General features: G+C 61.7%; 44 protein-coding genes, 1 tRNA gene and 3 pseudogenes. 25 read left to right on the forward strand and 23 right to left on the reverse strand.

All coding sequences use genetic code 11. The features are described from left to right. The 3 genes and pseudogenes from BN1120_RS21795 to rsxA form a co-directional block, all read right to left on the reverse strand. Nucleotides 1-229, reverse strand: a pseudogene (locus BN1120_RS21795) (electron transport complex subunit RsxC); the annotation flags it as partial. A 14-nt stretch (nt 230-243) separates the two neighbouring features. Beyond that, entirely contained in the window at nt 244-810 is a 567-nt protein-coding gene (rsxB, locus tag BN1120_RS16995; protein ID WP_042017194.1) for an electron transport complex subunit RsxB, read from the reverse strand. A 4-nt stretch (nt 811-814) separates the two neighbouring features. Then, nucleotides 815-1396, reverse strand: coding sequence for an electron transport complex subunit RsxA (gene rsxA / locus BN1120_RS17000; RefSeq protein ID WP_039038677.1), 582 nt, complete (start codon nt 1394-1396; stop codon nt 815-817). A gap of 111 nt (nt 1397-1507) precedes the next feature. Between rsxA and BN1120_RS17005 the strand changes: the two genes are divergently transcribed. Then, the gene (locus BN1120_RS17005) at nt 1508-2404 is read left to right on the forward strand and encodes a DMT family transporter (RefSeq protein ID WP_042017198.1); all 897 of its coding nucleotides are present in this window, start codon (nt 1508-1510) and stop codon (nt 2402-2404) included. A 61-nt stretch (nt 2405-2465) separates the two neighbouring features. Further along, nucleotides 2466-2663, forward strand: coding sequence for a hypothetical protein (locus BN1120_RS17010; protein ID WP_039038678.1), 198 nt, complete (start codon nt 2466-2468; stop codon nt 2661-2663). A 72-nt stretch (nt 2664-2735) separates the two neighbouring features. Here BN1120_RS17010 and BN1120_RS21800 read toward each other — a convergent pair whose 3' ends face one another. The 3 genes and pseudogenes from BN1120_RS21800 to BN1120_RS17020 form a co-directional block, all read right to left on the reverse strand. Further along, entirely contained in the window at nt 2736-3269 is a 534-nt protein-coding gene (locus BN1120_RS21800; protein ID WP_257978395.1) for a methyl-accepting chemotaxis protein, read from the reverse strand. Between the two features lie 6 nt (nt 3270-3275). Next, nucleotides 3276-4034: pseudogene (locus tag BN1120_RS21805) on the reverse strand (PAS domain-containing protein); the annotation flags it as partial. A 467-nt stretch (nt 4035-4501) separates the two neighbouring features. Beyond that, entirely contained in the window at nt 4502-4927 is a 426-nt protein-coding gene (locus BN1120_RS17020) for a DUF4124 domain-containing protein (protein WP_042017203.1), read from the reverse strand. Nucleotides 4928-5197: 270 nt separating this feature from the next. Here BN1120_RS17020 and fabV point away from each other — a divergent pair, with 270 nt between their 5' ends. Together fabV and BN1120_RS17030 are read left to right on the forward strand one after the other, a co-directional pair. Next, complete coding sequence (fabV, locus tag BN1120_RS17025) at nt 5198-6391, forward strand: enoyl-ACP reductase FabV (RefSeq protein WP_010674026.1); 1194 nt, start codon at nt 5198-5200, stop codon at nt 6389-6391. Nucleotides 6392-6553: 162 nt separating this feature from the next. Continuing rightward, complete coding sequence (locus BN1120_RS17030; protein ID WP_010674027.1) at nt 6554-8029, forward strand: YfcC family protein; 1476 nt, start codon at nt 6554-6556, stop codon at nt 8027-8029. Nucleotides 8030-8094: 65 nt separating this feature from the next. On the opposite strand, the gene BN1120_RS17035 is transcribed toward BN1120_RS17030, so the two are convergent. After that, nucleotides 8095-9309: a pyridoxal phosphate-dependent aminotransferase gene (locus tag BN1120_RS17035; protein ID WP_042017205.1), complete on the reverse strand. Its 1215-nt coding sequence runs from the start codon at nt 9307-9309 to the stop codon at nt 8095-8097. A gap of 356 nt (nt 9310-9665) precedes the next feature. Here BN1120_RS17035 and BN1120_RS17040 point away from each other — a divergent pair, with 356 nt between their 5' ends. Beyond that, complete coding sequence (locus BN1120_RS17040) at nt 9666-9875, forward strand: DUF1653 domain-containing protein (RefSeq protein WP_010674028.1); 210 nt, start codon at nt 9666-9668, stop codon at nt 9873-9875. 59 nt (nt 9876-9934) lie between these two features. Here BN1120_RS17040 and BN1120_RS17045 read toward each other — a convergent pair whose 3' ends face one another. From BN1120_RS17045 to BN1120_RS17065, 5 genes are all read right to left on the reverse strand, one after another. Continuing rightward, nucleotides 9935-10192, reverse strand: coding sequence for a GrxA family glutaredoxin (locus BN1120_RS17045; protein ID WP_010674029.1), 258 nt, complete (start codon nt 10190-10192; stop codon nt 9935-9937). A 213-nt stretch (nt 10193-10405) separates the two neighbouring features. After that, nucleotides 10406-11839, reverse strand: coding sequence for a D-alanyl-D-alanine carboxypeptidase/D-alanyl-D-alanine endopeptidase (gene dacB / locus BN1120_RS17050; RefSeq protein WP_042017206.1), 1434 nt, complete (start codon nt 11837-11839; stop codon nt 10406-10408). 87 nt (nt 11840-11926) lie between these two features. Next, on the reverse strand, nt 11927-13687 hold the full coding sequence (locus BN1120_RS17055) for a DEAD/DEAH box helicase (protein WP_042017207.1): 1761 nt from the start codon (nt 13685-13687) through the stop codon (nt 11927-11929). 121 nt (nt 13688-13808) lie between these two features. Next, nucleotides 13809-14846: an HlyD family secretion protein gene (locus BN1120_RS17060; RefSeq protein ID WP_039038992.1), complete on the reverse strand. Its 1038-nt coding sequence runs from the start codon at nt 14844-14846 to the stop codon at nt 13809-13811. 10 nt (nt 14847-14856) lie between these two features. Next, nucleotides 14857-15189, reverse strand: a complete 333-nt coding sequence (locus BN1120_RS17065; protein WP_042017210.1) for a DUF3302 domain-containing protein — start codon at nt 15187-15189, stop codon at nt 14857-14859. 216 nt (nt 15190-15405) lie between these two features. Here BN1120_RS17065 and BN1120_RS17070 point away from each other — a divergent pair, with 216 nt between their 5' ends. Beyond that, complete coding sequence (locus tag BN1120_RS17070; protein WP_042017211.1) at nt 15406-17049, forward strand: mechanosensitive ion channel family protein; 1644 nt, start codon at nt 15406-15408, stop codon at nt 17047-17049. Between the two features lie 62 nt (nt 17050-17111). On the opposite strand, the gene BN1120_RS17075 is transcribed toward BN1120_RS17070, so the two are convergent. From BN1120_RS17075 to adhE, 5 genes are all read right to left on the reverse strand, one after another. Beyond that, nucleotides 17112-18533 carry a carbon starvation CstA family protein gene (locus BN1120_RS17075; RefSeq protein ID WP_039038989.1) on the reverse strand — a complete coding sequence of 474 codons (1422 nt, stop codon included), beginning with the start codon at nt 18531-18533 and terminating at the stop codon, nt 17112-17114. 143 nt (nt 18534-18676) lie between these two features. After that, on the reverse strand, nt 18677-19381 hold the full coding sequence (btsR, locus tag BN1120_RS17080; RefSeq protein WP_042017214.1) for a two-component system response regulator BtsR: 705 nt from the start codon (nt 19379-19381) through the stop codon (nt 18677-18679). Further along, nucleotides 19378-21069 carry a sensor histidine kinase gene (locus BN1120_RS17085; protein WP_042017216.1) on the reverse strand — a complete coding sequence of 564 codons (1692 nt, stop codon included), beginning with the start codon at nt 21067-21069 and terminating at the stop codon, nt 19378-19380. Before BN1120_RS17085 ends, btsR begins: the two co-directional genes overlap by 4 nt. A 352-nt stretch (nt 21070-21421) precedes the next feature. Beyond that, nucleotides 21422-22657: an HD-GYP domain-containing protein gene (locus BN1120_RS17090; protein WP_042017217.1), complete on the reverse strand. Its 1236-nt coding sequence runs from the start codon at nt 22655-22657 to the stop codon at nt 21422-21424. A 110-nt stretch (nt 22658-22767) separates the two neighbouring features. Beyond that, on the reverse strand, nt 22768-25443 hold the full coding sequence (gene adhE, locus BN1120_RS17095) for a bifunctional acetaldehyde-CoA/alcohol dehydrogenase (RefSeq protein ID WP_042017218.1): 2676 nt from the start codon (nt 25441-25443) through the stop codon (nt 22768-22770). 741 nt (nt 25444-26184) lie between these two features. Between adhE and BN1120_RS17100 the strand changes: the two are divergent. From BN1120_RS17100 to BN1120_RS17130, 7 genes and pseudogenes are all read left to right on the forward strand, one after another. Continuing rightward, nucleotides 26185-26819: pseudogene (locus tag BN1120_RS17100) on the forward strand (YchE family NAAT transporter). Nucleotides 26820-27099: 280 nt separating this feature from the next. After that, nucleotides 27100-28719 (forward strand): ABC transporter substrate-binding protein, encoded by a 1620-nt coding sequence (locus BN1120_RS17105; RefSeq protein WP_042017219.1) that lies wholly within the window; start codon nt 27100-27102, stop codon nt 28717-28719. A gap of 97 nt (nt 28720-28816) precedes the next feature. After that, the gene (oppB, locus tag BN1120_RS17110) at nt 28817-29737 is read left to right on the forward strand and encodes an oligopeptide ABC transporter permease OppB (protein ID WP_010674330.1); all 921 of its coding nucleotides are present in this window, start codon (nt 28817-28819) and stop codon (nt 29735-29737) included. Nucleotides 29738-29751: 14 nt separating this feature from the next. Beyond that, complete coding sequence (gene oppC, locus BN1120_RS17115; RefSeq protein ID WP_010674331.1) at nt 29752-30663, forward strand: oligopeptide ABC transporter permease OppC; 912 nt, start codon at nt 29752-29754, stop codon at nt 30661-30663. A gap of 108 nt (nt 30664-30771) precedes the next feature. Beyond that, complete coding sequence (gene oppD / locus BN1120_RS17120) at nt 30772-31752, forward strand: ABC transporter ATP-binding protein (RefSeq protein ID WP_039038983.1); 981 nt, start codon at nt 30772-30774, stop codon at nt 31750-31752. Beyond that, entirely contained in the window at nt 31753-32748 is a 996-nt protein-coding gene (gene oppF, locus BN1120_RS17125; RefSeq protein ID WP_041215420.1) for a murein tripeptide/oligopeptide ABC transporter ATP binding protein OppF, read from the forward strand. It abuts the gene before it with no gap. 292 nt (nt 32749-33040) lie between these two features. After that, nucleotides 33041-33985, forward strand: coding sequence for a TerC family protein (locus BN1120_RS17130; protein ID WP_029314355.1), 945 nt, complete (start codon nt 33041-33043; stop codon nt 33983-33985). A 54-nt stretch (nt 33986-34039) separates the two neighbouring features. Here BN1120_RS17130 and alr read toward each other — a convergent pair whose 3' ends face one another. Then, nucleotides 34040-35266, reverse strand: coding sequence for an alanine racemase (alr, locus tag BN1120_RS17135; protein WP_039038980.1), 1227 nt, complete (start codon nt 35264-35266; stop codon nt 34040-34042). A 179-nt stretch (nt 35267-35445) separates the two neighbouring features. Between alr and BN1120_RS17140 the strand changes: the two genes are divergently transcribed. Beyond that, nucleotides 35446-35892 carry a methyltransferase family protein gene (locus tag BN1120_RS17140; protein WP_010674336.1) on the forward strand — a complete coding sequence of 149 codons (447 nt, stop codon included), beginning with the start codon at nt 35446-35448 and terminating at the stop codon, nt 35890-35892. 73 nt (nt 35893-35965) lie between these two features. Here BN1120_RS17140 and BN1120_RS17145 read toward each other — a convergent pair whose 3' ends face one another. The 4 genes from BN1120_RS17145 to BN1120_RS17160 form a co-directional block, all read right to left on the reverse strand. Beyond that, complete coding sequence (locus tag BN1120_RS17145; RefSeq protein WP_041215419.1) at nt 35966-37225, reverse strand: dicarboxylate/amino acid:cation symporter; 1260 nt, start codon at nt 37223-37225, stop codon at nt 35966-35968. A 204-nt stretch (nt 37226-37429) separates the two neighbouring features. Next, nucleotides 37430-37906, reverse strand: a complete 477-nt coding sequence (locus tag BN1120_RS17150; RefSeq protein WP_042017220.1) for a CC0125/CC1285 family lipoprotein — start codon at nt 37904-37906, stop codon at nt 37430-37432. Between the two features lie 120 nt (nt 37907-38026). Further along, a tRNA-Pro gene (locus BN1120_RS17155) sits at nt 38027-38103 on the reverse strand. Nucleotides 38104-38316: 213 nt separating this feature from the next. After that, nucleotides 38317-39660 (reverse strand): dihydroorotase, encoded by a 1344-nt coding sequence (locus tag BN1120_RS17160; RefSeq protein WP_039038976.1) that lies wholly within the window; start codon nt 39658-39660, stop codon nt 38317-38319. Nucleotides 39661-39739: 79 nt separating this feature from the next. Here BN1120_RS17160 and BN1120_RS17165 point away from each other — a divergent pair, with 79 nt between their 5' ends. After that, nucleotides 39740-40624, forward strand: a complete 885-nt coding sequence (locus tag BN1120_RS17165; protein ID WP_042017221.1) for a 6-carboxytetrahydropterin synthase — start codon at nt 39740-39742, stop codon at nt 40622-40624. 70 nt (nt 40625-40694) lie between these two features. On the opposite strand, the gene BN1120_RS17170 is transcribed toward BN1120_RS17165, so the two are convergent. Next, nucleotides 40695-42707 carry a methyl-accepting chemotaxis protein gene (locus BN1120_RS17170; protein ID WP_041215416.1) on the reverse strand — a complete coding sequence of 671 codons (2013 nt, stop codon included), beginning with the start codon at nt 42705-42707 and terminating at the stop codon, nt 40695-40697. 256 nt (nt 42708-42963) lie between these two features. On the opposite strand from BN1120_RS17170, the gene hinT reads away from it, so the two are divergent. The 10 genes from hinT to BN1120_RS17220 form a co-directional block, all read left to right on the forward strand. Continuing rightward, entirely contained in the window at nt 42964-43314 is a 351-nt protein-coding gene (hinT, locus tag BN1120_RS17175) for a purine nucleoside phosphoramidase (RefSeq protein ID WP_010674343.1), read from the forward strand. After that, the gene (locus BN1120_RS17180; RefSeq protein WP_042017223.1) at nt 43314-44735 is read left to right on the forward strand and encodes a COG3014 family protein; all 1422 of its coding nucleotides are present in this window, start codon (nt 43314-43316) and stop codon (nt 44733-44735) included. Before hinT ends, BN1120_RS17180 begins: the two co-directional genes overlap by 1 nt. Nucleotides 44736-44803: 68 nt before the next feature. Next, nucleotides 44804-45202, forward strand: a complete 399-nt coding sequence (locus BN1120_RS17185; RefSeq protein ID WP_010674345.1) for a YcfL family protein — start codon at nt 44804-44806, stop codon at nt 45200-45202. Continuing rightward, nucleotides 45202-45798, forward strand: coding sequence for a penicillin-binding protein activator LpoB (lpoB, locus tag BN1120_RS17190; protein ID WP_010674346.1), 597 nt, complete (start codon nt 45202-45204; stop codon nt 45796-45798). Before BN1120_RS17185 ends, lpoB begins: the two co-directional genes overlap by 1 nt. Next, nucleotides 45788-46651, forward strand: a complete 864-nt coding sequence (locus BN1120_RS17195; RefSeq protein ID WP_042017224.1) for a phosphotransferase — start codon at nt 45788-45790, stop codon at nt 46649-46651. The genes lpoB and BN1120_RS17195 overlap by 11 nt, the downstream gene beginning before the upstream one ends. 51 nt (nt 46652-46702) lie before the next feature. Further along, nucleotides 46703-47563: a DUF6279 family lipoprotein gene (locus BN1120_RS17200; protein WP_042017226.1), complete on the forward strand. Its 861-nt coding sequence runs from the start codon at nt 46703-46705 to the stop codon at nt 47561-47563. Nucleotides 47564-47669: 106 nt separating this feature from the next. Then, entirely contained in the window at nt 47670-48137 is a 468-nt protein-coding gene (locus tag BN1120_RS17205; protein ID WP_042017227.1) for a hypothetical protein, read from the forward strand. Nucleotides 48138-48285: 148 nt separating this feature from the next. After that, a complete protein-coding gene (gene secD, locus BN1120_RS17210) occupies nt 48286-50088 on the forward strand; it encodes a protein translocase subunit SecD (protein ID WP_029314367.1) in 1803 nt (600 codons plus the stop codon). A gap of 109 nt (nt 50089-50197) precedes the next feature. Then, nucleotides 50198-51112 carry a protein translocase subunit SecF gene (secF, locus tag BN1120_RS17215; protein WP_029314368.1) on the forward strand — a complete coding sequence of 305 codons (915 nt, stop codon included), beginning with the start codon at nt 50198-50200 and terminating at the stop codon, nt 51110-51112. 206 nt (nt 51113-51318) lie between these two features. After that, the coding region (locus BN1120_RS17220; RefSeq protein WP_042017228.1) for a methyl-accepting chemotaxis protein at nt 51319-52477 on the forward strand (1159 nt) is incomplete at its 3' end.

A 52477-nucleotide genomic window follows, 5' to 3' on the forward strand; every position in this document is an offset into this window, starting at 1 on the left:
CCTTGTCAAAACGGGTGAGGGGTTGCCCCTTCTTGACCTTGTCCCCCACCCGCACCAGCAGTTCGCCGGCCGGACCCGCGTGCTGGCGCACCGGAATGATGAGCTGGGGAGGAAGGCCCGCGTCAACGACGGGGGTCAGGCTGGACTGGTGCTTGTTCTCGGGGGGATGGATGCCGCCGTGAAAATCCCACAGAGTGCCGGCTTTGATGCGTTCGAGCAGATGCTGCATGGTTACTCCGCTGTTTATTCCACTATCTTGACCGGAATGGCGACCTTGGCCAGATCCCATTTCCAGTTGTCGACCGTGGTCGGCACCGGGATCATTTCGATACAGTCGGTCGGGCAGGGGTCGACGCAGAGGTCGCACCCGGTGCACTCGGCCGCGATGACGGTGTGCATCGCCTTGGTGGCACCCAGGATGGCGTCGACCGGACAGGCCTGGATGCACTTGGTGCAACCGATGCACATGTCTTCGTGAATGAAGGCCACCTTCTTGACGGGGATTGCCGCGTCTTCACCGCCGTCCAGAGACTGGGGCTCGACCCCCATCAGGTCGGCAATCTTGCGCATGGTGGCGTCGCCACCGGGCACGCACTTGTTGATCTTGTCGCCATTGGCCAGGGCTTCGGCGTAGGGTTTGCAGCCCGGGTAACCGCACTGGCCGCACTGGGTCTGGGGCAACAGGGCATCAAGCTGATCGACGATGGGATCGGCCTGCACATGAAACTTGACGGCGGCAAAGCCGAGAATAATGCCGAAGGCCAGGGCAAGCAGGGCCAGCACCAGAATGGCAAAGAGTATGTGAATCATAGCGTTATATCTTGATGAGGCCGGTAAAGCCCATGAAGGCCAGCGACATCAGGCCAGCGGTGACCATGGCGATGGAGACGCCACGAAACGGTGCCGGCACGTCGGCGGCCACCAGCCGCTCACGCATGGCGGCAAACAGGATCAGCACCAGAGAGAAGCCGACGGCGGCCCCGAAGCCGTAGATGATGCTCTGGATGAAGTTGTGGCGCTCGTTGATGCTGAGCAGCGCCACGCCGAGCACGGCACAGTTGGTGGTGATGAGCGGCAGGAAGATGCCGAGCAGGCGATAGAGGGTCGGGCTGCTTTTGCGGATCACCATCTCGGTGAACTGGACCACCACGGCGATCACCAGAATGAAGCCCAGGGTGCGCAGGTAGGCGATCTCCAGCGGGATCAGGATGTAGTGCTCCATCAGATAGGAGCAGGCGCTGGCCAGCGTCATGACGAAGGTGGTGGCCAGACCCATGCCGATGGCGGTTTCCAGCTTGCCGGAGACACCCATGAAGGGGCAAAGGCCGAGGAACTTCACCAGCACGAAGTTGTTGATCAGCACGGTGCCGACCAGTAAAAGCAGGTACTCAGTCATTGAAGATGGGTTATCCGGTATGAAGGCGGCCGTATTATCTGATGTTAGGTGCCTTTAGACAACCGCAAGGCCGTATGGTTATTATTCGAATGCCCAATTCATGGAGGCATTGTGCGCCTTTTACCCGTCCTGACGCTGACCCTGGCCATGCTACTCTGGTCCAGCTCCTTCATCGCCCTCAAACATGTGCTGGAAATCTGGTCCTTCGGTCAGGTGCTCTTCATGCGGATGGGGGTGGCGTCCTGTTGCTGGCTGCTCTGCTACCGCCAGCTTGGTCGCGTCACTTACCAGAAGGGGGATTGGCGCTGGTTGGCCCTGATGGGGGCACTTGAGCCCTGCCTCTACTTTCTTCTTGAAGTCAACGCCCTGCGTTACACCAGTGCCGGCCAGGCCGGCATGGTCTGTGCCCTGCTTCCCCTGATGGTGGCCCTGGTGGCCTTCGTACTGCTTGGAGAGCGGGTGAGTCGCCGCCAACTGCTGGGCTTTGCCATCGCCATCGTTGGCATCGCCCTGCTGGGGTTGGGGGAGGGCGCCGACGAGTTCGCTCCCAACGCCCTGCTCGGCAACAGCCTGGAGATGGGCGCCATGCTCTGCGCCGCCACCTATTCTGTGGTATTCAAGAAGCTCTCCAGCCGCTACGGCGTGATGACACTGACGGCGTTGCAGGCCTTCGTCGGCACGCTCTTCTTCGCGCCCTTTGCCTTCAGTGCGCCCTGGCCCGCGAGCTGGGCCTGGCAGGACATGGGGGTCATCCTCTTCCTCGGTGCCTTCGTGACCCTGGGTGCCTACCTGCTCTACAACTGGTCGGTGACCCAGGTGAAGGTGACCCTGGCGGCGGCCTATGTGAACCTCATACCGGTCTTTACCCTGCTGCTCGCCTATCTGCTGCTGGGAGAGACGCTCACGGCCCTGCAATGGGTGGCCTGCGCCGCCGTGCTGGTCGGCATCGGGGTTGGCCAGCTGCCGTCCGGCAGGAAGCGTGCGCAGGCAGTCGCCACCGGGGGATGAGTCGCCGCCATTGGGCTACAGTCTGGGCAGGGAAACACGCTGTCGAAGAAGGAGCCGACCGATGAGCGACATGCACTTGCTGGCCGCTGCCAAAAGCCTGTTGAGCCATCCCCCCTTTACCCTGGCCGATGCCAGAGCCCTGGAGGCGCTGGAAGAGGAGGCTGTGGGGGAGGAGGGGCTCTGCATCGCCGCGCTATGGGACATCGCCCTCGCGCTGGCGGACGAGGAAGCCAGACACTATCTCCTGGGGGATGGCTGAGCGGGTGTCGGGTGGGCGGACAGCAATGACAACGGGGGGCCTGGGCCCCCCGTTGTCATTGGCAGCTGTCGCTCAGATGGAGAGGCTCTTGACGGTGTCCGAGACCGAGTTGGCGTCCTCGATGATCTCCTTGATGACGTCGGCGATGATGGTGGCCTGCTCCTGACCTGCCACCGCCTTGTCGGAGACGACGGAGACGGTCTGGGTGATCTGGGAGGTGATCTCCGAGTTGTGCTTGATGACGGTGACGATCTCGCTGGTGGAGCTGGAAGTGCGCGCCGCCAGTTGCCTCACCTCGTCGGCCACGACCGCAAATCCCCTGCCCTGTTCTCCGGCGCGGGCCGCCTCAATGGCCGCGTTGAGGGCCAGCAGGTTGGTCTGATCCGCGATGCCGCTGATGGTGGAGATGATGGATTCGATGCTCCTGGATTGCTGGTTGAGCTGCTCTATCTGCTTGCTGACCGCATTGACCGAGGTGTTGATGTGGGAGGAGGTGTCGAGCACCCTGTCGATGACCTCCCGCCCCCTGGCGGCGCTCGCGACGGTTTCGCTGGCGATGGCACACGCCTTCTGGGCCGCTTCCCGGGTGGAGATGGATTTCTCCACCCGCTCGGTGATGTCGCTCGCCAGCTTGATGATTTTGACCACCTTGCCCTCGTGGTTGAAGATGGGGTTGTAGGTGGCCTCCAGCCAGATCTTCTCCCCCAGGTGACCCAGACGCATGAAAAGCCCTGACTTGATGTCACCCGAGCCAAGATCCTGCCAGAAATGGGGGTTTTTCTGGTAGAAATCGCTGTCACAGAAGAGGCGATGATGCTTGCCGACCACCTCTTCCAGCCGGTAGCCAAAGCAGTTGAGGAAATTCTGGTTGGCGGTGATGACGGTGCCATCGGGTTGGAAATCAATGACCGCCAGGGACTTGTCCAGCGCTGCCAGCAGGGCCTGGGTGCGCTCCAGAGTGGATTGCTGCTGGGTCACGTCGGAGGCGACCTTGGCGATCCGCACCACCTTGCCGTCGATCACGATGGGGAAATAGGTCGCCTCCAGCCACACGGCCTTGCCGGATTTCGACTGGCGAATAAAGCGGCCGCTGCGGGAGACGCCGTGGCGCAGATCCTGCCACAAGGTCTCGTAATCCCGGGTATTGACGTCGTCGGGGAAGCAGAGGGTGCTGTGATGCTTGCCAATCACCTCGTCACGCTCAAATCCCACGATCTTGAGAAACAGCTCGTTGGCGAAGGTGACCACTCCCGCCGGGGTGAACTGGACGAAGGGGACCTGCAACTGGATAGCCTGTTCAAATGCCCCCAGCTCCACCACCCTTGCCGCTTGCTCACTGGCTTCCTTGCTTGCTTTTTGATTCCAGAACATGACAGTGCTCCTCCATGAGACCCTTGAATGGGATAACGACCAAATCTGAGTAAATTAACAATAGCATTGCATCCTGATGAGTCGTCATCGAACTCAAATTAACTTTTTATTTTTCAATGTTGATAAATGGCTTTTTAATTGTGGGGTCTCGTACAAGGGTTATTTATCTCCTGGGCCGCCCTGGCCCCAGGGAATATTGGCATGAAGGCGCCTCTTTTGGCACTGACTATTCTATATATCGCCTTCATATGAACCCAGTGGCGCGCCATGTGGCCTATATGGGGATTCAATGAGTCTTATATGGGCACAGTGAAATAGGTGGAGGCGGGGATCTGGAAATAGCCGCTATCTGACTCTCTGGTGTGAGAAATAAACGGCCAAGGGTGTGAGTTTTTGGATATGCGGCATGTGTGAACCCGTGACGACATTGCCGCTTCGGTATATTTCCTGTCCCGAAACCGGGGTATTTATTTTGCCTGCAAGGTGGAGAGTTTCTGGTTCAGGGACTCAATCTCTTTCTGATATCGGGTAGTGACCGACTGCATCTCTGCCGAGACATTGCGGGATCTTGCCTTGTTCTCCGTGATCTGGGTCATCTCGTTGTTCATCTTCTGCTTTTTGGCCTCGATCTCGGTGCGCAGCGCCTCGGCCTGGCGTTGTTTCTGGCCGTTCGCCAGGCTCTGCTCTATCTCCCGGGTCTGGTTGGCCGCCTGCTCCACCGCCTCGGGGGAGGGTGTATAGACATTGAGTGCCATGGGTTTGGCGTCGCTGCTGCAGGGGATGTCGCTGAAGGTGATCCGCCCGTCGCGGGCGCATTGATAGACAGCCGCCTGGACAACGGGGACGTTGGCAAGCCCCAGGCAGGCGAGAGAGATGACCAGCATGCGTGACATAGACTCCTCCTTGAATCCTCTTCCTTGCACACTAGTACATGGCGCAAGGTCAGACAACGGCCTCGTTCCGGGTGTGACATTCCGGTCCTCACGTTGCCTCTCTCTGGTCCATGGCGGGGAGATCTCCTGCGCAATGGGTGTGCCATGGCGGCACAAAGCGACGGATCCCTGCCTGTTTCCCCGCAGTTCAACACATCAGAGCACCATAACGGGCCGCAATGAGGTATCTTATGCCCCGATTTCATCCATCAAACGGATAAGAGACAACACATGATCATCAAACCCAAGGTTCGCGGCTTTATCTGCACCACCACCCACCCGGTTGGTTGTGAAGCCAATGTTCGTCGCCAGATCGCTTACACCCAAGCCAAGGGCGCCATCGAGAATGGCCCCAAGAAGGTGCTGGTGATCGGCGCTTCCACCGGCTATGGTCTGGCCTCCCGCATTGCCGCAGCCTTCGGCAGCGGAGCTGCCACCATCGGTGTCTTCTTCGAAAAGCCGAGCTCCGAGACCAAGACGGGCTCCGCCGGCTGGTACAACTCCGCCGCCTTCGACAAGGCCGCCAAAGAGGCCGGCCTCTACGCCAAGAGCATCAATGGCGATGCCTTCTCCCACGAGTGCCGTGCCAAGGTGATCGAGCTCATCAAGCAGGATCTGGGTCAAATCGATCTGGTGGTCTACTCCCTGGCCTCTCCGGTGCGCAAGCTGCCGGACACCGGCGAAGTGGTGCGCTCCGCCCTCAAACCCATCGGCGAGGTCTACACCTCCACCGCCATCGACACCAACAAGGATCAGATCATCACCGCCACAGTCGAGCCGGCGAATGAGGAAGAGATCCAGAGCACCATCACCGTCATGGGCGGCCAGGACTGGGAACTGTGGATGGCGGCTCTGCGCGATGCGGGTGTGCTGGCTGACGGCGCCAAGTCCGTGGCCTACTCCTACATCGGTACCGACCTGACCTGGCCAATCTACTGGCATGGTACCCTGGGGCGCGCCAAGGAAGATCTGGACCGCGCCGCCACCGCCATCCGTGGCGATCTGGCTGCCAAGGGGGGGACCGCCCACGTGGCCGTGCTCAAATCCGTGGTGACCCAGGCCTCCTCTGCCATTCCCGTGATGCCGCTCTACATCTCCATGGCCTTCAAGATCATGAAGGAGAAGGGCATCCACGAGGGTTGCATGGAGCAGGTGGACCGCATGATGCGCACCCGCCTGTACGGCGCCGACATGGCGCTGGACGAGCAGGCCCGCATCCGCATGGATGACTGGGAACTGCGTGAAGACGTGCAGCAGACCTGCCGTGATCTCTGGCCCTCCATCACCACCGAGAACCTCTCCGAGCTGACCGACTACACCGGCTACAAGCAGGAGTTCCTGCGCCTGTTCGGTTTCGGCCTGGACGAGGTGGACTACGATGCGGACGTGAATCCGGACGTGCAATTCGACGTGATCGAGCTGTAAGTCGGTCGTCAGCACAGACAGGGCCCTGCGGGGCCCTGTTTTTTTGCAGCAGACTCAACCTGTTGCCTCAGGTTTATTATCCGCGATCACCTTTTTCCCCGAACAAACCCGCTAGGCTTGCGCTGTCCGGATCACAGACGGCACCGCCGAGGTACGAAAGTCATGACCACATCCCATGAGGCGCCCAAGAAGCGCCAGCTCCCCACGGTTTATACCCTGCTTTTCATCATCATCGCCCTGATGGCGGCCCTCACCTGGGTGCTGCCGGCGGGTAAATACAACTATGTGACGGCCAAGACCCAGCAGCCGGTGGCTGCGGCGGCCGTGGCCGACTACAGCGGTGACGAGCGATTGCTGCCGGTACCCGGCAGTTACACCGAGCTCCCCTCCCAACCCCAGGGGGTATTCGATGTGCTCAAGGCGCCCATCCAGGGCTTTCACAAGGCGGCGGACGTGGCACTGTTCGTGCTCATCATCGGCGGCTTTCTGGCGGTGACCATGCAAAGCGGGGCGCTGGATGCCGGGGTCGGGGCCATAGTGCGCACCTTCGCCGGGCGCGAGCGGCTGCTCATCCCGGTGCTGATCGCCCTGTTCGCCCTCGGGGGCTCCACCTTCGGCATGGCGGAGGAGACGGTGGCCTTCTGGGCACTCATCGTGCCGGTGATGATGGCGGCGGGTTTCGATCGCATGGTGGCGGCGGGGATCATCCTGCTCGGCTCCGGGGTCGGGGTGCTCGCCTCCACCGTCAATCCGTTTGCCACCGGCATCGCCTCCGGCTTTGCCGGCATTCCCATCGGTGAGGGGATAGGGCTGCGGGTCATCCAGTGGCTGCTGCTGGTGATCTTCGCCTCCTGGTTCGTGATGCGTTACGCCAGGCAGGTGCAGCAGGACAAGTCCCGCTCCGTGCTGGCCGATATCGTCTATGACGACGAGTTCTCCCAGATGAAGAGCGGCAACCTCGCCTTCAGCGGCAAGCAGAAGCTCACCATGCTGGTCTTCTTCGGCACCTTCCTGCTGATGATCTATGCGGTGGTGCCCTGGTCGGATCTGGGCATCGATCTGCTGCCCACCCTGGGCTGGTGGTTCGACGAGCTCTCCACCCTCTTCTTCAGCGCCTCCATCCTGATTGCCCTCATCAACCGGATGCCGGAGTCCAACTACGTGGCGACCTTCCTGAACGGGGCGCGGGATCTCATCGGGGTGGCCCTGGTGGTGGCGGTGGCGCGCGGCATCTATGTGGTGATGGAGCACGGCGTCATCATCGACACCATACTGCACTGGGCCGAGGGACTGGTGAGCGGGCTGTCGTCGTCGGTCTTCATCCTGATGGCCTATCTGGTGCACATCATCCTGAGCTTCTTCATTCCCTCCACCTCGGGGCTCGCGACCGTCTCCATGCCGTTGATGGGGCCGCTGGCGGACTTCTCCGGCATCTCCCGGGATCTGGTGATCACCGCCTATCAGTCCGCCTCCGGCTGGATCAACCTGTTCGCCCCCACCGCCGCTCACCTGGTGGCGGGGCTGGCGCTCGCCAGGATCCCCTACGATCGCTTCGTGCGCTGGGTGCTGCCCTTCATCATCGGGGTGGCCCTCATCACCATGGCGGTGCTGGTGGCCGGGGCCCTGCTCCACGGCTGATGGCGCGAATAGAAAACGACAGACAACAAAAAGGCTCCCGCGGGAGCCTTTTTCATGTTCAGAGCTTACTGCTTGTAGCCCTTGAGGAAGCGGGCGAGGCGACCGATAGCCTCTTCCAGCTCCTCTTCCCGGGGCAGGAACACCAGGCGGAAGTGATCCGGTGCCGGCCAGTTGAAGCCGGTGCCTTGCACCAGCAGGAGCTTCTCCTGCTGCAGCAGGTCGAACACCATCTTCTGGTCATCGCGAATGTCGTACACCTTGGGGTCGAGGCGCGGGAACATGTAGAGCGCCCCCTTGGGCTTGACGCAGGAGACCCCGGGGATCTCGTTCAAAAGCTCCCAGGCCTTGTCCCGCTGGCGACGCAGGCGGCCCCCCGGCAGGATCAGCTCGTTGATGCTCTGGTAACCGCCGAGCGCAGTCTGGATGGCGTGCTGCATCGGCACGTTGGCACACAGCCGCATGGAGGCCAGCATCTCCAGCCCTTCAATGTAACCGCGGGCACGGCCTTTGGGGCCGGTGATGACCATCCAGCCCTGACGGAAGCCGCAGGCACGGTAAGCCTTGGAGAGGCCGTTGAAGGTCACCACCATCACATCGTCGCACAGGGTGCAGACGCTGGTGTGGGAGATGTCGTCGTAGAGGATCTTGTCGTAAATTTCGTCGGCGAAAATGATGAGGTTGTGCTGGCGGGCGATCTCGATCACTTCAAGCAAAAACTCGCTGCCGTAGACGGCGCCGGTCGGGTTGTTGGGGTTGATCAGCACCAGGCCGCGGGTACGCGGGGTGATGCGGGCGCGGATGTCGTCCAGATCCGGGTACCAGTCAGCCCCTTCGTCACAGCGGTAGTGCACCGCATGGCCGCCGGAGAGGGTGACGGCCGCGGTCCAGAGCGGGTAGTCGGGGGAGGGCACCAGCATCTCGTCGCCGTTGTTGAGCAGCGCCTGCATCGCCATCACGATGAGCTCGCTCGCACCGTTGCCGATGTAGATGTCGTCGATGTCGACCTTGCGCATCCCTTTTTGCTGGTAATACTGCATCACCGCCTTGCGGGCGGAGAAGAGCCCCTTGGAGTCGCAGTAGCCCTGGCTCTGGGGCATGTTGAGGATCACATCCTTGATGATCTCCTCCGGTGCTTCGAAGCCAAACGGGGCCGGATTGCCGATGTTGAGCTTGATGATGCGGTGACCTTCGTCTTCGAGACGGCGAGCTTCTTTGTGCACCGGGCCGCGGATGTCATAGCAGACATCGTCGAGCTTGTGCGACTTGTCGATAGTGAACATGGTGAGCGTGATTCCTTCCCCGTGGGGCGCGTTGGCAGAAAAGCTGTTTTTAGTATCAAATTTCTCTGCCCCTATTCTTCACAGAATTGAATGCTAGAACAATCTAATTTATGGAATAAATCCCTGATATTTACCCCTGAAACAGGGTTGTTGAAATGTTAAATTCAGCATGATCGTTTGCCTCTCTTTGGTAGATCAGTGAAAGATGAGGGGCAGATTCATAAAGCAACATGAGTGTATTGAAATATCTCCCCCATCTGGCACGATTGGCTGGGGTAAAAAAGGCCCCGACCCGTCGATCTGCCAGGGGAGCACGCAGGCACGGGGGCTCATCTTCCCGCTCTCGAGGTTCACTCATGCAGGCACCCGCCACCGGTCGCTACCGCCATTTCAAGGGGGGCTATTACCAGGTTCTGGCCCTGGCCTTGCACACCGAAACCCAGGAGCAGCTGGTGATCTATCAATCCGAACAGGATGGTCAGGTCTATGCCCGCCCCGTCGCCATGTTCATGGAGTGGATTGAACATCAGGGACAGGTGGTGAGCCGCTTCACGCCGGTGGCCTGAGGCAGGTTTGGCGACATGAAAAAAGGCGCCAGAGGCGCCTTTTTTCATGGTGTCGGGGCTTACAGACCCAGATTGGCTCTGGCATAGGCCTCAAAATCGGTGCAGCCGCCGATGTGCTGCTCATCCAGGAAGATCTGCGGCACAGTGGTGACCGGCTTGCCCGCCTTGGCGGCGAGATCGTCCTTGGTCAGCCCGGCCACGTTGATATCCACGTAGCGGAACTCGAAGTCATCGCGCTCCTCGGTCAGTTGCTCGGCAATCTGCTTGGCACGCACGCAATAGGGGCAACCGGGACGACCAAAAATCTCTACAAACATCTTTTCTCTCCATTAAACAAGCCGTTGAAGAAGGCCATTGAGATGAGGCTGGGCACAGCATAGCCCTGGCACCCTGTCAGTCAAAGCTGAAAATAGCGATGCTTACGTTCGCCATCTCCGATTGCGCCCGCTGCTGATGACGGCGCCAGCGTCCCTGTTTCGCCCCAAGGCCGGGGAATCGGGCCGCCTTGCCGGCAAGGCAGCCCGTCTGTCTCACTGCTCGACGATCTGGATGGGTTGCTGCTGGTAGATGCTCTCCAGCACGCCTTTTTCGAAGACGGTCCAGGGCCAGGGCGCCTTGCTGGCGCGGTAGCGCTCGTGGGTCGCCGGATCCTGGGAGAGACCGCGCTGGAACATCACGAAGGCCTTGCGCTGGCCACCGGCGGTGTCGATGAAACCGGCGAGGTTCGACGTACCTGTGATGGTACCGGTCTTGGCGTGCACCTTGTTCTTCATCATGGGAGCGGTGACGCTGCGTCGCCAGGCCAGGGTGCCGTCCACCTGGGAGCTTGGCAGCAGCTTGATGAAGTCGAGCTCGGCATCGTTCTTCTGGATGAAGTTAAGCACCGACAACATCTGGCGCGCGCTGATGAGATTGTGGGCGGAGAGGCCGGAGCCGTCGGCCAGGGTGGCGTTGCCAAGGTCAATGCCGTGCTTGGTCAGGATGGCGCGCACCGCCATGGTGCCGCTGCGATAGCTACCCGGCTTGTTGTAGTAGTGACGCCCCACGGTTTTGAGGAAGGTATCGGCGTAGAGGTTGTCGGACTTTTTCAACATCTTGGCGAGCATCACCGGCAGGGAGACAGAGTAGTGGGTCGCCAGGGTCTGGGCACCGACTGGGGCCTGATGGGTGACCCGCAGCAGGCCGTCGTGGCTGATCCCGGCGCGGTTCATGGCCCAGCGGATGTTGTCCCAGCCCCAGGCCTCCACGTCATGGATGGCAAAGCGCAGCCCTTGTGGCTCCTTGTTCGGGGTGATGCAGCCCTTGAGCTCGTAGAAGTTGCCCTTGGCCATGTCTACTTCCAGGGCGCAGAACTGACGCGCCATGTCGCCATAGCTCATCACCTCCACGTTGTCGGCGCCGATGCCGATGGGCACGCCGGTGGCCACGTTGCCCACCGCAGGCTTGCCAATCTGGGTGGCGGTGATGGTGCCGTAGGCGCAGTTCTTGTCGATGATGACCGAGGAGACGGGAGCGGCGAAACAGAGGGTCTGATCCCCCCAGGACCAGCCGTTGCCACGCTCATAACCGTTGTAGGCACCGGTGTTGACATAGACGTTGCCCTGAATGCGGGTGACGCCCAACTGTTTGAACAGGGCAACCAGATCCATGCGCGACAGGGTCGGGTCGCCCACGAAGTTGATCCAGATGTCGCCGTTGATGGTGGTGCCCTGTTTGGCGCCGGGCTGGGCCTGGATGTCGGTGGCGAAGCGGAAGTCGGCGCCGAGTTCGAGGCGTGCAGCGAGCGCGGTGAGCACCTTCATGGTGGAGGCGGGGGCTATCATGTCATCGGCGTGACGGGCAAATTCCACCCCGTTGTTGCCCTGTACGATGACGGCGTACTGGCCCCCCTTGGGCGGGGTCAACGGGGCGGCGTGGACCGCCAGAGAAAAGAGAGCACAAAAACCAATCAACAGCCGCTGCATAGGATCCTCTAACTGAACGAAAGGGCGGCATCAGAAACCGCCCCGATAATCAAACCGGGTGACTGCCGGGTATCGCCTGCCATGGGGTCAGGCCGGGGCGTTGGCAGTCCGGTAACGCCCCTCGTAATCGAATATTTTTTCCTTCACCTGCCAGAAGCGTCCCGACTTGCGGGCGATGACGAAATCCGGGTGACGGAACTGGTCTGCCGCGAGCATCACGCTCGCCAGGGTCGTGAATTCGGGCTCCAGGCCCGGGGCGGGCCAATGATGACGCACAAAGCGTTGTTGAAACAAGCGCTGTGCACCCCGGGAGTGAAAGGGGAAGTACTCTGTCAGGGTCAGGCCATCCTCGTCGTGGTAGGTCACCTCCAGCCGCTCCCCCTGCTTGCCGCGCCCGGCACTCAGGGTCAAACCGGCGCAGCGGATCACCATGCAGTCCTTGAGATTGAGGGCTTCCTTGAGCTTGTCGTCAGGGTCCACCAGCAGCTGGTCACAGCTTTGGCAGCGACGGGCGGCGATGTCGTTTTCAGCGCCGCAACCTGGGCAGATCTTGGCGCGAAAGCGGTAGTCGCACTCCTCGCGGTTGCCCTCGTCATCTTCAAACAGTCCCTGACAGCGGCGGCCATAGTGCTCGATCACCTTGCCATCCTCGTCGGTCTTGCCCCAGAAGGTGTTGGCAAAGCCGCAGGCGGGGCAGGGCACCTGAACCGGCTCGGTGCCGGCGTGGGGCCTGGGCTCCCCCACTTCGGGGGCAAACAGGTTGAAGTTGTTGCCTGCGTAGTCGAGCACCAGGCAATCGCTCTTGCCGGGTGAGAGGCGCAGGCCCCGTCCCACAATCTGCTGATAGAGCGACACCGATTCGGTGGGACGCAGCATCACGATAAGGTCGACGTGGGGGGCATCAAAACCGGTGGTGAGCACCGCCACGTTGACCAGAAACTTGAGCTCGCGCGCCTTGAAGGCACTGATTAGAGCGTCGCGCTCCGGTCCCGGCGTCTCGCCGGTGACGAGGGCGGCCTGCTGGCCTCTGGCACCGAGCAGGCCATGAATTTCCCGGGCATGCTCGACGGTGGCGGCGAAGATCATCACCCCCTGCCGGTCGGCCGCATACTCCAGCACCTGGCTCAGGATATGGGGGGTGACCCGCTCCTGGCGCTTGATCTCGCCGTTGAGCTGCGCCTCGCTGAACAGGCCGTTCTCCCGCGGCACCAGCTTGCTGAAGTCGTAGTGGACGATGGGGGCGTCCACCAGGCGCGGCGGGGTCAGGTAGCCGTTTTTCACCATAAAGCGCAGGGGCAGTTCGAATACGCAGTCACCAAAGAGCCGCTCGCCGTGGCTCTTGACCATGCCGTGGTAGTGGCGCCGGTAGATCCAGCCCAGCCCCAGCCGATAGGGGGTGGCGGTGAGCCCGAGGATCTTGAGGGCAGGGTTGGCGGCCTTGAGATGCTCGATCACCTGGTGGTATTGGCTGTCGTCATCGAGCGAGACCCGGTGGCACTCGTCGATGATGAGCAGCGAAAAAGCCCCGTCGAAGGCATCCAGATTGCGTGCCACCGACTGCACCGAGCCAAACACCACCTGGGCGCTCGCCTCCTTGCGATCCAGCCCGGCGGCGAAGATGTCGGCCTTGAGCCCCCACGCCTCGTACTTGGCGTGGTTCTGCTCCACCAGCTCCTTGACGTGGGCCAGCACCAGCACCCGGCCGCGCGCCTTGCGGGCCAGTTCGGCAATCACCAGACTCTTGCCGGCCCCGGTGGGCAGTACCACCACGGCGGGATCCGGGTGTTTGCGAAAGTGGCTGATGACGGCGTTGACGGCGTCGGTCTGATAGGGTCTGAGAACGAACATGGGGAACGGCTGTGGCGCAAGGTGGCGCCATTATAGGGATCTTGCGGGGAAAATGCAGTGAGGGGGCTCGTGCTGACAGGAAGCGGGCCGGCAAGATGCCGGCCCGTGCAGGTCAGGGACCTCAGTGGAAGGGGAACAGGTAGTTGAGCCAGCTACCCATGCGCATCAGGATCTTGCGCATGATGGCCACGTGGTGGAAGTGCTCGGTATAGATGGCGGCCTGACCGCTGGAGCCCGCGATCACCTGGTAGTTTGCCCACTCGGGATCGGTGATCTCGAGCACGATGGGCAGGCGACCCGGTACCTGGGCCGAGGTCTGATCGATAAGACCCGCCTGTGCCTGGATATTGCCCGGTGCCATGGCCGGGATAACGGACTGCACCTTGGCCTTGAAGATGCGACCCGGGATGCCGTCGAGCACGACTTCGGCCTCGTCACCCGCCTTGAGCCGCTGCATGCTGTTCTGCCAGAACCAGCCGACATAGGCATTGGCATCTTCATGAATGAAGGTCATCACGGGGCGGAACATGAAGGGGGCGGCAATCATGCCCGGGCGCAATGCCAGTTGCACGACATGACCGTCACTCGGGGCGTAGACCACGGTCTGCTCCAGATCGTACTTGGCGATGTTGAGCTGGGCACTCAGGTCATTGAGGGTCGCTTTCTGCTGATCTATCTGGGCGACGATGTCATCCACGTTGGCCTGGGTGACGTCGAGGTCGCGCTGTTTGCCGATGCCCCGTCGCATCAGCTCCTGGGCGCGATCCCTGTCCAGGCTGGCGGAGCGAAGGCGGGCGTCCAGAGCCTTCAGAAAATCGGTGTTGGAGGCGAGGCGCGCCGTCAGGCTGGCGACCTTCTCCTGGAAGGGCTCAGCGTCGATGCGAAACAGCACATCCCCTTTCTTGACCGGCTGGTTGGGCTTGACCGGGACGTCGGTGACACGCCCCTTGACCAGGGGCACGACCGGGGTGGAGACATAATAGTTGCGAGCCAGCTCGGAATAGGGGTGGTTGTAGTTCATCAGCATGATGAGTGTGCCGATGATGATGACGCCACCCAGCACGGCGGTCGGCACGGTCCACTTGTTGAGCGGGATCTTGAAGATCTTGAAAATACCTATGCAGAGGGCCGTATAGGTGAGAATAAGTAGCAGGTCCATGGGGCGTTACCTATTTGTCGGTCTGTTCGAGCGTGGTCATGCGAGCCTGCAGTGCGGCCAGCTCCTCTTTGAGCGCGCTGATCTCGGTTTCGTCATGTTGCAGTCGTTGCGTGAAGCCCCAGCCGCGATCGGGGCGATAAATCGTGGCCCAGATCCAGAGGAAGGGCCAGAGCACGTGCAGGGTGAACAGGCTGACCCAGCCTGCCACGTGAATGGCGTCCTGGTGGGGGTGATTACGGTGCTTGGCAATTTCATATGGAATATCGTGAATGACGATAATGCCATAGAACATGACCAAGACGACAAACACCAGGATCCCCAGGGCAATGTAGTCAAGTACCATCGATTTCTCCCGTCTGAGTCGCTAACAATGCTTCGATTGTCGAGTCGAGGCTTCGGCAATAATGACAGCATATGCCGTCGGTGCAAGTCTGCAATCGGAGAGTTGGTGTGGCGGTACAGGCATGGTTCATCGGTTGCTCATTTAACACACAAAATTGATTTGGTTAGATAAAATCAAACAGCAATGGATGCCCGGGCAAGGTGAGAGGTGAACCTGATGAACGAATGGTGCAGTGGCAAAGGATGGCGGCTTGGCCTGTTGCTGATCTGCCTGTTGTGGTCCCGCCTCGGCTGGACCGCCGAACCCAGAATGGAGCCCAATGAGCAGGAGCGGGCACAGACCCTGGTCCTGCTTCATGAACCCATCGTCATGCTGACGGCTAAATATGGCAACCTGGATGGGGCGGCCAGGGTACGGCTGGCCCATGAGCGAGTTCAGCGGATGGAGCCAAGCGACCTCATGACGCCTGTGGCCGTGACGAAAGGCAGCCGGCACGGCCAGGAGAGCCGGGAGTTTCTGGTCAATGGCAAGCGCATTCTGGTGCTGCTGGAAGGGGACCTGGATGAATTCGACGAGCTGACCCTGGATCAGGCGGCCGAGCGCGTCCGGCATCGGCTCGACGGCGTGCGCATCAAGTATCTCGAGCTGCACTCGACCCCCTATCTGGTTAAGGCCGTCGGCTTGGCGGTGGTGGCCAGCCTGATCTTCTTCGGCCTCATCTGGCTGTTGCAGCGGGGGCATCGGCGAGTCAGAAAGTGGCTGGCCAACCGCCTGTTGCTGCAGAAGGGGCTGGTCCCCCACTCCTGGCGCCAGGTCACCGGGAATGTCGAGGTCCGCATGCTCGGCCTCATCACGCTGCTGCTCATCTTCATGCTCACCTATGGCTGGCTGACCTATGTGCTCGGCCTGTTCCCCCAGACCCGGGCCTGGAGCGATCAGCTTGGGGAATCCCTGTTTGCCCTGTGTGGCGACATGCTGGAGGGCATGATTGCCGCCATGCCCGGTCTGGTAACCGTGCTGCTTATCGTGGTCATCACCCGTTTCTTCATCAAGATGCTGGCCATCCTCTTCGACCGCATCGAGCGTGGCCAGTTCCGGGTGCAGGGGTTGCACGCCGAGACAATTGGCGCCACCCGGCGGCTGCTGTCAGTGGTGATCTGGCTGTTTGCCCTGACGGTGGCCTACCCCTATCTGCCGGGGGCGGATTCCGATGCCTTCAAGGGGATCAGCGTCTTCTTCGGTCTGATGGTGACACTGGGATCGGCCGGTATCATGAACCATGCCATGAGCGGCCTGGTGCTCATCTACTCCCGTGCACTGCGGCCAGGGGATCTGGTGCAGATCGGCGAGGTGGAGGGGATGGTGAGCGAGCTCAATGCCCTCTCGACCAAGCTGGTGACGCGCCAGGATCACGAGGTCACGCTGCCCAATGCAGTGGTGGTGGGGGGCAAGGTGGTGAACCTGACACGGCTGGCGGGCGAGAAGGGGGTGGCCCTGCTGACCAAGGTAACCATCGGTTATGACACCCCCTGGCGTCAGGTACATGCCATGCTGGAGCTGGCGGCGCGACGCTGCACCCGGCTCAATCAGGATGAAGCTCCCCTGGTGCGGCAGTTGAATCTGCAGGATTGGTATGTGGAGTACGAGTTGCAGGTAAGAATGAAGGCGAACGAACTCCCTGCGATGGTCAAGACGGAGCTCCATGGCCATATTCAGGATGTCTTCAACGAGTTCGGGGTGCAGATCATGTCCCCCAACTTCATTGCCCAGCCGGAACAGGCTGTGCTGGTGGCCAGGGAGCAGTGGTATCAGGCGCCGGCCCGGGCGCCCGATCCCGCCGAGCCCCCCGTCAGGGAGTGACCACAAAAAGCAGAGGCCCGGCAGCAATGCCGGGCCTCTTGTCATGAAGAGAAGCTGATGCCTCAGCTCTCCTTGGCCTCTCTCAGTTGGGAGGGCCTGAATTTCACCAGGAAGGCGAGGGTGATGAGGGCGGTGCTCACCAGACCGATGATGGTGGAGACATTCATCTCGAGGCCGAAACCGATTGGGGCGTTGGCCAGGTAGGTGATGACCACTGCGGTCATGAAGATGGCGGGAATGGTGCATACCCAGTGCAGCTTGCCTTCCTTGATGAGGTAGGCGGCCGCAGCCCACAGCATGATGACGGCGGTGGTCTGGTTGGCCCAGCCGAAGTAGCGCCAGATCACCCCGAACTCGGCCTTGGAGATGATGAAGCCAAGGATGAACATGGGGATGGCGATGAGCAGACGCTTGGCCATGGGCTTCTGGGTCAGGTTCAGGAAGTCCGCCACGATGAGGCGGGCGCTGCGAAATGCGGTGTCACCGGAGGTGATGGGCAGGATCACCACGCCGAGGATCGCCAGGATGCCGCCCACGGTACCGAGCAGGCTGGTGGAGACTTCGTGCACCACGGCAGAGGGGCCGCCGCTGGCCAGGGTGGCGTTGAGTGCCTCGGTGCTGTCGTAGAAGGAGAGACCCAGGGTGCACCAGATGAGGGCGATGATGCCTTCCCCTATCATGGCCCCGTAGAAGATGAAGCGACCGGAGCTCTCGTTCTGCATGCAGCGCGCCATCAGCGGGGACTGGGTGGCGTGGAAACCGGAGACGGCACCACAGGCGATGGTGATGAACAGCAGCGGCCAGAGCGGCAGGTCCGTCGGGTGCAGGTTGGAGAAGTCCATCCCGGTGTTGTAGAAGCCCTTGCCGGAGACGATGAGGCCGATGATGAGGCCGACCGACATGAACACCAGCAGCGCGCCGAAGATGGGGTAGAAGCGACCGATGATCTTGTCGATGGGGACGATGGTCGCGAGGATGTAGTAGGCGAAGATGGCCGCAATCCAGTAGACCAGATCGGTGGAGGTGAGGTTGGCGAGCAGGCCCGCCGGGCTCAGGACGAAGACCACGCCCACCAGCATCAGGAGCACCACGGCAAAGAGGTTCATGAAGTGCTTGGCGGCGGTGCCCAGGTGCTCACCGACCACGGTCGGCACCGAGGCGCCTCTGGCGCGTACCGACAGCATGCCGGAGAAGTAGTCGTGGACCGCACCGGCGAAGATGCAGCCAAAGACGATCCAGAGCATGGCGACCGGACCATAGAGGGCACCCAGGATGGGGCCGAAGATGGGGCCGACGCCTGCGATGTTGAGCAGTTGAACCAGGTAGACCTTCTTGTCCGACATGGGGACATAGTCCACCCCGTCCGCCATGGTGATGGCGGGGGTCTTCAACTCGGGTTTGGGCCCGAATATCCGTTCGATGAATTTGCCGTATACGAAGTAGCCGGCTATCAACAAGCCGACACAGAGGAAGAACCAGATCATTGCTACGCTCCTGCTTTGTTATTTTTGGTGTGCGCAGCCAGTGTAGGGGGGGACTTCTGTTAACGGCAGGTGAAAGGGGGTGAGCGGCGACATGGCGACCCGAGCGGTTGTCCGCTGTGATCCGGCGCACATCGCGCCCCGCTTTATTCCAGTCCCAGCTCGTCTTTGAGCTCCTTGAGGTAGCGGCGGCTGACCGGTACCCGGGCCCCGCTCGGGGTCACGATCTCCGCCAGCTGATTCTCCAGCAGCCGGATTTCGAAGATGGCGGCCGGGGCCACCAGATACTGGCGGTGACAGCGCAGCAGCGGGGTCTTCTCTTCGAGGGACTTGAGGGTGAGCTGGGTATGGAACAGCTCGCCCTGGCTTGCCACGTGAACCCCGCCGAGATCGGAGAAGGCGTACTCCACCTGGGAGGTTGGGAGCAGCCGCACTCGGTTGTGCAGGTATCCGGGGATATGGTGGATGGTCGGGGCCAAGGTCCCGACCGGTTGCGGGGTGATGTCCTGCCTGAGCCGCGCCAAGGTCTTGGCGAGGCGCGCCGGCTCCACCGGCTTGAGCAGGTAATCGAAGGCGTTCTCCTCGAACGCCTGGATGGCGTAGTCGTCGAACGCGGTGACAAAGACGATGCGGGGCAGGGGATCGAGCATGGCCACCAGCTCCATGCCGCTGAGTTTGGGCATCTGGATATCGAGAAACACCACATCCGGCTTGAGTTGCTGGATGAGGCCGAGCGCCTCAATGGCATTGCCCGCCATGCCCAGGATCTCGATGTCGGGATCGCTGGCCAGCAGCTCTGCCAGCTCCTCGCGGGCATAGGGCTCGTCATCGACGATCAGGGTGCGGATCATGTCATCTCCTTGGCGGTGGTGCGGGGTTGTCGTGGGAGCGTCAGGGAGACCCGGGTCCATTGCTCTGGCTCCCACTGGACGTCAATGCCATAGCGCTCGCCAAAGGCGCTCTTGAGGCGCTTGTCCACCAGGCTCATCCCCAGACCATCCCCCTGGCCGGATGGTTGCCAGGCCCCGGCGTTGTCTTCGACGCAAAGGGTGATCGCCTCGGGGGTCTCCCCCGCGAAGAGGCGAAGTCGCCCCTCTCCCAGCAGGGAGCAGATGCCGTGCTTGATGGCATTCTCGATGAGGGGCTGCAGGGTGAAGCTCGGCAGTTGCACCTCGGCAAGGTGGGGCGGGATCTCGTTGATGACGGTGAGCCGCTCGCCAAAGCGGGCCTGCTCTATCTCCAGGTAGGAGAGGCAGTGCTCCTGCTCTTCCCGCAGCGTGGTCAGGCCGCTCTGGCGCTTGAGGTTGTTGCGAAAGAAACGGGAGAGGTGCAGCAGCAGCTCCCGTGCCCGCCCCGGATCGTGGCGGGTAATGGCGCTGATGGTGTTGAGGGTGTTGAACAGGAAGTGGGGGTTTATCTGTGCCTGCACCAGCTTGAGCTCGGATTGCACCAGCAGGCGCTGCTGCTGCTCCAGGCGGCCTGCCAGCAGTTGCTGGGACAACAGGTTGGCGATCCCTTCTCCCAGGGTGTGATTGATCTTGAGGAAGAGCCGCTTCTTTGGCTCATAGAGCTTGATGGTGCCGATCACCCCCTCGTCACCCTGCAGGGGGATCACCAGCACGGAGCCGAGCTGGCACTGGGGGGAGATGCTGCAACGATAGGGCTGGCTGTTGCCATCGGCGAACAGCACCTTGTTCTGGGCGATGGCTTGCAGGGTGATCGCCGAGGTGATGGGAGTGCCCGGCTTGTGGTGATCTTCCCCGGTGCCGATGAAGGCGAGGATTTTGTCGGTGTCCGTGATGGCGACGGCGCCGACGCCGGTCTCTTCCTGAACGATATGGGCTATCTTGCCGCTGGCCTCCGGAGTGAACCCCTGGCTCATGATGCCGACGGTGCGGTTGGCGATGGTGAGCGCTTTGGCGGAGAAGACCCGGGAGAACTTTTCGTACATCCGCTGCTGGTCGCGGATCATGCTGATGAAGAGCGCCGCCCCGCAGGAGTTGGCGAGGATCATGGGGGTGGCGATGGTGCGCACCAGCAGCAGGGACTTGTCGAAGGGGGTGGCGACCAGCAGGATGATCACCATCTGCATGATCTCGGCCACGAAGGTGGTAAAGAAGGCGACTCTGGGGGCAAAGAGGTCATTGACCCTGCCTACCCGCATCAGCCGCCAGTGCACCAGCCCCCCCAGCAAGCCTTCGCAGGTGGTGGAGATGGCGCAGGCGAGATCGGTGAACCCCCCCAGGGTATAGCGGTGCAGGCCGCCGGTCAGCCCCACCAGGCATCCCACCAGGGGGCCGCCCAGCAGTCCCCCCAGTACGGCACCGACCGCCCGGGTGTTGGCGATGGCATCATTGATGTCGAGGCCTACATAGGTTCCCAGGATGCAAAAGCAGGAGAAGATGACATAGATGAGCACCTTGTGGGGCAGCCTGACGGAGTAGTTGGCCAGGGGACGCAGCAGGGGACTCTTGGAAAAAAGGTAGGCGATGACCAGGCTGACGCTCATCTGCTGGAGCAGAGAGAGGACTAGTTGCATAAAAAAGCTTCCTCAAACACCACGCCGGAGCCGGGCGTTGTCATGACGCAGGGTGAGCCTGAGCCCGTCTTGATGCGGGCTGCGGGCTGAACGCTGCGGCAGTTTGCCAGAATGGAAAAATAAAACCATATAAAATCAGCACGTTAAATTGATATTTGTGTAATCGGTGCCTGCTTGATATTGCTGATGCGAGCATGAAGGTATCCACCGGATACGCCACACGGAGGTGGCATGCTCCGCCCAGCCATCGGCTGGGCGTTTTTTATCCAGCTCCAATGGTGGACGATTTCGAGGGGACCTGAGCAATTATTCAGGTTTGTCCAATGAGTTATCCCCAGCTTCTGGGGATAACTCAGAAGGCGAAATAGTAACAGACCCGCCGACCCAGACCGAAAAAGGCGCGTTGCGCGTCGTCCAGCTCTTCCTGTCTGAGGGTGGCGACGATGCTTCGCGCATCTTCCCGCAGATCGATCATGACCACCCCTTCCGGCCGCTGTCCCTTGAGGTAGGGCAGCACCTTGGGTCTGAGGGGCATGCTGGGCTCGGTGGAGAGCACCAGGGCCAGGACATCGTCATCCAGGCGCACCAGGGAACCCGGTGGATAGACCCCCAGCACTTTTATCAGCAACCTGACCTGGGTTTGCTCGAACTTCTTCTGGGAGAGCTTGTAGAGCTGGCCGATCACCTGGCTGGGTCCCGGCGGGTTGAGGCCGCTGCGCGGGTGAAGCAGCTCGTCATAGTGGTCCACCAGCCCGATGAGGCGGGCGAGGGGGGGGATCTTGTCGCCCTTGATCCCGAGGGGAAAACCGCTGCCATCGAGGCGTTCGTGATGCAGGTAGGCGACCTCGCGGATCCTGGGTTCGAAAGCCTGCAACTGGTTGAGCATCTCCAGTCCGTACTGGGGGTGCATGTTGAGGAAATTCTGCTCCGCCTTGCTGAGCTCCCCCCGCTTCTGGATGATCTGGCTCGGGATCCTGAGCTCGCCGATGTCGTGGAGCAGGCCCGCCAGACCGGTCTCCTCGATCTCGACGGGATTCATGCCAAGCTCCCGTGCCATCAGCATGGCGAGGAAGGCCACGCTCAGGCTGTGTTGCAGCAGGGTATCCGTGTTCTGGCTGCGGATAAGGTGCAGACCGAGCGGCCCCTGGTGTTCTGCCAGACGGGCGGCGGTGCTGCGCACTATCTGCGCGGTATTGGCCAGGCCTTCGTCCGGTTTGAGGTTGAGGGCGCCAAGGGCGTCGCGAAGATCTGACAGGGATTGACCGAACGCCTTGTCCGCGATGCGAAGGGAGCGCCTGAACGCCTTTTCGTCGAAGGTGGGGCCCTCAGAAGAGGAGGTGGTATCCCCGGTGTCGCTCATCTCAAGAGAGGGGACGGGTTCGGCCCGCAGCAGGGGCTCGACCGGCAGATCGCTCTTGTCGGGATCCACCATCAGCAGGGTCAGGTCGAGGTGGCGGATGATGTCGAGCTGTTGCTGGTCCTTGATTTTGAAGGCGTTGAACATGAAAGGGTGGCTTGTCCATCCCGTGGGAAGATGGATGTAGTGGCCGACTCTCAACTGCTCGATGGAGGCCTGTATCAGCGCCATGGACTAGCTCTTCTGTCGAATTTGCCTATCAACAAGCTAGCAAAATTAAACAGATAGACAAACAAAAAAGCCCGCGCATGTGCGCGGGCTCTTGTCATCCGTGGCGTTTATCAGGCCTTGGATTTTTTCTTGTTGTCCACCTTGGCGTCGACCTTGGCTGCAACCGGGGCGGCAGCAGGGGCTTCCTCGATGAAGGGACGGCCGTAGTAGGTGTCCATCAGGATGGCTTTCAGCTCGGTGATCAGCGGGTAGCGCGGGTTGGCGCCGGTGCACTGGTCATCGAAGGCTTCCAGGGCCAGCTGGTCTACCTTGGCCAGGAAGTCCGCTTCGTTCACGCCGGCTTCGCGGATGGAGGCCGGGATCCCCAGGGTAGCCTTCAGCTCGTCCAGCCAGGTCAGCAGCTTCTCGATCTTGGCGGCGGTACGGTCACCGGCAGCGGTCAGGCCCAGGTGGTCAGCCACTTCGGCGTAGCGACGGCGAGCCTGCGGACGGTCGTACTGGGAGAACGCGGTCTGCTTGGTCGGGTTGTCGTTCGCGTTGTAGCGGATGACGTTGCTGATCAGCAGGGCGTTGGCCAGACCGTGGGGGATGTGGAACTCCGCACCCAGTTTGTGGGCCATGGAGTGGCACACACCCAGGAAGGCGTTGGCAAACGCGATACCGGCGATGGTGGCGGCGTTGTGCACCTTCTCGCGGGCAACCGGGTCGTTGGCGCCGTTGATGTAGCTGGAGGGCAGGTAGTCCTTCAGCAGTTTCAGGGCTTGCAGCGCCTGACCGTCGGAGTATTCGTTGGCCAGCACGGAGACATAGGCTTCCATGGCGTGGGTCACGGCGTCGATACCACCGAAGGCGCACAGGGACTTGGGCATGCCCATCACCAGGTTGGCATCCACGATGGCCATGTTCGGGGTCAGCTCGTAGTCGGCCAGCGGGTACTTCATGCCGGTGGCGTCGTCGGTCACGACCGCAAACGGGGTCACTTCAGAACCGGTACCGGACGTGGTGGTGATACAGACCAGTTCGGCCTTCACGCCCATTTTCGGGAACTTGTAGATACGCTTGCGGATGTCCATGAAGCGCATGGCCAGGTCTTCGAACGCGGTGTCCGGGTGCTCGTACATGACCCACATGATCTTGGCGGCATCCATGGGTGAACCACCACCCAGGGCGACGATCACGTCCGGCTTGAAGGAGTTGGCCATCTCGGCGCCCTTGCGGACCACGGACAGGGTGGGGTCGGCTTCCACTTCGTAGAAGATCTCCACTTCCATGTTCAGCTTCTTGAGCAGGCGAACCACTTCATCGGCATAGCCGTTGTTGAACAGGAAGCGGTCGGTCACCACCATGGCGCGCTTCTTGCCTTCCAGGTCGCCCAGGGCGATCGGCAGGGAACCACGACGGAAGTAGATGGATTTCGGAAGTTTGTGCCACAGCATATTTTCTGCCCGTTTTGCGACTGTCTTCTTGTTGATCAAGTGCTTGGGACCGACGTTCTCGGAGATGGAGTTACCACTCCAGGAGCCGCAACCCAGGGTCAGGGACGGGGCCAGCGCGAAGTTGTACAGGTCACCGATACCACCCTGGGTGGAGGGGGTGTTGATGAGGATACGGGCGGTCTTCATCTTGTCGCCGAAGTACTTGATGCGGTCGGCATTGCGATCCTGGTCGGTATAGAGACCGGAGGTGTGGCCGATACCACCGATGTTGACCATGTCGCAGGCCATTTCGACGGCTTCTTCGAAGTTCTTGGCACGGAACATACCCAGCGTCGGGGAGAGTTTCTCGTGAGCGAACTCGTCTTCCGCGCAGAGTTCCAGACCTTCACCGATGAGGATCTTGGTGGTGGCAGGCACGGTCACACCGGCCATGGCGGCGATCTTGGTAGCAGGCTGGCCCACGATGTCGGCGTTCAGGGCGCCGTTGATCAGCAGCACTTTACGCACCTTGTCCGCTTCGTCCTTGGAGAGGATGTAGCCGGCGTGGGTCGCGAAACGCTCCTTGACCTGGTTGTAGATGGAGTCGACTACGATAACAGCCTGCTCGGAGGCACAGACCACGCCGTTGTCGAATGTCTTGGACATCAGGATGGAGGCGACGGCACGCTTCACGTCGGCGGTTTCGTCGATGACGATGGGCACGTTGCCCGCACCCACGCCGATGGCGGGTTTGCCGGAGGAGTAGGCGGCCTTCACCATGCCCGGGCCACCGGTGGCCAGGATCAGGTTGATGTCGTCGTGACGCATCAGGGCGTTGGAGAGTTCGACGGAGGGTTGATCAATCCAGCCGATGATGTCTTTCGGCGCACCGGCAGCCACGGCAGCATCCAGTACCAGCTTGGCAGCGGTATTGGTGGAGTTCTTGGCGCGGGGGTGCGGGGAGAAGATGATGGCGTTGCGGGTCTTCAGGGAGATGAGTGCCTTGAAGATCGCGGTGGAAGTCGGGTTGGTGGTCGGTACGATACCGCAGATGATGCCTACCGGCTCGGCGATGGTGATGGTGCCCATCTCGTCATCTTCACTGAGGATGCCGCAGGTCTTCTCATCTTTGTAGGCGTTGTAGATGTATTCGGAGGCGAAGTGGTTCTTGATAACCTTGTCTTCGATGATACCCATGCCGGATTCAGCCACGGCCATCTGGGCCAGGGGGATACGGGCGTTGCTGGCGGCCAGAGCGGCGGCGCGGAAGACCTTGTCTACCTGCTCTTGCGAGAAGCTGGCGAATTGACGCTGTGCTTCTTTGACGCGGGCAACCAGTGCATCCAGTTCAGCCAAATTGGTTACTGCCATGTTTATCTCCTGATGATTTGAAAACTGTTTAGTAAGACCTTGGCAATGCCCGGCAATTATAGCCACCTTGTCAAGGCGAGAATCACCATAACGGGGTATTTACATGCCTTAGTAAACTGTTTTCTGACTCGATTATAGGGTCGGGATGTGTCAGAAAAGATTGATCTGGATCATATGTAACAAAAGAACAAAAGAAATTCTGTTTCACCCCTTGTCGCACCACTATGTTACGGGAGTGTGTCATCCTTTCTTGGCATCACGAGCTGCTGTCACGCGCCCTTGAAATATCTGCTCAGGGAAGGGGATCCGATGAATTCTCGCCTTGACCGGGATGGGGGGAGGCGGTATCGCCGTGATGGCGGCAGAACGCCCAGCCCCCTGACGTTTCATTTATGTTGAGAAAGGGGTTGTTGTTTTCATCCAGTCGCCCTGGCGAAACAGCACATCTGGCGGTGGCAGCAAGCAGGTGTGGTGAGAAGTAAGGGTGCCATTTGCCGAAAATATCGTTTCTTGGCTGAGGGTTGATATAACGCGCTGCCATGGCACCCGGCGATGTTAATGGCGGCCTCTCTCCCTTAACAACCCGATATGTTGAATTTTGTCGATACATTAGCGGAACTAACTAAAAAGCCCCGGTAAGGGTGAGATTATTTGATTGGAGAAGGGAAAAGCCATGGTGTAAATTTACGCGCAGTTTGGGGGCTGGCCCCTTGTGGCTCGTATTGGTTCTGGATGGCGCCTATGGCAGCAATAGACTTCTCTTTATACCTGAAATTTTTCGTCGGCCTGTTTGCGATCATCAACCCGTTGGGTCTGTTGCCGGTCTTTGTGAGCCTGACGGGCCACATGTCGCCGGAGGAGCGACGCAAGACCAACACCACCGCCCACATTGCCGTGATGATCATCCTGATGGTCTCCATGTGCATGGGACAGCTCATCCTCGACAGTTTCGGCATCTCCCTGGCGTCGTTTCGTATTGCCGGTGGCTCGCTCATCACCCTGATCGCCTGGTCGATGCTGCAGGGCAAGCTGGGGGAGGTGAAGCACAACAAGCAGGAGAAGGGTGAACTGGCTGCGCGTGAATCCATTGCCGTGGTGCCCCTGGCACTGCCGCTGATGGCCGGACCCGGTGCTATCTCCTCTTCCATCGTCTATGCCAGCCAGAAGACCCTGCCCAGATGGCCGGCATGTTCGTGGTGGTGGTGGCGTTTGCCTGCTGCTCCTGGCTCATCTTCCGGGCTGCTCCCCTGCTGTTCAAGCTGATGGGCAACACCGGCATCAACGTGGTGACCCGTATCATGGGTCTCATCATGATGTCCCTTGGCATCGAGATCATCGTGGCGGGCATCAAGGGAGTCTTCCCCGGTCTGGTGTGAGCCAGGTCCGTTTTTGTCGGAGCCGGTCCTTGTGACCGGCTTTTTATTGTTTCTTTTTTGTTGGTCATTTCCTATAATCGAGCGGCCTTGTACGAAAAACGACCGCCTCGGGATATTTAAATGCTGAATAAATGGTTTTAAGTTGTTTTTTTGACCATGAAAGCGGCCTGTTCCTGATGATATCTATTGCATTATCAGAATTGTCAGGGAATTATGCGGGCAGCGAGGTGTTTGTCTCGTGGATAACAAATGCATGGAATGTTCTTGTTGGAGTATGGAAATGACTCATAGAAAAACAATTATTAATACCCTTTTATTGACTGCACTTTTCGGTGGCGCCACCCTGGCTCACGCCGCCGATGTCCCCGCCGGTACCAAGCTTGCTCCCGAGCAAACCCTGGTGAAGGGCAATGGTTCCGAACCCGCCACCCTGGATCCGCACAAGACCGAGGGAACGGTAGAATCCAATATCCTGCGCGACCTGTTCGAGGGGCTGGTCACCTCTGGCCCCAAGGGTGAGACCCTGCCCGGCGTCGCCGAGTCCTGGGAAACCAAGGACAACAAACATTACGTGTTCCACCTGCGCAAGGATGCCAAGTGGTCCAACGGGGATCCCGTCACCGCGCATGACTTCGTCTTTGCCTTCCAGCGCGCGGTGGATCCCAAGACGGCCTCTCCTTACTCCTGGTACATGGAGATCCCGACCATCGTCAACGCCACTGACATCATCGCGGGCAAGAAGCCGTCCGACACCCTGGGCGTGAAGGCGGTGGACGATCACACCTTCGAGGTGCAGCTGGAGAAGGCGGTGCCTTACTTCGTCAGCATGCTCTCCCACACCACCACCTATCCGGTCCCGAAGAAGGTGATCGAGAAGTTCGGTGATAAGTGGACCCAGCCCGGCAACATGGTATCCAACGGCGCCTACGTGCTGAAGGACTGGGTGGTCAACGAGCGCGTCGACGTCGAGCGCAACCCGAACTACTGGAACAATGGCAAGACCGTCATCAACAAGGTGACCTACCTGCCCATCCAGTCCACCAACGCCGAGCTGAACCGCTATCTGGCTGGCGAAGTGGATCTGACCTACAACATGCCCATCGAACGCTTCAAGCAGATGAAGAAAGAGCTGCCGGACGAAGTAAAGGTCAGCGGCTATGTGGGCACCTACTACTACCAGTACAACTTCAAGCACAAGCCGTTTGACGACGTGCGGGTGCGTACCGCCCTCTCCTATGCCATCGATCGCAACGTGATCGCCGACAAGGTGATGGGCAAGGGCGAAACCCCGGGCTATACGCTCGTGCCTGACTTTGTAGATGGCTTCAAGCCGGTGGCGCCGGCCTGGTCCAAGCTGACCCAGGCAGAGCGCGATGCCAAGGCGAAAGAGCTGCTGACCGAAGCCGGTTACGGCCCGGGCAAGCCGCTCAAGTTCGAGCTGCTCTACAACACCGACGACAACCACAAGAAGGTGGCCGTGGCCGTCGCCTCCATGTGGAAGAAGCTCGGCGTGCAGGTGAGCCTGGTGAACCAGGAGTGGAAGACCTACCTGGAGACCAAGAAGCAGGGTAACTTCGACGTGGGTCGTGCCGGCTGGATTGCGGACTACAACGAAGCCTCCTCCATGCTGGATCTGATGCAGACCACTCACGGCAACAACGACGGCAAATACTCCAACCCGACGTTCGACAAGCTGATGAGCGAGTCCCGCAACCAGGTGGATGCCGAGGCGCGCAACAAGCTCTATGTCCAGGCCGAAGAGATCCTGGCCAAGGACATGCCGATCGCCCCCATCTATCAGTACGTGACCTCCCGCATGGTCAAGCCCTACGTGGGCGGCTACCCGGCCAACCCGCTGGACAACATCTACAGCAAAGACATGTACATCGTTGCTCACTGAGTAAAGAAACAAGTCGCATAACAAGCAGGGCCCGCCAGACGGCGGGCCTTTATTACAACCGCGACCCTTTGGAAGCAGTACAGGACAGGAAATGTCTATGTTGAAATTCATCCTTAAACGTCTACTGGAAGCGATCCCGACTCTGCTGGTCTTGATCACCGTCTCCTTCTTCATGATGCGCTTCGCCCCGGGTAACCCCTTCACCAGCGAACGCGCCCTGCCGCCGGAAGTCCTGGCCAACATCGAAGCCAAATATGGCCTGGACAAGCCCATCGGCATGCAATACCTCACTTACCTCGGCAACCTGGTCCAGGGGGATCTGGGGCCCTCCTTCAAATACAAGGACTTCACCGTCAATGATCTGGTGAGCCAGGCCCTGCCTGTCTCCGCCAAGATAGGCTCGGTCGCCTTCCTGCTGGCGGTGACCCTGGGGGTCACCTTCGGCACCATTGCGGCCTTGAAACAGAACACCCTCATCGACTACCTGTTGATGTCGTCGGCCATGGCCGGGGTGGTGATACCCGGCTTCGTGCTGGCACCGCTGCTGGTGCTCTTCTTCAGTATCTATCTGGGCTGGTTCCCGGCGGGGGGCTGGCAGGGGGGCGGCGCCCAGTTCATGGTACTGCCGGTGTTCGGCATGATGATGTACTACATCTCGGCCATCTCCCGCATCATGCGCGGCAGCATGATCGAGACCATGAACTCCAACTTCATCCGTACCGCCCGCGCCAAGGGGCTGCCCCTGCGTCACATCATCCTCAAGCACGCGCTGCGCCCGGCCATGCTGCCGGTGGTCTCCTATCTGGGACCGGCCTTCGTGGGCATCATCACCGGCTCCGTGGTCATCGAGACCATCTTCGGCCTGCCGGGGATCGGCCAGCTGTTCGTCAACGGTGCCCTCAACCGTGATTACTCCATGGTGCTCGGTCTGACCATTCTGGTCGGCGCCCTCACCATCACCTTTAACGCCGTGGTCGATATTCTCTATGCCGTCATCGATCCCAAGATCCGTTACTAAGCCGGGAGTTCATCATGGTAGTCACAACTGAAAAGCGCGAAGCCGTCGAGGCGTTCGCCCAGAAAGTGGAAGTGGTGGAAGGACGCTCCCTGTGGAAGGATGCCCGTCGCCGTTTCCTGCGCAACAAGGCGGCCCTGACCAGCCTCATCATCCTGACCATCATCGGTCTGGCGGTGATCGTGGGGCCCCACCTGTCCCAGTACACGTTCGATGACCCGGACTGGGGGGCCATGCAGAGTGCCCCGGACATGGAGACCGGCCACTGGTTCGGCACCGACAGCCTGGGGCGCGACCTGTTCGTGCGTACCCTGCTCGGCGGACGCATCTCCCTGATGGTCGGCATCATGGGGGCCCTGGTGGCCGTCATCATCGGCACCCTCTACGGCGCCGCGTCCGGCTTCATCGGTGGTCGCGTCGACAGCCTGATGATGCGCGTGCTTGAGATCCTCAACGCCTTCCCCTTCATGTTCTTCGTGATCATGCTGGTGACCTTCTTCGGTCGCAACCTGGCCCTCATCTTCCTCGCCATCGGGGCGGTGAGCTGGCTCGACATGGCGCGGATCGTGCGCGGCCAGACCCTGAGTCTCAAGAGCAAGGAGTTCATCGAGGCGGCCCACGTCTGCGGCGTCTCCAAGTGGAAGATCATCACCCGTCATATCGTGCCCAACGTGCTCGGGATAGTGGCGGTTTACGCCACCCTGCTGGTGCCGGGGATGATCATGTTCGAATCCTTCCTGAGCTTCCTGGGTCTGGGCGTGCAAGAGCCCATGACCAGCTGGGGCGCCCTGCTGGATGAAGGCTCCAAGTCGATGGAAGTGGCCATCTGGCAACTCCTGTTCCCCGCCGGTTTCATGGTGGTGACCCTGTTCTGCTTCAACTTCCTCGGGGATGGTCTGCGTGATGCTCTGGATCCCAAGGATCGCTGATACCCAGGGACCGGCAAGACGCCAAGGGGCCATCAGACCCGTTCAGGGAACGCACCGCGTTCACCACGGGCAGGCCCCCATCACGACAGCGCGATAAGGAGTACTGAGATGAAATTACTGGATGTGAAAGATCTGCGGGTCGAGTTCAAGACCCCGGACGGCAATGTGGTGGCCGTCAACGACCTCAACTTTTCTCTTTCTGCTGGCGAAACCCTGGGGATCGTCGGGGAGTCAGGCTCAGGCAAGTCCCAGACTGCCTTTGCCATCATGGGGCTGCTCGCGAAGAACGGTGTCATCACCGGCTCGGCCAAATTTCAGGGGGACGAGATCCTGAACCTGCCGGAGCACAAGCTCAACAAGATCCGCTCCGAGAAGATCGCCATGATCTTCCAGGACCCCATGACGTCGCTCAACCCCTACATGAAGGTCAAGGATCAGCTGATGGAAGTGCTGATGCTGCACAAGGGGATGACCAAGGCTGCCGCCTTCGAGGAGTCGGTGCGCATGCTGGATGCGGTGAAGATCCCCGAGTCGCGCAAGCGGATGAACATGTACCCCCACGAGTTCTCCGGCGGCATGCGCCAGCGGGTGATGATCGCCATGGCGCTCCTGTGCCGGCCGCAGCTGCTCATCGCCGACGAGCCGACCACGGCGCTGGACGTGACGGTACAGGCCCAGATCATGACCCTGATGAACGAGCTCAAGCGCGAGTTCAACACCGCCATCATCATGATCACCCACGATCTTGGCGTCGTGGCCGGCATCTGCGACAAGGTGCTGGTGATGTACGCAGGCCGGACCATGGAGTACGGCCGGGTCAACGATATCTTCTATCGCCCGAGCCACCCCTATACCGAAGGCTTGCTGCGCGCCATTCCCCGCCTCGACACCGAAGGGGAAGAGCTGCCCACCATTCCGGGCAATCCGCCCAACCTGCTGCGTTTGCCCACCGGCTGCCCCTTCCAGGAGCGTTGCCACCGGGTGAGCGAGATTTGTGGCCAGCAATCGCCGATCCTGACGCCGTTCAACGACGGCCGGGAGCGGGCGTGCCACTGGGTATCGGATGCCATGATCAAGGGAGTGAACTAAATGGGTACTGACAAGAAACTGCTGCTGGAAGTGTCCGACCTCAAGGTTCACTTCCATATCAAGAGTGACAAGGCCTGGCCCTGGGCCAAGCCCTCCGCCCTGAAGGCGGTGGACGGGGTGACCCTGCGCCTCTACGAAGGGGAGACCCTGGGCGTAGTGGGGGAGTCCGGTTGCGGCAAATCCACCTTCGCCCGTGCCCTCATCGGTCTGGTACCGGCCACCGACGGCAAGGTGGTGTGGCTTGGGCAGGACTTGACCAAGCTCGAGCAGAACGCCCTGCGGGAGAAGCGCAAGGAGATCCAGATGATCTTCCAGGACCCGCTGGCCTCCCTGAACCCCCGCATGACCATAGGGGACATCATCGCCGAGCCCCTCATCACCTTCTACCCGACCCTGCCAAGGGAAGAGGTGAAGGAGAAGGTGCGTGCCATGATGACCAAGGTGGGCCTGCTGCCCAACCTGGTGAACCGTTACCCCCATGAGTTCTCAGGCGGCCAGTGCCAGCGCATCGGCATCGCCCGGGCGCTCATCCTCGAGCCCAAGATGATCATCTGTGACGAGCCGGTCTCGGCGCTGGATGTCTCCATCCAGGCCCAGGTGGTGAACCTGCTGAAATCCCTGCAAAAGGAGATGGGGCTCTCCCTCATCTTCATCGCCCACGACCTCTCCGTGGTGAAGCACATCTCGGATCGGGTGCTGGTGATGTACCTGGGCAACGCGGTGGAACTCGGCACCGGCAAGGAGATCTTCGCGAACCCCTTGCACCCCTATACCAAGGCGCTGATGTCGGCAGTGCCCATCCCGGATCCGGACGTGGAGCGCAGCAAGACCATCCAGATCCTGGAAGGGGATCTGCCGTCCCCCATGAACCCGCCCTCCGGTTGCGTATTCCGCACCCGCTGCCCGGTGGCAGGCCCGGAGTGCGCCAAGACCCGGCCCCAGCTCGAGGGCAACTTCGACCACGCGGTTTCCTGTCTCAAGGTGGATCCGCTCTGAGGATGGGATCGTGACAGGGGCGCCCGGGTGGCGCCCCTCTTTTTTGCCTGCCCATCAAATCCTCTCTTGGCGCCAGCGGTTGTCGCTGCTACTATCCGCCGCACAAGGGGAGTAACTTCTCGCCGGTTTGTCGTCATTACGGTGCACCCATATCCTGCAGTGCACCCGGCAGCCGGGCAGTCGATGTCAATCGGCTGTAAGTGAGACCTTGCCGAGAGGCAAGGTGTATCTGCTCCAAACGCGAACCCACTGCCTCCCGGCCGTGGGTTTTGTCGTTTTGGGAGAAGTGAAAATGGGTGAATGGTGGATGTGGACCGGTTTCTTCAGCATAGTGCTGGTCCTGTTGTGGATTGATATCCGCTTTGTCGGTGGCGGCAAGGCGCACAAGGTGTCGCTGAAAGAGGCGGGCATCTGGTCTCTCATCTGGGTCAGCGTGGCGCTCCTGTTCAACCTGGCCATCTGGCTCTGGCTGGATCACAGTGCCGGGCGCGAGATCGCGAACCAGAAGGGGCTGGAGTTTCTCACCGGCTACCTCATCGAAAAGGCACTGGCGGTGGACAACGTCTTCGTCTGGCTGATGCTGTTCGGCTACTTCGCCATCCCGGCGGAGCTGCAGCGCCGGGTCCTGCTCTACGGGGTGCTGGGGGCCATCGTGATGCGCGCCGGCATGGTGTTCGCGGGCAGCTGGCTCATCGAGCAGTTCCACTGGATCCTCTACCTGTTCGGGGCCTTCCTGCTGCTGACCGGTGCCAAGATGCTGTGGGCGGCCGACAAGGAGCCGGATCTCGAGAACAATGCCCTGCTCGGCTGGATGCGTCGTCGCTTCAAGGTGACCGAGACGCTGGAGGGGGAGAAGTTCTTCGTCTGGCGTGACGGTGTGCGCTACGCGACCCCGCTGCTGCTCATCCTGGTGCTGGTGGAGGTGAGCGACCTCATCTTCGCGGTGGACAGTATCCCGGCCATCTTCGCGGTGACCACGGATCCCTTCATCGTGCTCACCTCCAACATCTTCGCCATCATGGGGCTGCGCGCCATGTACTTCCTGCTGGCCGGGGTGGCCGATCGCTTCGCCCTGCTCAAATACGGCCTGGCGCTGATCCTGATGTTCATCGGGGTCAAGATGTTGCTGCTCGATATCTTCAAGATACCGACCGGCATCGCCCTTGGCGTGGTGGCGCTGATCCTGCTGGCCTCCATGGGGCTGAGTCTGCTGATGACCCGCAAAAAGGCGGCGTGAACGGCGCAGTAAAAAGGGCTCCCTCGGGAGCCCTTTTTCATGTCAGCAATTTGCTTAGCGCTTGATCTTCTTGGGGTTGGTATAGCCCCAGACGGTGTACATGTCCGCCAAGAGGGCACCGTTGTACTCCTCCAGATCAGATTGTTTCACCTCGGCATCACCCTGGCGTCCGAACAGGACCACCTCGTCACCGGGTTTGATCCCCTTGATGTCGGTGACGTCCACCATGGTGGTGTTCATGGAAGTCTTGCCCACGACGGGGGCCTTCTGGCCATGGATCAGCACATAGGCCTTGTTGCTCATGGCGCGGCGGTAGCCGTCGGAGTAGCCCATCGGCAGGTTGGCCAGCAGGGAGTCGCGCTTGAGGGTGAAGGTGCGGTCATAGCCGACGGTGTTGCCCGCCGGGTAGTGGTTGACGGAGGCGACCTGGGTCTTGAACGCCATCACCTTCTTGTACTCGGTGTAGGAGGGAATGGTGTCGCCATAGATGATGCCGCCCGGGCGCACCATGTCAAAGTAGGCTTCCGGTACTTCCAGGGTGGCGAAGGAGTTGGCGGCGTGGATGGTGAGCTTGCTGCGATCCAGCTTGCCGGCGTCGATGAGCCACTGGTAGTCCAGCTTGAACTGGGCCAGCCCCAGCTTGACGTCCTCTTTCTCCTCCACCGGGAAGTGGGTCATGATGCCGACCGGGGTGATCCCCTTGAGCTTGAGCATGGCCAGGGCATCGGCCTTGGCATCGTCCTGGCGCAGATCGATGCCGTTGCGGCTCATGCCGGCGGAGTTCAGGCCGATGTGCACCGGGATGTTGGTGTGATGGCGCTGGGCGATGTCGGCGATCCCCTTGGCGCTCTCCAGGCTGCCGATGAGCTCCTCCAGCTTGTAGGGCAGGGCCTGCTCCACTTCATCCGGGGTGGCGGCACGTACCCGCATCAGGCGACCTTCGAAGCCCTTCTCGCGGGCAACACGTGCTTCTTCGTTGCTGGCGATGCCGATGCAGGGGATGCCTGCCTTGACCACGGAAGGGACCAGCAGGTCGATGCCGTGACCGTAGGCGTCCGCCTTCATGATGGCGCAGATCTGCGGGCCCTTGTCACCGAGGCGATTCTTCAGGGTCTGGATGTTGTGCTCGAAGGCGCCGAGATCCACTTCCAGCCAGGCGTTGGCGGCGGTCTGTTCCTGACCGTTGCGGTGGTCGTCGGCGAGCGGCAGATAGGGGGCGGCGACTGCCTGGCCGGCCAGCAGGCCAAAGATCAGGGTCGCGAGCAGTGTTTTCTTGTGCATGGGGCAAGTCCTTTCTTATTGTCTTGAGTTGAGGCTGGGCTCATCGCTGAGGCGAGCTGCGGCATGGCTGGTCATAGCATGTTGCTATGCTAATGATATATTTCACTTTTTATCCAGATGCCGACTCTGGGAGTGTATCTCAACGGCGTCAATCGTGGCACGTGTTGCAGGAAGAAAATATGAAGCTGACGTTGCGGATTCCACCGCTGCTGCTGTTCGTCGTCATCGTGCTCGCCATGTGGCTGGGGCGGGGCGAGGGGAGGGCGGCGCCCCTGTGGCTGGTGCTGGTCGCCACGCTGTGGCTGGCGGGAGCCCTGCTGGGGGGCGGTGCGCTTCTGCATTTCTGGCAGCAGCGCACCACTGTGCACCCCCAGCGGCTGGAGAGCAGCCGGGTGCTGGTGACCCGGGGCGTCTATCGCATCAGCCGCAATCCCATGTACCTGGGGCTGCTCTGCTGGACCCTGGCGCTGGCGTGCTATCTGGGAGGCATGGCAGTGTGGCTCGGGCCGCTGCTGCTCTGGGGCTGGCTTACCCGCTTCCAGATCCTGGCGGAGGAGCAGGCGCTGCGGCGACAATTCGGCGATGCCTATGACGACTATTGCCGGCAGGTCAGGCGCTGGTGCTGAGGCGCGGTGTGCCCCATCAGGCATATGACAACGGCCCGCAGAGGCGGGCCGTTGTCATGGGGGTCAGGGGGGATCACGCCTTGGCGGTGTCCACCTCGCCGAGGGGGGCGGTCTCACCCAGGCTGTCTTCGCTCTTGGCCACCACGCTCGCGGCGATGGCGTTGCCCAGCACGTTGGTGGCGGAGCGCCCCATGTCGAGGAAGTGGTCGATGCCGAGCAGCAGCAGGATGCCCGCTTCCGGGATGTGGAACTGGTTGAGGGTGGCGGCAATCACCACCAGGGAGGCGCGGGGCACCCCGGCCATTCCCTTGGAGGTGACCATCAGCAGCAGCAGCATGGTGATCTGCTGGGCCGTGGAGAGCTCGATGCCATAGGCCTGGGCGATGAACATCACCGCGAAGGTGCAGTACATCATGGAGCCGTCCAGGTTGAAGGAGTAGCCCATGGGGAGCACGAAGCTGGCGATGCGCTTGTCACAGCCAAATTTCTCCAGCCTGTCCAGGGTTTTGGGATAGGCAGCCTCGGAGCTGGCGGTGGAGAAGGCCAGCAGGATGGGCTCGCGGATGAGGGCGAGCAGGGTCAGGATGCGGCGGCGGATGAAGAGGCTGCCCATGGCGATGAGCAGCAGCCAGAGGCAGCCGAGCGCCAGATAGAACTGGGCCATGAAGGTGCCATAGGTGGCGAGGATGCCGAGCCCCTCCTTGGCGACCATGGCGGCGATGGCGCCAAACACCGCGAACGGGGCGAAGTTCATCACGTAGCCGGTCACCTTGAGCATGATCTCGGCGCCGCTGGCCATCAGCTTGACCACGGGCTTGGCGTCGTCCCCCAGGGCGGCGGCGGCCAGCCCGAAGAAGAGGGAGAAGACCACGATCTGCAGGATCTCGTTGGTAGCCATCGCCTCGACCACGCTTTTCGGGATGGCGTGGGTCACGAAATCCTTGAGGGAGATGGCAGTGGCAACCACGCCGGAGCTGGCGCCGTCATCGGGCAGGGAGAGGGAGAGCCCCACCCCGGGTTGCATCAGGTGGACCATGACCAGCCCCAGGGTCAGGGACATCAGGGAGGCGAGCATGAACCAGCCCAGAGTCTTGACGCCGATGCGGCCCACGGTGCGGGTGTCGCCCATCTTGGCGATACCGACCACGAGCGTGGTGAACACCAGGGGGGCGATGATCATCTTGATGAGGCGCAGGAAGATGTCGGTCAGCAGGGTGATGTCATCGGCAAAGCCTGCGGCCTGTGCGGGCGCGAGCAGGCGATAACCCTGCCCGGTCACGATGCCAAGCAACATCGCAATGAGGATGGCAACGGTCAACTTGTTCATTTTCATGGGGGAGTTCCGGTTTCGATAGGTGCAATGCCTGTGCAGGCGGCGAGGGGCCGCCTCAGTCCTTTTTTTGTGATCCGGGCGGTGGAATCCAGACAGCCGGTGTGCTGGAGCATGCCTAATCGCGAAGGGGAAATCCAGTGACTTGTTTCGGAGTTTTGCGCTGTTGTTAGCTGCATTTGATATGCATCTTGTGATTTATTTGTATTAATCGCTGTTTATTTTAATTTTTGCGAGATAAACGGCTTCCATGCTCTGTGCGTCCCGGGGGCTGGCCTCCAGGGTGAAGACGAGCAGGGCCGAGGTGCGATGTTCCACCTGCATGTCGTCCATGAAGGTGTCTGGCTCGTACTCGTCGAACCCGAATTGGGGGCGGGTCGGGGTGACCCTGACGGCATCCCGCGACAGGGTCAGCGTCTCGACCTGAATCCAGGGGTATCCCTTTGCCAGTGCCACCTCACCGGCCCGCTTGAGCACGTATTTGCGCGCCGTTTCCCTGTCCACCAGATCGTTGCCCACAAACTCCAGTTGCCAGCGGGCCGGGCCAAGCTGGGTCTGTGAAAAACCGGTCTGGCCATTCCAGAACGATTTTTCACTGTCATAGGCGGTGGCGCAGCCCGCGAGCTGGCCGACCAGCAGGACGCTGAGGGCAATGGTGCAGAAAGTACGAAGGGAAGGCAACATGATGCGGGCCGCTTGGCAAAGGGGGGTTTACTACAGCACAAAGGGGTTGGAGAGACAATCGCGGCGGAAGACCATAAAAGAAAAGGCCTTGTCGTCTGACAAGGCCTTTCTCGGGGAATTTGGTCGGTGTGAGAGGATTCGAACCTCCGACCCTCTACACCCCATGCAGATGCGCTACCTGGCTGCGCTACACACCGACGGAGTCAGCTCGGCTGACGGGGAGGGAGTTTATGGAGATGCCCCGACCCTGTCAACAGGGGAAATTCAGGTTCGAGATCGTTTGCCTGCTTTGCGAGCAACTTCGGATCAAAGTGCGACCAGTGGTGCATTTTGTCGGCACCTCACCGCTGTCTTGCAGGAAAAACGGCCACCCGGAGGTGGCCGTTTGGCGTGATGTTCTCAAGCCGAGATCAGCGGTTGAAGGTCAAGCGCTTGCCCAATACCTTGTCGGTGACTTGGCCGTTCTGCCAGGCAATCTGGCCGTTCACCAGGGTCATCTCGATGGTGCTCTGGAAGCGGTAGCCGTTGAACGGGGACCAGCCGCACAGGTAGAGCAGGTTGCTGTCGGTGACCACATAGGGCTTGCCGAGATCCAGCAGCACCAGGTCGGCGAAGTAGCCTTCCCGGATGTAGCCGCGATCCTGCACCTGGAAGCGCTCGGCCACCGCGTGGGAGGTCTTCTTGACGATGGTTTCCAGGCTGAAGACCCCGTTGTGGTAGAGCTCCAGCAGCGCCTGCAGGGAGTGCTGCACCAGGGGCACGCCGGACGGCGCCTTGAAGTAGCTGTTCTGCTTCTCTTCCCAGGTGTGGGGGGCGTGGTCGGTGGCGATGATGTCGAGCACGTCGTTGCGCACCGCATCCAGCAGGGCGTGCTGGTCGGCAGCGCTCTTCACCGCCGGGTTGCACTTGATCTGGCTGCCCAGGGTGTCGTAGTCCGCCTCGTTGAAGAAGAGGTGGTGGACGCACACTTCGGCGGTGATGTTCTTGTCCTTGAGATCCTTCAGATCCGGGGTGGCGGTAAAGAGTGAGAGCTCTTTCGCCGTGGTCAGGTGCAGCACGTGCAGCTTGGCGCCGTACTGCTTGGCCAGGGAGACCGCCATGCTGGAGGATTTGTAGCAGGCGTCCGCGCTGCGGATGCGGCCGTGCTCGCGCATGGGCACGTCTTCGCCCCACTTGGCGCGAGCTTCGTCTTCCAGCACCTTGATGGACGGGGTGTCCTCGCAGTGGGTGACGATCATCACCGGGCTCTCGCGGAAGATGGCTGCCAGGGTCTCCTGGTTGTCCACCAGCATGTTGCCGGTGGAGGCCCCCATGAAGATCTTGATGCCGCAGGACTGCTTGGGATCGAGTTTCTTGATCTCTTCCAGGTTGTCGTTGGTGGCACCCAGGTAGAAGCTGTAGTTGGCGGCGGCGGAGTTGGCGGCGATCTGGTATTTGGCTTCGAGGGCGTCGATGGTGGTGGTCTGGGGATTGACGTTGGGCATTTCCATGAAGCTGGTGGTGCCACCGGCCACGGCGGCCCGGGATTCACTGGCGATGGTTCCCTTGTGGGTCAGGCCGGGTTCCCGGAAGTGGACCTGATCATCGATCATCCCGGGGATGAGATGACGGCCCGTTGCATCGATCACCACGGCATCGGGGGCACTGATGTCCGGGGCGACGCGGGCGATCCGCTCACCCTCGATCAGGACGTCGGAGGCATAGATGCGGCCTTCGTTGACCAGGGTGGCATTCTTGATAAGCAATTTGTTCATGGGGGGTTCCAGTTCCTTTGCCGATAATCCGGGGTCATAATATCGCAAACTGCACTTTCTCTGTAGCAAGGCCTGAGTAATGAAGTTATTTGTTAGAGATTTGACTGTGATCGATTCCAGCTATTTATGCGAGCGCCGCGGCATGGTGGGCGAGAGCTGGCTGGTGGACATCGAGATGAGTGGCGAGCTCAACGAGATGAGCATGCTGCTGGACTTCGGTCGGGTGAAGAAGCTCATCAAGTCGATCATCGATGAAGAGGTGGATCACAAGCTGCTGGTGCCGACGGAATGTCCCCTGGTCCATGTCCACGCGCTGGAGAACGACGAGAGCACCGTGGATCTGCTGCGTCCGGGTCGCGCCATTCACCTGCGTTGCCCGGCCCAGGGCTTTGCCTTCATTCCGGCCCCCCAGGTGGATAAAGAGTCGGTGACCCGCTATCTGCTGGGGGTACTGGCCAAGCGCCTGCCCGGCAACATCAAGGATCTCTCCCTGACGTTGCGCCAGGAGCGCATCGAGGGCGCCTTCTACCACTACAGCCACGGCCTCAAGAAGCACGACGGCAACTGCCAGCGCATCGCCCACGGCCACCGCTCTCCCGTCGAGATCCTGGTGAACGGGGAGCGTGACGAGGAGCTGGAGTTCAACTGGGCCGAGCGCTGGGCCGACATCTACCTGGGCACCGAAGAGGACAGGGTGGCCCTTGGCGAACTCGTCCTGAGCGAGCGGGCCGAGGCGTCACTGAAAGAAGGGAACGCTCACTACATCGGCTTCAAGTACGTGGCGCCCCAGGGGCTGTTCCAGCTCGCCATGCCGGCGGCGGAGGTGGAGATGATCGATACCGACACCACCATCGAGCTGCTGGCCCACTACATCGCCCGCGAAGTGAAGAAGCAGGTAGGGGACAAGTTCGTCAAGATTGTCGCCTATGAAGGGGTCGGCAAGGGCGCCATCGCCTACGCCTGATCCCGCGCCACATGCCAGTAAAAAACAAGGCCCCGCCAATGCGGGGCCTTGTCGTATCGGGTCGTGGCCATCAGGCACTGAGGCGGAAGCGCTGGACCAGCCCCTCCTGCTGCTCGGCAAGGGAGTCGAGCTGCTGGCTGGTCTCGGCGACCCGCTCTATGCCCTGATAGTTGAGATCCGAGATGTCGGAGATGCGGTTGAGGTTGGTGGCGATGTCGGCGCTGGTGGCCTGCTGCTGCTCGGCGGCGGAGGCTATCTGGCTCGACATGTCGCTGATGAGCACCACGATGCCCTGCACCTCTTCCATGGCGTTGTTGGCCTGGGAGCTCTGATCCACGCAACTGTCCATCTCGCGGGAGCACTCCTGCATCACGTTGACCGCCCGGGCGACGCCTTGCTGCAGGTTCTCGATCATGGTCTGGATTTCGCTGGTGGACTGGGCGGTGCGGCCAGCCAGGTTGCGCACCTCGTCGGCCACCACCGCAAACCCGCGTCCCTGCTCGCCGGCACGGGCCGCCTCGATGGCGGCGTTGAGGGCCAGCAGGTTGGTCTGCTCGGCGATGCCGCGGATGACGTCGAGGATGTTGCCAATCTGGCCGCTCATGGCGCTCACGTCGCCAATCACCTTGCCGGTCTGCTGCAGCTTGCCCGCGAGCTGATGGGTGGTGGTGATGTTGCCTGCCATCACCTTGCGCCCCATCTCGGAGGCTTTCTCCACATCCTGCACCCGCTCCAGGGTCTGGTTGGCGGCCTGGGCCACCTCCCGCACCGAGGCCTCCATCTGGGTCATGGCGGCGGCGACCGAGGCGGTCTCCTGACGCTGTTTCTCCAGATCCGCCCGCACCGATTCGGTGGTGTGGCGGTTGTCGTGGGCGGCGCTGTTGAGCTGGGTCGACGCCTGGGAGAGCTGCTTTAGCACATCCCCCATCTGGTGGATCAGCAGGTTGATCTGGCTGGCGAGCTGGCCGAATTCGTTCTGGCTCTTGAAGCCGACCCGCTGGGTCATGTCACCCTGGGTCACCTCGGTCAGCACCCGCAGCAGCTCTTTCAGGGGGCGGCGGATGGCTTTGCCTAGGGTGAAGGCCACCAGGATGGCGACGAAAATGGCGATGGCGATGCTGATCCCCTGGGTCAGGGTACTCTGGGTCTGCACCCGATCGGAGGCCTGGATGCTGGCGTTCATCAGCTGCTGGCTCTGGGCGGTGATCCCCTCCAGCTTGTTCTGGATGCTGAGGATGAGTTGGCTCGCCTGCTTGCTCTGCTCGCGCATGGCCTGCTGCTGCTTCATCAGGGCCAGGTATTGGGAGAGCACGCCGTCATTGCCCGTGGTGTCGCGCACGAAGCCATGGACGTAGTGGCCCATGTTGTTGTCGAAGTCCTTGAGCTCCCCCTGGAGATCCTTGATGGTGCTGTTGAAGCCCTCGATCTGCATCTTGTTGCGCTTGAGCGCCGCCTCGATGGGGGCGGGGATGCTCTGGTTGAGGGCATCCATGGTGGAGAGCTCGATGGCGGAGAGCTTGGTGGTCAGGGTCTCGGAGAGCATCTTGATGAAGCTGTCGTCGATGGTGACCATCATGTCCCCCAGGTTCTTCTTGAACTGGGGCAGGCTGACCTGGAACTGGCCCTTGGCCTGATTGACCTTGTGCAGCCGGGTGAGCAGGGCCTCGTGTTCGCCGGGCAGGGTCTGGGTCAGTTGCAGGTAGTCATCCACCAGCTTGACGAGGGCAGTCATGTCCGCCTGCAACTGGGGATGAACCGCCACCTGCTGTTTGAGGCTGGCGACCATCTTGTCGACCTGGCCCTTGGCCTGTTGCAACTCGGCCACTTCCGCCGGCAGTTGCTTGAGATCCTGCTCGGTTAGCACGTCGGTGAGCCATTTGTTGGCGCTGAGCAGGCTTATCTGGGTCTGGCTGCTGGCGAGTACCAGCGGCATGGACTCCTGGGTCACCTGATCCAGGGCGCCGCTGAGTTCGCTCTGGCCGCGAAAGGTCAGTACCGCACTGGCGACCATGACGGCGACCAGGATGGCAAAGCCCAGATAGACTCTCTGTAGGATCGAGAGGTCTGACATTGTTTGTTTCATTATTGTCCCGCTGTCTGTGCAAAAGTCCCTTGCCTGAGTACCCCGTCCCTTTGATACCCTGCATGCCCCGAAGGGGATGCCGTTGTGGTTCGCGGGACGTCTCCTCGCTATCGGTATTCTTCACAATAACTGAAGCGATTGGGACAACGGCTGTGCCAAATGTCGGCTTGTGTCACACTTGGCGCGTTGCGGCGGCCTGTTTGGGAGCCGCTTGAGCTTTGTATTGAATTTTCTTTTTCCTATAAAGGAGTTACCCATGGCGCAAGAAACCATTTTCAGCAAAATCATCCGCAAGGAGATCCCCGCCGACATCCTTTATCAAGACGATCTGGTGACCGCGTTTCGCGACATCCAGCCCAAGGCCAAGACCCATATCCTGATCATTCCCAACGTGCTCATCCCCACCGTCAACGACGTGGAGCCGGATCACGAGCTGGCGCTGGGCCGGATGTTCACCGTGGCCCGCAAGCTCGCCAGCGACGCGGGCATCGCCGAGGACGGCTACCGCCTCATCATGAACTGCAACCGCCACGGCGGGCAGGAGGTCTATCACATCCACCTGCACCTGGTCGGTGGCGAGCCCCTGGGACCCCTGCTGAGCCTGTGATGCGCCTCGTCCCGTCGACCGGCCTGCTGTTGGCCGGTCTGCTGCTGGGGGGCTGTGCCTCCCAGTGGAAAGACATGTTCGTCTCCTACTCGGATCAGATGGTGCCCCTGCGCAACCAGCTGCTGCTGGGCCATGCCGCCGAGGCCCTGCCCGAGGTGCGCGAATCGACCCCGGGGGACGACACCTTCGTGCTCGACCAGCTGGAGAAGGGGCGCATCGCCTGGCTGGCGGGTCAGGACGGCCCCAGCAAGCAGGCCTTTGCCGCCGCCGACAGCCGGCTTGTGTGGGAAGACAGTCAGGCCGAGTACCGCCTGAGCCAGGGACTGGCCCAGGCGGGCAGCCTGCTCACCAACGATCAGACCCTGGCTTACCAGGCGCCCGATTACGAGCGCACCATGCTGCACCACTATCTGGCGCTCAACTACTTGCAGCGCGGGGATGCCGACGGCGCCCTGGTAGAGGTGCGCCGTGCCAACCAGGTGCAGGAGCAGGCCCTTAAACGGCGGGCCGACGAGGTGCGCAAGGCCGCGCAGGAGGGGGCGCAGGAGGACGAAGCCGGGGAGATGCGCCAGCTGATGTCGCGCGGCGCCCCCGAGCTCGATCGCCTGATAGGCCAGGTGAAAAACGGTTTCCAGAACGCCTACACCTTCTATTTCTCCGGCGTGCTCTACGAGGCGGCCGGGGATCTCAACGATGCCTGGGTCGATTACCAGCGCGGCTACCAGATAGCGCCGGACAACCAGAGTCTGCAGGATGCCTTGCTGCGCCTGGCCCGGCTTCGCGGCTCTCCCGAGGAGCTCAAGGAGACCGAGCAACGGATGGGCCGCAAGGCGCCGCAGCCGGTCAAGGATGAAGGACAGCTTGTGGTGCTGTTTGAAGATGGCCTCATCCCGGCGCGCCGGGAGCTCTTCCTGCCGCTGCCCATCTCCACCTCCAGCGGCGATTTTCGTACCTTTACCGTGGCGGTGCCCTATTACGACAATCGGGCCAGCGATGGCGCCCCGCTCACCCTGTCGGTGGGCAAGGGGGTGGCGCAGACCAGCGAGCTGGTGAGGCTGGAGGCGCTGGCGGCCAAGGATCTGCAGGAGCGGCTGCCCGGCATGCTGACCCGGCAGGCCCTGCGGCTGGTGGCCAAGGAGCAGGTGCGGCGCACCGCCGCCAAGGAGGGGGGGGATGTGGGCAACATCCTGGTGGGGATCTTCAACACCCTCTCGGAGCGGGCGGATACCCGCAGCTGGCTGACGCTGCCCGCCAAGGCCTCGAGCTGGCAGGGGATGGTCCCGGCCGGGAACGTCACCCTGACCCTGGGGGCGGGCAGCGCCATGCGTACCCTGCCACTCAGCGTCCACGCCGGGCGCACCACCCTGGTGTGGGTACAGCGCCTGGGGAGCGGGCTCACGACCCGGGTGATGCCCCTCTAGGGGGAACCGGATATGGCAACTCAGATGAATGACCGGTCAGGCCGACGGCCACCGGCAAGGAGAACAAGATGAAAGCACAAGGGTTGGCCCTGGGCCTGGTTCTGCTGCTGACGGGCTGTGCCACCAATACTTCCGGCGTGGCGCTCTATGGCGCGGCCGGTGCGGCGGCGGTGGCCGAGCAGCATCAAAACGTCAACGTCACCCTGACCGAACTCAGCCGGCGCCAGCAGAACGGCCTGTTGCAGGTCAACGTGGCGGCGGCCAGTACCCAGCGTGGTGACAACACGCTGCAATATCTCTTCTACTGGTATGACGACGCGGGGCAGGAGGTGGCCAGCGATGGCCGCGGCTGGACCCCCCTCAAGCTGCATGGCTACCAGACCCGCACCCTGTCCGCCCTGGCGCCGAGCCCGGCTGCACGGGGTTACCGGATTTACGTTCGCGAAGTGATGGAGGAATCCTACTGATGAAAATGAATCATGCCCTGCTGATCCTGACTGGCGCCCTGCTGCTGGGCGGCTGCTCCAGCACCACCGTCAGCTATGGCGATCCCACCGAGACCGAGACGGTGACCGTCGATTACGGCTCCTCCGACTTGCAGGCCATCGCCGACAAGATGGCGGATTCCATGCTGGCGTCCCCGGCCACCAGCGAGATCACCGCCGGGGGCCGCCCGGTGATGTTCATGGACTCCATCCGCAACAAGACCTCGGAGCACATCGACACCGAGGCCATCACCGACACTATCCGCACCAAGCTACTGCGCTCGGGCAAGTTCCGCTTCGTGGACATGAGCAAGGTGGCGGCGGTCAAGCAGCAGCTCGAATACCAGCAGGGCAGCGGCATGGTGGACCCAGCCACCATGGTGCGGCTCGGCAAGCAGACCGGTGCCCGCTACATGGTCTATGGCAACCTCGCCAGCATCGTCAAGGACAACGGCAAGGTGAAGGACGTCTACTACCAGATGACCATGAACCTGATGGATGTGGAGAACGGCGAACTGCTGTGGGCCGATCAGAAAGAGATCCGCAAACAGGCCAAGAAGTCCACCTTTGGCTGGTGAGGACCCGCGGGGGCAGGGGGATCTGGCGGAGCTGGCGCTCCTCGCCAGCCTGCCGGCGCCCTGGGATCAGGGGCGCCTTGAGCCGCTGGGCCAGGGCCTGACCAACGGCAACTACCGGCTCTGTCTCCCCACTGGCGAGCAGGCCTTCCTGCGCCGCGGTCATCCTGATCCGGTGCGCCTTGGCATCGACCGGGCCACCGAGTGGCAGCTCTACCGGGGGGCGGTGGGGCAGGGGCTGGCGTTGCCCTGTCATCACGGCGATCCCGCCACCGGCCTGATGCTGCTGGCGTGGTGCGACGAACCCAACTGGGCCGAGCAGGCGCCGCCTCTCGCCGCGCAACCCCGCCTGATGGCGGAGGTGCTGGTACGGCTGCACCGCCTGCCGGTGCCGACCGTGGTGATGGCGGTGCGGGCCCACAGCGGCGGTTATCGGCAGCGTCTGGCCCATATCCCTCCCTGGCTGCCCGCCCTGGAGCGGGCCCTGCTCGCGAGCCGGGAGCCGGACGACTGCTGGCTCCCTTGCCATCACGATCTCAATCCGGCTAACTTGTTGGGGTCGCGACCCTGGGTCATCGACTGGGAGTACGGCGCCGCCGGTCATCCTGGGTTCGAGGTCGCCAGCATCCAGCGCACCCACGGCTGGAGCGAAGAGCAGCGGTGCCAGTTGGAGAGCTGCTATCTTGAAGCCATGGACGGGGCACCGACGGGGCTGGGGCCCCGGGGATTCCAGGCCGATGCCTTCCTGCCCTGGGTCGATTACATCGGCCTGCTGTGGGCGCTGCTGATGGCCGAACAGCAACCCGGGCCCGAGTATCAGGCCCTGATCGACATCAACCGCCAGCGCCTGGAGTGATGCCAGGCAACGGCCCGCGCGACGCGTGTATTCAATGAATGGGAGGCATGCATGGTGACCACATTCTCATGGCGTCAACCGCGTAGCTGGAGCCTGCTGCTGCTCTGCCTGCTGCTGACGGGTTGCGCCACCCGGGTGATCTACTACTGGCTCGACTCGGCCATCGTCTGGCAACTGGACGACTACTTCTCCCTGGACCGCAGCCAGAAGAAGCTGCTTGACCAGGAGGTGAAGGGGCTGATGGCCTGGCACCGGCAGCATGAGCTGCCCATCTATGCCCGGGATCTCGACGCCCTGGCCAAGGCGGTGGCCAGCCCCATGAGCCCGGCCCAGGTGACCCTGCATCTGGACAGAACCCAGGCGAGCCTGACCCGTACTCTGGAGAATGCCATTCCCCGCACGGTGCGCCTAGCCAAGACCCTGACCGACGATCAGGTGGCTCGCTTCATGGCCGATAGGGTGAAGCGCCAGCAGGAGCGCCAGCACGATTTTGCCACCCAGTCGAAGGCCGAGATGATCAAGGGCTTTCGGGAGAAGATGAATGAGCGCCTGGTGTTCTGGATTGGCAAGGTGAAACCGGCCCAGGAGCCCCTCATCACGCAGTGGGCCGAGTGGCAATACGAGATGATGGCCCCCTGGCTCGACTTTCAGGAGGCCTGGACCAAGGAGCTGGATCGGCTGATGAAACAGCGCCAGAGCCCGGATTTCGGCCAGGAGCTGACCCGCTTGCTCCAGCAGGGGGACGGCCTGATGGATGGCCGCTTCACCGGCTACACGGACCAGTCCCGCCAGCGCACCATCCAGTGGCTGAGCGATCTCAGCCACTCCATGGATCTCTCCCAGCGGGCCCACCTCTACACCCTGCTCAAGGACTATGCCGAGGACTTCGAGGGCATGACCCGCAGCCGCTAAGGACGCGGTGAGACAACACAAGGGCGGCGGGCCCGGGGCCTGCCGCCCTTGTTCTTGTGGGGCAGGCTGTGGTAGCTTGCCCTTTCTATTGTGTGGGAATTAACTTTTGAACCTGACCGACAACGTGAAACTGGCGGCGATGACCCTGCTCATCACCCTCGCACTGTTGTTCTCTACCCTCTCGGTGGAGGGGGTCAAGGTACCCGCGTTCCAGCCCTCGGCCCAGCATGCCCACTCGCTGGCGGAGGGGGCGGCACCTGCCGACGCAAGCCCGGCGGCCCACGGCGTCAGCGGCAGTGACGATGGCATCGTCAAGTTCGTCGGCTCCCACCAGAATCACCTGCTGCGCCTCGAGCACTCCCTGAGCCGCGATCATCAGCCCGGCAGCGTGGTCTACGAGCTGGTGATGAGCTGGTCCCAGCAGGCGATCCTGCTGCTGCTGTGCGGCCTGCTGTTCTATGCCGCCCTCTTCTACCCGGGGACGAGCTTTCGCGATCACTTCGCCGGCATTCACAGGCGCCGCCTGCAGCGCCGGCATCTGCAGTACCGCTTCGCCCAGAGCTTCCTCGCCTGATCCCGATGGGGTCAGCTTGCCACCTGTTGCCTCATCTTCTCTCTGTTGCTGTTCACTTTTAGTGAACGGCTAGGCTGTCTTGTTTCATTTTTTTGCACGGTGCGACCCCGGTGTCGCCCCTTGCCATCGCCTGACAGAGGCCGATTTCATGAGAAAAAAGAGTCATACCGTGTTGAACCGCATGAGCCTGTGGCAGTACGCCCTGTTGCTGCTGATGCTGGTCACGTTCGCGTTCTATTCCCTGCCCACCTTCTTCGGTGAGCAGCCCTCCCTCGGGCTGCACGGCCAGTCGCGCCTGAGCGACGCGCAGCGCACCCTGCTGGCCGAGAACCACATCGACCCCCTCAAGCAGATCGCCCAGGGTGGCCGGATGGCGCTGGTGTTCGCCAGCCAGGGGGAGCAGCAACTGGCCAAGCAGTTGCTGGAGCAGCAGGGACTGGACAGCGCCGCCCTGACCCTGGAGTTCTACTCCAACGCCCCGGCCTGGATCAGCCGGCTCGGCGCCGATCCCATCAAGCTCGGGCTGGACCTGCGCGGTGGCTCCCAGCTGCTGATCGGGGTGGACGTGGATTTTGTCATCGACAACCAGACCAAGAACCTGGTGGATACCCTGCGCACCCGTTTTCGCGAGGCCAACCTGCGCGGCGCCAGCGTGATGCGCACCGCCCAGGGGAGCGTGGCCGTCACCCTGCCCGACGTGGCGGGGCAGGAGGCCTGGCTCTCCATCATCAAGGAGAGCGCCGGTACCCGCCAGGATCAGTGGACACTGAGCCGCTCCGGCAATGCACTGACCCTGGTGCTGAGCGACGCCGAGCGCACCTTGCTGGTGAACAACGCCGTGACCCAGAACCTGTCGATCCTGAAAAAGCGGATCAACGAGCTCGGCATCGTCGAGGCCTCGGTGGTGCGTCAGGGGCAGGACGGCATCCGCATCGAGCTGCCGGGGGTGCACAACCCCAAGCAGGCGAAAGAGGTGATCGGCGCCACCGCGTCCCTGGCCTTCTATGAAGCCAAGGCCGACAGCCGCTTCTTCATGGCGGATCGCAGCGGCCAGGCAGTGGGGCTGGCCCGCCAGCCGGTGCTGAGCGGCGAGCACATCGTCGATGCCCGCGCCAACATGGGGGAGATGGGGCAGCCCCAGGTCAACATCGTGCTCGACACCCTGGGGGGGAGCAAGATGAACCAGTTCAGCCGCCAGCACGTGGGCAAGCCCATGGCCACCGTCTTCACCGAGTACAAGACCAACGCCGAAGGCAAGCTGCGCGCCCGAAGCGAGGTGATCAACGTCGCCACCATCCAGACCGCCCTTGGCAACCAGTTCCGCATCACCGGGATCGGCAGCCTGCCCGAGGCTCAGGAGCTTGCCATGCTGCTGCGGGCCGGGGCCCTCACCGCGCCGCTGAAGATCCTGGAGGAGCGCAGCATAGGCCCGACCCTGGGTCTGCAGAACATCGAGGCGGGCTTCACCGCCCTGGCGTTCGGCATGGCGGGCATGATGCTGTTCATGATGGCCTGGTATCGCAAGTTCGGCTGGGTCGCCATCACGGCGCTGGTGGCCAACCTGCTGATGCAGGTGGGCATGCTGGCGGTATTGCCTGGCGCCGTGCTGACCCTGCCGGGGATCGCCGGTCTGGTGCTTACCGTCGGCATGGCGGTGGATACCCATGTGCTGATTTTTGAGCGGATCAAGGACCGGCTGCGGGAAGGGGGTTCGTTGGCCAACGCCATCGACTTTGGTTATCGCTCGGCGTTTCGCACCATCTTCGATGCCAACATCACCACCCTCATCTGCGCCGTGGTGCTCTATGCCATCGGTTCCGGGCCGCTGCAGGGCTTCTCCATCACCCTGATCCTGGGGCTCATCTCCAGCATGGTGACCGGCATCTGGGGCACCCGCGCCATCATCAACCCCCTGTGGGGCAACAGCCGCGCCAAGCTGCTGAGGGTATGACCATGAACCGACTTCATCACCATGACGCCGCGCCCGTGAGTCTGCATGACCTGCGCACCGACCGCTTCCTGCCGGGAAGCCTGAACCACCTGACGTCGAGGGAAGAACAATGCTGAGAATGATCCTGGCCATGGGGCTGACCCGCTGGCGCTATATCGGGCTGTGGGCCTCCGTGCTGCTGACCCTGGCCTGCGTGGCCGTCCTTGCGACAAAAGGGCTCGCCCTCGGGCTCGATTTCACCGGCGGGATCCTGCTGGAGTTTCGCATCCAGACCCTGAAGGAGGCCCATGAGCTCAACGCTCTGCTGACGGCGCCCCTGGCGGGGGTGGTGGAGCTGCACGGCGCCGGTGTGCCCGGCGAGTGGCTCATCAAGCTGCCCCCCCACGCGCTGCCCTGGGCGGCGGAGGATCTGGCGACCATGCTGGGGCAGCAACTCGCCCTGCCGGTGGAGCTCTTGCGCACCACCATCGTCGGGCCCCAGGTGGGCGCGGAGCTGTTCCAGCAGGGGATGCTGGCGGTGCTGGTGGCCTCGCTCGCCATCTCCGCCTACCTGGCGGTGCGCTTCGAGTGGCGCCAGGCCATCGGCATCCTGGTGTCGGTGCTGCACGACGGTCTGGTGGCCATCGGGCTGCTCGCGCTCTTTGACATCGAGTTCGACCTCAACGTCATCGCGGGCCTGATGGCGGTGATAGGCTACTCCCTCAACGACAGCATCGTCATCTCGGACCGGCTGCGGGACTTGCTGGGGTCGCGTACCCGTATGGGGATCCACGAGTGCTCGGACGTGGCCATCAAGGCCACCTTCAGCCGCACCATGATCACCTCGGGCACCACCCTCTTCACCGTGGGGGCCCTGCTCCTGTTCGGCGGCGACGCCCTCTACGGCTTCTCCTTCACCCTGTTCGCCGGCATCCTGGTGGGGACGCTCTCCTCCATCACGGTGGCCTCCACGGTGCAGGAGCTGCTTGGGCTCTCCCCCCAGGCCTACCAGAAAAAAGAGGAGGAGCTGGCCGAGGCGGCGTGACCGCCCCGGGCAAATAAAGGAAGGCGAATGCCTTCCTTTTTCCATTCTGCCAGAGGGGGCGGCGGTCCCGAAGGCCGGGTTGGGGCGGCGGGTGTGACGCGGCCGAGCAGAAGTTGAAAAGTGTAATGAAATGCATGTTTTAGGCGCTATTTTCGGGGCCCGCATCGGCTACACTGGCAGGGAGTCTATGGATGGAGTAAGCACTCATGAATATCGCTCGTCGGCTTCAACTCATTGCCCTGCTGGTCATGCTGGCCCTGGGGTGTCTCAGCTGGTTCAGCATCAGCAGACTCTCCTCCGCCAATGCGGACCTCAGCTATGTAACAGACAACACCGTCCCCAGCATTTCCACGATCAAGGAGATACAGACAGACTTCTACGCCCTGCATTCATTGATCCAGGCGCACGTGCTCAACACCGACGACGGCAAGATGAGTCAGATAGAGCAGAGCATTGCATCCCTTCACACCAAGATGGACGCCCTGCTGAGCCAGTATGAAAACGGGATGATCTCCAATGAGGAGGACAGGCAGCTCGTCGCCGATGATCGGCGCCTGGTTGCCCAGTACGGCAAGGCCTCTGAAGACGTCCTGCGCCTGTCCCGCGAGAACAAGAATGTAGAGGCCAGAGAGGCGATCGACACGGAGCTTGCCCCCTTGTTTGAGCAGCTTTCCCAGGCCATCGACAAGCACGTCCACTTCAACATCCAGCAAGGTGACGCCGTCAAGCTGCGAGGCGAGCAGAATGCCGATAGCAGCATGCAGGCTCTGTTGTTCATCTCGGTGGGCACGGGAGCCCTCACGCTGGTGCTCTTTCTCTGGCTGTTCAGGCAGGTCGCCAATCCCCTCCGTCTGGCCATGGCGACCCTGTCCGAGATCCAGCGCGACCTGAACTTCACCCTGCGGGCCAATGTGAGCCAGCAGGACGAGATCGGCCAGACGCTGACGGCGGTCAACCGCCTGCTGGACACCTTGCAGCAGACCTTCACCGAGTTCTCGGTGGGCAGCCTGCAGATCAAGAGCACGGCAGAGTCCCTCTCCCAGGCGGCCCAGCACATGGCGGAGTCGGCGAGTCAGGCCAATGACGCCACCAGCCTTATCGCCGCCGGGGTGGAGGAGATGAGCGTGAGCATCACGGACATCTCCCAGCGCACCCAGGAGACCAGCCGCATCACCAATGAATCCGGCAAGCTCGCCAGTGACGGCGGGGCCACCATAGAGCGCACTGTGCTCGCCATCAACGACATCGCCGACGCCATTCGTCAGGCCTCCCGCGATGTGACGGCGTTGGGGGAGGGGATCTCCCGCATCGGTGGGGTGGTGAACGTCATCAACGATGTGGCGGGGCAGACCAACCTGCTGGCGC

Source organism: Aeromonas caviae (assembly GCF_000819785.1).
Taxonomy (GTDB): Bacteria; Pseudomonadota; Gammaproteobacteria; order Enterobacterales; family Aeromonadaceae; genus Aeromonas; species Aeromonas caviae.

Coding starts and splice junctions, on each gene's coding strand:
- rsxB (WP_042017194.1), bottom strand. CDS start 810: ATGATTCACATACTCTTTGCCATTCTGGTGCTGGCCCTGCTTGCCCTG.
- rsxA (WP_039038677.1), bottom strand. CDS start 1,396: ATGACTGAGTACCTGCTTTTACTGGTCGGCACCGTGCTGATCAACAAC.
- BN1120_RS17010 (WP_039038678.1), top strand. CDS start 2,466: ATGAGCGACATGCACTTGCTGGCCGCTGCCAAAAGCCTGTTGAGCCAT.
- BN1120_RS17020 (WP_042017203.1), bottom strand. CDS start 4,927: ATGTCACGCATGCTGGTCATCTCTCTCGCCTGCCTGGGGCTTGCCAAC.
- fabV (WP_010674026.1), top strand. CDS start 5,198: ATGATCATCAAACCCAAGGTTCGCGGCTTTATCTGCACCACCACCCAC.
- BN1120_RS17030 (WP_010674027.1), top strand. CDS start 6,554: ATGACCACATCCCATGAGGCGCCCAAGAAGCGCCAGCTCCCCACGGTT.
- BN1120_RS17035 (WP_042017205.1), bottom strand. CDS start 9,309: ATGTTCACTATCGACAAGTCGCACAAGCTCGACGATGTCTGCTATGAC.
- BN1120_RS17040 (WP_010674028.1), top strand. CDS start 9,666: ATGCAGGCACCCGCCACCGGTCGCTACCGCCATTTCAAGGGGGGCTAT.
- BN1120_RS17045 (WP_010674029.1), bottom strand. CDS start 10,192: ATGTTTGTAGAGATTTTTGGTCGTCCCGGTTGCCCCTATTGCGTGCGT.
- dacB (WP_042017206.1), bottom strand. CDS start 11,839: ATGCAGCGGCTGTTGATTGGTTTTTGTGCTCTCTTTTCTCTGGCGGTC.
- BN1120_RS17055 (WP_042017207.1), bottom strand. CDS start 13,687: ATGTTCGTTCTCAGACCCTATCAGACCGACGCCGTCAACGCCGTCATC.
- BN1120_RS17060 (WP_039038992.1), bottom strand. CDS start 14,846: ATGGACCTGCTACTTATTCTCACCTATACGGCCCTCTGCATAGGTATT.
- BN1120_RS17065 (WP_042017210.1), bottom strand. CDS start 15,189: ATGGTACTTGACTACATTGCCCTGGGGATCCTGGTGTTTGTCGTCTTG.
- BN1120_RS17070 (WP_042017211.1), top strand. CDS start 15,406: ATGAACGAATGGTGCAGTGGCAAAGGATGGCGGCTTGGCCTGTTGCTG.
- BN1120_RS17075 (WP_039038989.1), bottom strand. CDS start 18,533: ATGATCTGGTTCTTCCTCTGTGTCGGCTTGTTGATAGCCGGCTACTTC.
- btsR (WP_042017214.1), bottom strand. CDS start 19,381: ATGATCCGCACCCTGATCGTCGATGACGAGCCCTATGCCCGCGAGGAG.
- BN1120_RS17085 (WP_042017216.1), bottom strand. CDS start 21,069: ATGCAACTAGTCCTCTCTCTGCTCCAGCAGATGAGCGTCAGCCTGGTC.
- BN1120_RS17090 (WP_042017217.1), bottom strand. CDS start 22,657: ATGGCGCTGATACAGGCCTCCATCGAGCAGTTGAGAGTCGGCCACTAC.
- adhE (WP_042017218.1), bottom strand. CDS start 25,443: ATGGCAGTAACCAATTTGGCTGAACTGGATGCACTGGTTGCCCGCGTC.
- BN1120_RS17105 (WP_042017219.1), top strand. CDS start 27,100: ATGACTCATAGAAAAACAATTATTAATACCCTTTTATTGACTGCACTT.
- oppB (WP_010674330.1), top strand. CDS start 28,817: ATGTTGAAATTCATCCTTAAACGTCTACTGGAAGCGATCCCGACTCTG.
- oppC (WP_010674331.1), top strand. CDS start 29,752: ATGGTAGTCACAACTGAAAAGCGCGAAGCCGTCGAGGCGTTCGCCCAG.
- oppD (WP_039038983.1), top strand. CDS start 30,772: ATGAAATTACTGGATGTGAAAGATCTGCGGGTCGAGTTCAAGACCCCG.
- oppF (WP_041215420.1), top strand. CDS start 31,753: ATGGGTACTGACAAGAAACTGCTGCTGGAAGTGTCCGACCTCAAGGTT.
- BN1120_RS17130 (WP_029314355.1), top strand. CDS start 33,041: ATGGGTGAATGGTGGATGTGGACCGGTTTCTTCAGCATAGTGCTGGTC.
- alr (WP_039038980.1), bottom strand. CDS start 35,266: ATGCACAAGAAAACACTGCTCGCGACCCTGATCTTTGGCCTGCTGGCC.
- BN1120_RS17140 (WP_010674336.1), top strand. CDS start 35,446: ATGAAGCTGACGTTGCGGATTCCACCGCTGCTGCTGTTCGTCGTCATC.
- BN1120_RS17145 (WP_041215419.1), bottom strand. CDS start 37,225: ATGAAAATGAACAAGTTGACCGTTGCCATCCTCATTGCGATGTTGCTT.
- BN1120_RS17150 (WP_042017220.1), bottom strand. CDS start 37,906: ATGTTGCCTTCCCTTCGTACTTTCTGCACCATTGCCCTCAGCGTCCTG.
- BN1120_RS17160 (WP_039038976.1), bottom strand. CDS start 39,660: ATGAACAAATTGCTTATCAAGAATGCCACCCTGGTCAACGAAGGCCGC.
- BN1120_RS17165 (WP_042017221.1), top strand. CDS start 39,740: ATGAAGTTATTTGTTAGAGATTTGACTGTGATCGATTCCAGCTATTTA.
- BN1120_RS17170 (WP_041215416.1), bottom strand. CDS start 42,707: ATGAAACAAACAATGTCAGACCTCTCGATCCTACAGAGAGTCTATCTG.
- hinT (WP_010674343.1), top strand. CDS start 42,964: ATGGCGCAAGAAACCATTTTCAGCAAAATCATCCGCAAGGAGATCCCC.
- BN1120_RS17180 (WP_042017223.1), top strand. CDS start 43,314: ATGCGCCTCGTCCCGTCGACCGGCCTGCTGTTGGCCGGTCTGCTGCTG.
- BN1120_RS17185 (WP_010674345.1), top strand. CDS start 44,804: ATGAAAGCACAAGGGTTGGCCCTGGGCCTGGTTCTGCTGCTGACGGGC.
- lpoB (WP_010674346.1), top strand. CDS start 45,202: ATGAAAATGAATCATGCCCTGCTGATCCTGACTGGCGCCCTGCTGCTG.
- BN1120_RS17200 (WP_042017226.1), top strand. CDS start 46,703: ATGGTGACCACATTCTCATGGCGTCAACCGCGTAGCTGGAGCCTGCTG.
- secD (WP_029314367.1), top strand. CDS start 48,286: ATGAGAAAAAAGAGTCATACCGTGTTGAACCGCATGAGCCTGTGGCAG.
- secF (WP_029314368.1), top strand. CDS start 50,198: ATGCTGAGAATGATCCTGGCCATGGGGCTGACCCGCTGGCGCTATATC.